Here is a 55293-nt window from a genome sequence, read left to right on the forward strand (position 1 = left end):
GTGGCCGCGCTGGTCGCCGAACTCGGCGATGACGCGCAGGTCGGCTTCCACGGCCACGAGAACCTGGGCCTGGCCGTCGCCAACTCCGTCTACGCGGTGCGCGCGGGCGCCACTCAGATCGACGGCTCCGCCCGCCGCTTCGGCGCCGGCGCCGGAAACCTCCCCGTGGAGGCCTTCATCGGCGTCTGCGACAAGCTCGGCATCAAGACCGGCGTCGACTTCTTCGCCGTCACCGACGCCGCCGAAGACGTGGTCCGCCCGGCCATGCCCTCGGAATGCCTACTGGACCGCCAGGCCCTCATGATGGGCTACGCTGGCGTCTACTCGTCGTTCCTGCGCCACGCGGAGCGTCAGGCCGAACGCTACGGCGTGTCCGCCGCGGAAATGCTCGTCCGCGCGGGCAAGCGCAAGCTGGTCGGCGGTCAGGAAGACCAGCTGATCGATATCGCCCTGGAACTCCAGCGGGAACAGCAGACCGTCACCGCCTGAGCTCGGAGGGACAACCAGCAACGGGGGTGACACGCTGGGCCGCGACCGAATCGGTCGCGGCCCAGCCCTGTTTCAAGCCGCCCGGAACGGCATGACGGTCACAGCCGCAGCGTATTCGAGCGCCGCATGCAGATCACCGGCCTCCAACCCCGGATTGTCCGACAGGATCTCGACCGCGGGCACACCCGCCGCGAGCAGGTCGAGCAACAGCTCGACGGGATAACTCGAGCCCCGGATCACCGGCCGCCCTTTGCAGACGGCCGGGTCGGAGGTGATGCGCGCCAGATCGGACATGCCCCTCACGCTACGGACAGACCGTAACCGCTCCTTGTGGGTAACTTGACCGGACTCTGTGAGCCTCGAAGCGGGATATCAACAGTGATATCCTTGATTCAGTATCAGATATCAACATGGGGTGGCGACAATGGCACGGACCGTGATCGATCTCGATGATCAGCTCGTTTCCGATGTGTCGAAGGCGCTGGGAACCAGTACCAAGAAGGACACTGTGAATGCGGCGCTGCGTGAAGTCCTCGAGACCAGGCGGCGTGCGCTCGCTCTGACTCGCCTACAGGATGCCGCCGCCGATGGCGCATTCGATCTGGAGTTGCTCGAGGACAAGCGGAACTACCGCCGTTGAGCGCCGCGCAATTCCTCATCGACACGAGCGCGCTGGTCCGACTGATGCGAAGGACTCCGGACTCGTTGTCCTGGCAGCATGCTGCCGCGGCCGGCTTGATCGCGATATGCCCGATCACCGAACTGGAGTTCTTCTACTCCGCGCGATCGATGGCCGATCGGACGAAAGCGATCGAGGACATACAGGCATTGTTCTGCTGGGAACCGGTCGATGACCATGCATATGACCGGGCTTGGGAGGTGCAGGGGCAGCTGACCCAGCGGGGGCAGCTTCGCAGTGCGGGGCCGGTCGACCTGATCCTCGCTGCTACGGCCGAATTGCGGGGATTGACCCTGCTGCATCGGGACCACGACTTCGACTGCATTGCCGCGATCACCGGCCAGCCACACCAATGGTTCGGCTCTTAGGCGAGGCTAGAGTCGGACGTTATGGACGAGATCGTGCTGTACGGAGCGGACTGGTGTGGTGACTGCCGGCGCGCGAAGGTCTGGTTGAAGGAACGCGGGGTGGCGTTCACGGAGATCGATGTGGAGCAGGACGAGGTGGCGCGGGAGCGGGCCGTCGAGTTGGCGGGTGGGCGGAAGAATATTCCGGTGATCGTGGTGCCGGGCGGTGCGGTGCTGGTGGAGCCGACCAATGCCCAGCTTGCCGAGGCGCTCGGGCTCTGAGGCGTGGAGCGAAACGGTCGCTGTTGATGGTCAGACGGCGATCACTGCGGGCTTGTCTTCGGCGCGGCGGTATTGGCCTGGGGCCGAGCCGTATTCGCGTTTGAAGGCTTTGGCGAAGGCGAATTCGGATTGGTAGCCGACCTTGTGGGCTACGGCGGCCAGCGGGGTGTCGGTTTCGCGGAGCAGGCGGGCCGCGGTGAGCATGCGCCAGCGGGTGAGGTAGGACAGCGGTGGCTCGCCGACCGTGGCGGTGAAGCGGCGTGCCAGGGTGGCTCGGGAGACACCTGCCAGGTCGCTCAGTTCGGGGACCGTCCAAGCGCGTTCCGGCGCAGTGTGAATGGCGCGCAGGGTGGTGGCGACGGCAGGGTCGGTGAAGGCGCCCGCCCAGCCGGTGGCGCGGGCGGCGGCTTGTTCGTCGAACCAGGCGCGCAGGATGAACAGCAGTAGCGAGTCGAGCAGTGCGGGGATGGCGGCGTCGCTGCCGGGGCGTGGCTCGGTGATCTCACCGGCCAGCAGGTCGACGGCGGCTCGCAGTGCGGGATGGCGGCCGGGGCGCGCCGGGAGATGGATGAACTCGGGTAGATCGTCGACCAGGGGATGGCTGCGACGGCGGCCGAGTTCGTAAGCGCCGCAGAGCAATGCGGTGCGGGTGCCCGGACCGGGGATCTCGCGGGGTTCGCCGGGGCGCGCCATTTCGGTGACCGGGCTGCGCGGATCGTCCATCAGGTCGTGGTCGGCGCCGCGCGGCATGAGCAGGACGTCGCCGGGGCCCATTGCCATCGGTTCACCCGCGGGTGGGATCACCCAGCAGGAACCTTGCAGCACCACATGGAATCCCACGCCCGGCACCACCGGGTAGCGGCGACCCCACGGTGCGTGCCGGATGAACAGGCCGGAGGCCGGGTTGCCGGTACGCAGGGCCGCGATGGTCTCGCTGAGGATGTCCACGGCTCCACCATACCGCTCGCGATATGAGCGTTTCAGGCATAGCAATGAGCAATTCAGCCATTCATATGCTCATAGAAGAGCAATAACTTCTAAGCCATGACGAACAACGATCAGGCCCCGACCATCGCCGTCTACGGAGCCAACGGCCACACCGCCGGCCACCTGCTCACCGAACTGCGCCGCCGCGGCATCACCCCGATCCTGGTGGGCCGCAATGCCGAACGGCTGCGCAAGGCCGCCCTGGCCGCCGATCTCCCCGACGCCGAAATCCGGCTCGCCGATCTCGACGACCACCCCGCCCTGGTGGCCGCCTTCACCGGAGCGGACGTGGTGATCAGCGCACTGTCCGCCTTCGCTGTCCGCGGCGCCCCGGTGATCGAGGCGGCCATCGCGGCGGGCGCGCACTACACCGACACCTCCGGCGAGCAGCTCTGGGTGCAGCGCGTATTCGAGGAGTACGGCGACCGCGCCGCGGCCGCGGGCGTGACCGTGATTCCGGGCATCACCGACAACAACCTGCCCGGCGATCTGCTCGGCCACCTCACCACCCGCCGGGTGCCCGGCCCGGCCGCGCTGGTGGTCAGCCACCTCAGCCGCAGCAAGGGCAACGGCTCCAAGGGCAGCGCCACAACCGTTCTGGCCAGCCTGGATTGGTTCACCTCCGGCGGCTACCACTACGAGGACGGCGAACTGCGCACCGGCCCGCTCACCCGCTTCACCGAGGTGACCATGCCGGGCGACACCACCCCGACCCCCGTATCGAAGTTCCCGCAGTCCCCGGTCATCACCATCCCCCGCCACTCCGACGTCGCCTACGTCGCGGGCATCCTGGACAGCGAGATCCTCTCCCACCTCGGCGAATTCACCCCCGAGGCCCTCGAATCCATCCCGGACACACCGAGTTCCGACCTGCGCTACCACGTCATCGTGGACACCGTCGGCGCGGACGGCACACAGGTGCGCGGCCTGGTCAGCGGCGTCGACTCCTACCGCGACTCCGCCCTCATGGCCGCCGAGGTCGCCACCCGCCTCGCCACCGGCGCCGCCCGCCCGGGCGCGCTGGCCCCCGCCGAAGCCTTCGACGCGGCGGACATGCTGGACTCCTTCGCCCCGCACGGCATCACCTGGACCATCGAGTCCCGCTGAGGTTGGTCCCGCAAGTCGCGTGCAGGCATGTGAAACGACGTCGACCGGGAACTGGTGGCGGCAAAGCCCGAGAAGGGTCCGCCACCAGTTCCCGGTCGATGATGTTTCAGATGAAGACGCGGCCCTGGGGAGCGCCTACCCTGGCACCATGAGCGACGACCGGCCGAAGCTGGCTGCCGAACTGGACCTGCTGCCGCATCCCGAGGGCGGCTGGTATCGCGAAACCTGGCGCAGTGGAGTCGAATTCGAGCCCGCGGGCTATGACGGCAAGCGCGCCAGCGCGACCGCCATCTACTTCCTGCTGCTGCCGGGTGAGAAGTCCGCGCCGCATACGGTGGCCTCCGACGAACTGTGGTTGTGGCATCGGGGCGGGCCCCTGCTGCTGAACATCGGGGGCGAGGAGATCGTCCTCGGACCCGATGTCGAGCAGGGGCAGCGGCCCCAGGCGGTGGTCCCCGGCGGGATCAGCCAGGCCGCCCGGCCGGCGGGCGACGACTACGTGCTCGTGAGCTGTGTCGTCGCGCCGGGATTCGACTTCGCGGACTTCCGTCTCGACTAGTCGTCTATCTCGAGCAGCCCCTCCGCGATGGCATGCTCGATGGTCTTCTCCAGGTTGGGGCAGGAGTCCGGTTTACCGAAAACCGGTCCGGCCTCGGCCATTTTGCGGAACACCGGGCAATGGTCGGCCGGATTGACCGTCCACTGCACGGTTTTCTGGTGGGCGCTGTGCTTGCGCACCAGCACCTCGGTTCCGCAGGACCGGCACGCAATGGGTGTCAGCCCGGACTCCATGTAGTGCTCTTTGTCGAGGACCGTCTGGGCGCGCACCAAGGCCTGCTGGTCGGGACGATCCGCGAAGTCGGGTGCTTTCGCCCAGCTGGTCATCAGACTCCCGCCTCCTGCGATTCCGCCGCGGCGGCAGCGGCTTCGGCGGCCTCCTTGGCTTCCTGGCGCTTGCGCAGGTTCTCGGCCACCTCCTTCTCCCAGGCCTCATTGGCCTTGGAGGTGTCGACCTCGAATTCGAAGCGCTGCGTCATCTTCGGGTCGATATCGGCGACGTCCACGTAGAACTGCTCGTACCAGCGGCGCAGCTGGTAGACCGGCCCGTCTTCCTCGGTGAGGAGCGGATTGTCGATCTTGGACTTGTGCTTCCAGATCTCGACATCCTGCAGGAAGCCCTCGGAGATGCCCTCGGTCATCTTGTCGGCGAAGCTCTGGGCCTGCTCGTCGGGCAGTCCCTTCGGCTTCTCCAGCGTCACGCCCCACTGCAGCACGAAGGAGTCCTGCGTGACCGGGTAGTGGCAGTTGATGAGCACCGTCTTGACCTGGAACCCGCTGTAGATATTGAGCAGCGGATTGATCATGTACGACGGCCCGAAGTACGAGGCCTCGGACTCCAGGGTCACGTCGATGCCCGCCTCGGCCGCGGAGCCGATATCGGGACGGCCCTTGGTCTTGAGGTACTGCGTCGCGACATGCCCTTCCAGGACGTTCTTGAAGTATGTCGGGAAGGCGTAGTGGATATAGAAGAAGTGCGCCATATCCACGACGTTGTCGATGATCTCGCGGCAGTTGGAGCCCTCGATCAGCATGGAGTGCCAGGTCCAGGGCGTCCAGCCGTCGTTGAGCGTCTCGGCGGGGCTGCCGTCGGCATTGGTGAACGGCCCGTCGATGTACGGGATGGTCACCTCGTCGGTGGGCTGGGACCCCTCGTGGTCGTGCCAGACGAACAGCTGGCCGTTGCGCTCCAGCGTGGTCCAGGCCCGGGTGCGGGCCAGCGGCGGCACTCGCCGGGCGTAGGGGATCTCGGTGCATTTGCCGTCGCCGCCCCAGCGCCAGTCGTGGAACGGGCATGCGATGGAGTCGCCCTTGACCTCGCCCATGGACAGGTCGCCGCCGAGGTGGCGGCAGTAGCTGTCCAGTACCTTCAGCTCACCTTTGCTGTTCATGAAAACGACCAGCTTGGTGCCGAAAGCATTGACCGCGTGCGGTTTCCCGTCACGGAACGTGCTGGCCAGTCCCAGGCAGTGCCAGCCCCGGGCGTAGCGGGTGGGCATGGAGCCCACGTCGATCTCGCGGACCTTCCCGCGGGGCCCTTGGGGGGTTGTCGCCATCGTTTTCCTCCTTGGAAGTACTAGAACACGTTACAAAATTGATCGAAAGTTGGCCAGTAGAACGTCCAACTACCTGGCTGGGGCTGGTTCGGGCCGCGTTTGAACGCCGTTCTCGACAGGAATAGGAACGTGTTCTACTCTCAGGGGCACAGAGGAACCGCTTCCCGATACCTATTCACCAGGCAGGAGCAACTGGCGAGATGACGCAAGAAGTAGTTGAGCGGGTCGAGGCGCTGCTGCCCACGCTGCGCGAACGCGCGCAGGAGGCAGAGGATCTGCGCCAGATTCCCGAGGAATCCATCAAGGATCTTCAGAGCGCCGGGTTCTTCAAGTTGCTGCAGCCGCGTCAGTGGGGCGGCTACGCCGCGGACCCGGTCGTCTTCTACGACACCGTCCGCAAGATCGCCAGCGCCTGCGGCTCCACCGGCTGGGTGGCGGGCATCATCGGCGTGCACAACTGGCACCTGGCGCTGTTCGATCAGCGTGCGCAGGAAGAGGTCTGGGGCGAGAACACCGATGTCCGGATCTCCTCGTCCTATGCGCCCATGGGCGCGGGCCTGGTCACCGAGGACGGCAGCGGCTACACCGTCAACGGCTCCTGGGCGTGGTCGTCCGGCTCCGGGCACGCGGACTGGGTGGTCGTGGGCGGCCCGGTGATCAAGAACGGCAAGCCGGTCGACTTCGGCAGCTTCCTGATTCCCCGCACCGAGTACACCATCAACGACGTGTGGCACGTGGTCGGCCTGCGCGGCACCGGCTCGAACACCATCGTGGTCGAGAATGTGTACGTACCCAAGCACCGTTTCCTCAGCTTCCGCGCCATGAGCGAGCTGAAATCGCCTGGCCTCGAGCAGAATACCGACCCGGTTTACAAGATGCCGTGGGGAACCATTCACCCCACCACCATCTCGACCCCCATCGTGGGCATGGCCTACGGCGCCTACGAAGCGCACGTCGAGCATCAGGGCAAGCGCGTGCGCGCCGCCTACGCCGGCGAGCAGGCCAAGGACGATCCGTTCGGCAAGGTGCGCATCGCCGAGGCCGCCAGCGATATCGACGCCGCCTGGCGGCAGCTGTCGGGCAATGTGGCCGAGGAGTACGCGCATCTCGTTGCGGGCGAGGAAATCCCGTTCGACCTGCGCGCTCGTGCGCGCCGCGATCAGGTGCGGGCCACGGGGCGGGCCATTCAGTCCATCGACAAGCTCTTCGAGGCCTCGGGTGCGACCGCGCTCGCCAATGGCACTCCGCTGCAGCGGTTCTGGCGGGATGCGCACGCCGGTCGGGTGCACGCGGCCAATGACGCCGAGCGCGCCTATGTCATGTACGGAACGCACGCCTTCGGGCTGCCCGTCGGCGACACGATGGTGTAGCCCGATGACTTCAGTGGGAGAAATCACCTTCGAATCCACCTCGCGCTACGCGCAGGTGCGGCCGGATCTGAAGCTGCACTATCACGAGGCGGGGGTCGGCAACGGCCCCACCATCGTGCTGCTGCACGGCGGCGGGCCGGGCGCGACCTCGTGGTCGAACTTCTCGAAGAATATTCCGGTGCTGGCCAAGGACTTTCACGTCCTCGCGGTGGACCAGCCCGGCTTCGGGCTCTCGGACAAGCCGACCGAGCACCCGCAGTACTTCGTGCACAGCTCGTCGGCGCTGAAGGATCTGCTGGACACCCTCGGCATCACCGATCGCGTTCACCTGCTGGGTAATTCGCTCGGCGGCGGCGCGGCGACCCGGTTCGCGCTCGACTATCCCGATCGCGCCGGGAAGCTGGTGCTCATGGGTCCCGGCGGATTGTCCACCAACCTGTTCGCGCCGGATCCGACCGAGGGCGTGAAGCTGCTGGCCAAGTTCAATTACGAACCGACGCGCGAGAATCTGGAAGCCTTCCTGCGCATCATGGTCTTCGACCAGTCGCTGATCACCCCCGAGCTGATCGAGGAGCGGTTCGCCTCCGCGAGCAAGCCGGAGTCGCTCGCGGCCACCCGCGCCATGGGCAAGTCCTTCGCCGGACCGGATTTCGCCAAGGGCATGATCTGGCGCGACGCCTTCAAGCTGCGCCAGCCCGTGCTCATGATCTGGGGCCGCGAAGATCGCGTGAACCCGATCGACGGCGCTCTCGTAGCCTTGAAGATGGTGCCGCGGGTACAACTGCATGTGTTCGGCGGGTGCGGACACTGGGCGCAGCTCGAGAAGTTCGACGAATTCAACCGCCTGGCAACCGACTTCCTGCTCGGCGTCAAGGAGAAGTAAGCATGGGGATCAAGGCACTGGGGTACATGCGCATCGAGGCCACCGATATGGCGGCCTGGCGCGAGTACGGCCTGAAGGTGCTCGGCATGATGGAGGGCGACGGCCCCGATCCGGACGCGCTCTACCTGCGCATGGACGAGTTCGCCGCGCGCCTGGTGATCGTGCCCGGCGAGCAGGACCGGCTGCTGGTCTCGGGCTGGGAAGTCACCGACGCGCCTGCGCTGCAACGGCTTCGGGAGACCCTGTCCAAGGCCGGCGTGGCCTACGTCGAGGGCACCAAGGAGGAGCTGGCCGAGCGCCGCGTCGAGGGCATGATCCGATTCCAGGACCCCTCCGACAACACCCTGGAGGCGTTCCACGGCGCGCAGTACGTCGGCCGCCGGTTCGTGAGCCCCTACGGCCACAAGTTCGTGACCGCCGAGCAGGGCCTCGGGCACGTGGTGCTCACCTGCACCGATGATGCTGCCGCACAGGCGTTCTACCAGGATGTGCTGGGCTTCCGGCTGCGTGACTCCATGCGGCTGCCCCCGCAGCTGGTGGGACGCCCCGCCGACGGCGATCCGGCGTGGCTGCGGTTCTACGGCTGCAATCCGCGCCATCACGCGCTGGCCTTCCTGCCGCTGCCCAATCCGACCGGCATCGTGCACCTCATGGTCGAGGTGGAGAACTCCGACGACGTCGGCCTCTGCCTGGATCGCGCGCTGCGCAAGAAGGTGAAGATGTCGGCCACTCTGGGCCGGCACATCAACGACAAGATGCTGTCGTTCTACATGAAGACCCCCGGCGGCTTCGATATCGAATTCGGTTGCGAGGGCCTGGAAGTCGAAGACGAGTCGTGGATCGCCCGGGAGTCCACCGCGGTGAGCCTGTGGGGCCACGACTTCTCGATCGGGTTCAAGTAGCGATGACGGACGGGGCGGAGAACATGACAACGACAGACGCGCAACCGGTCATCGACCCGCGGGCGTTCCGGAATGTGCTGGGCCAGTTCTGCACCGGCATCACCGTCATCACCACCTTCGGCGAGGACGGCGCCCCGATCGGCTTCGCCTGCCAGTCCTTCGCCGCCCTGTCCCTCGAACCGCCGCTGGTCCTGTTCTGCCCCACCAAAGGCTCCCGCTCCTGGGCGGCCATCGAGCGCAGCGGCACCTTCTGCGTCAATATCCTCGCCGAGGAACAACAGCCCGTCTGCGCCCGCTTCGGCTCCCGCGAACCCGATAAGTTCGCCGGAATCTCCTGGCGCACATCGGACCTGGAGCTCCCGCTCCTGGACGACGCCCTCGCCACGATCCAGTGCACTGTGGACCAGGTCGTCGACGGCGGCGATCACTACATCGTGATCGGCCGAGTGCAGGCCCTGTCGGAGTCCACCGACTCCGGCAGGCCGCTGCTCTTCTACCGGGGCCAATACACCGCCATCGAACCGGAGAAGACCACCCCCGCGCCCTGGCGCGCGGACCTCGAGCACTTCCTCACCACGACCACGCTGGACACCTGGCTGTGAGGTAGCTTCCCCTCGAATCGACGATGGCCCCCGCGTAATCCGCGGGGGCCATCGCTGTTGCGGGTGGTCCGGTCGTGACGCCCTGAGTGAAATGCTCTGGCTCGCCGTGACCGGACGGGACTACCCTCGGGCGAGTGACGGACTGGCGCACTCGCAAGGGCCCGATCGGCGTACTGACCGGTGCGGGGATTTCGACGGATTCCGGGATTCCGGATTTCCGTGGGCCGCGCGGGGTGTGGACCAAGGATCCGATTGCGGAGTTGCTGTCCACGTATCAGAACTATGTGGCGGATCCGGAGTTGCGGGTGCGGGCGTGGCTGGCGCGGCGGGACAATCCGGCGTGGCAGGCGCGGCCGAATGCGGCACACGAGGCGTTGGTGCGGCTGGCGGGTGAGCGTGAGGTCGGGATCATTACGCAGAACATCGACCGGCTGCATCAGCGGGCCGGGTCGGCGACCGTGGTGGAGATCCACGGGAATATGTTCGAGGTCGTCTGTATCGACTGCGATTTCACCGTGTCCATGGCGGCGACGCTGGAGCGGGTGGCGGCGGGGGAACCGGATCCGGACTGCCCGGATTGCGGCGGCATTCTGAAGGCGGGGGTGGTCATGTTCGGCCAGCAACTGGATTCGGACGCCATCCGCGCGGCGGTGGAGATCGCCGAGCGCAGCGCCATCTTCCTGGCCGTGGGCACTTCGCTGCAGGTCGAACCGGCCGCGTCCATGTGCGCGGTGGCGGTGGATGCGGGCGCCGACCTGGTCATCGTGAATGCCGAGCCGACGCCCTATGACCCGTACGCCGCCGAGGTGGTGCGCGACCCGATCGGGGTCGCGCTACCGCGGCTGGTCTCGGAAATCCTGGGGGAGTAGCGGATTCAGCTGAACGGGCTCTGCGGCCGGGCCTGCAGTTCGCCGTCCACCCAGATGTCGACCTTCTCGTTGTAGAAGCAGGCCAGGCCCGCGATCTTCTGGCTCTCCGGCAGCGGGGTGCGGTAGATCCACACCAGATCCGGGTACTCGTTCTCGCCGATCCGGATATTCCAGTATTCGGCGGTGCCCTTGTACGGGCATTGGGACGTGGTGTCCGAAGGCCGCAGCAGATCCATGCGGACATCGGTGAGCGGCAGGTAGTAGCGCGGCGGCAGCCCGGTCTCGAACAGGATGCGCGGCGCGTGCGAATCGGCGACCGTCTGCCCGTCGATCTCCACGCGGATGTGCCGGGAGCTGCCGAGGATGTCGACGCGGCTGTAGGGATCGCGGGGGTGGACGTAGATGGGCTCGTCCTCCTCGAACCACTCGTCCATGGCGTCGAACTTCAGCCGGACCAGATCGCGCAATGCCTCGATGGGGGAGTCCGGATAGCGCACGGCCGCGCCCGCCGCGACGGCCCCGTCGGCCACCACGTCGAATTCGAGGCCTTCGCCGCGCTCCGCGGAGGTGCGGCTCGCGCCCGTCGGTTCGAGCTTGGCACGCAGATCGGCGGCCGGCAGGTAGTAGGTCGGATAGTAGGGGTGCTCCCACACCAGCCGGGGGCTGCTGGAATCGGCGACCAGCTGGCCGCCCAGGTAGACGCGCACTCGCTTGGCGCACGGTTCGACGCGTACCTGCCCCGTCTTCGGCTCGGTCATGGGTTCGACGGTACTCCCGTTCGGAAGCGGCAGGCGGGGAACAGAATTCGGGCATTACAGGGGTATCGGAAGGCTACCGGGCGCACCTGCGATTTTTATAGCCTGACCAGCCCCGATATGGTGTTCGGGCAACACTCGAGCAACATGAAGGTGGCGGTCAGATGTCGGAACCGAGCAGCACCGAGCAGCAAGGGCTGCGGACCGGACTGCGCCGTCGCCATATGACCATGCTGGCCATCGGCGGCGCCATCGGCGCCGGCCTGTTCGTCGGCAGCGGCTCGGTGATCGGCACCGCCGGTCCCGCCGCCATCCTGTCCTACGCCGCCGCCGGACTGCTGGTGCTGTGCGTCATGCGCGCCCTCGGCGAGATGGTGGTGGCCCGGCCGGTGGCCGGCTCGCTGGCCGAATACTCGCGCATGGCCCTCGGCCCGTTCGCCGGGTTCACCATCGGCTGGCTGTACTGGTACCTCTACGTCATCCTGGTCGGCGCGGAAGCGGTCGCCGGGGCGGCCATCCTGGCGAGCTGGATCGATCTGCCGCAGTGGGTGCTCTCGGCCGGGCTGCTCATCGTCATGACAACGGTCAACCTGGTGTCGGTGAAGTCCTTCGGCGAATTCGAGTTCTGGTTCGCCTCCATCAAGGTCGTCGCCATCGTGCTGTTCCTGGTGATCGGCGCCGCCTGGGTCTTCGGCCTGTGGCCCGACGCCGAGGCCGGTTTCGGCAACCTCACCGCCTTCGGCGGCTTCGCCCCCAATGGCGTCACCGGCATCTTCTCCGCCATCGTCATCGTCATGTTCGCCTTCGGCGGCACCGAGATCGTGACCGTCGCCGCGGCCGAATCGCGGGAGCCGGGCCAGGCCGTGGCCCGCGCCACCAACAATGTGCTCTGGCGCGTGGGCCTGTTCTACGTGGCCTCGATCTTCCTGGTCGTGACCATCCTGCCGTGGAACGACGCCCAGGTCCTGAAGAGCCCGTTCGTCAGCGCTCTGGACCGCATGGGCGTCCCGGCCGCCGGCACCATCATGGAGGTCGTCATCCTGACGGCCGTTCTCTCGGTGCTGAACTCGGCCATCTACGTCTCCTCCCGCATGCTCTACGTGCTCACCCGCGACGGCGACGCCCCCGCTTCCCTGGTCAAGGTCAACAAGCGCGGCGTCCCGGCCCGCGCCGTCCTGCTCGGCACGGTCGCCGCCTGGGGCGCGGTCATCGCCTCCTACGTCTCCCCGGACAAGGTCTTCAACTTCCTGGTCAGCTCCATCGGCGTGGTCCTGGCCTTCGTCTACCTGGCCATCATGTTCTCCCAGTTGCGCCTGCGCGCCCGCCTCCGCCGCGAGGACCCCTCGGCCCTCACCTACCGCATGTGGGGCTACCCGTACATCAGCTGGGCGGTCATCATCGCCATCTTCGCCGTCTTCGTCGCCATGGCCACCAAGGACGACCAGCGCTACCAGCTGATCGCGGCCACGGTCAGCCTGCTGATCGTCGCCGCCGTCTACCCCTTGCGCGCCAAGTTCGGTCGCAAGGCCCCGGTCCGCGAGGTCGAGGTCCTGCAACACTGACGTGAACACCGATTGGCCCGCAAGGGATTGCGGGCCAACGGAATTCGGGTCATGCGCGGTTCCACGCCCCTTGGCTAGTTTGTGCTCATGATCACGACAGCTCGCACCCTCATCACCGGCGCCCTGCTGGCGGCCGCCGCCGTCGTATCGATGGCGACCGCATCCGCCGAACCGCTCGAACTCGAGCCGCAGCAACAGGATCGGGCGGCGACGCCGATCAACTGCGACCCGAACAACTGGAACCAGTGGGCGTGCCTGTTGAGCGGCTCGTCCTCGCTCTCCGCCAAGTAGTACCCGGGTATCGCCCGGCTAGGCCGGGCGCGCGAGCGGGCGTGCGGGTGCGCCGAACAACCGGGCGTCCCCGTGCGCGCGCTTGAAGAACAGGTGCGCGTCGTGCTCCCAGGTGATGGCGATACCGCCGTGCATCTGCACCGTTTCGGAGACAACGGCATTCAGCGCGGTGGTGGCGTGCAGGCGGGCGGCGGCGATATCGATCGCTTCCGCGGTGCCCTCGGCCAGGCCCGAAATCGCGAGATAGGCCAGCGAGCGCGCGGATTCCACCTGGACGTACATATCGGCCATGCGGTGCTTGAGGGCTTGGAAACTGCCGATGGGACGGCCGAACTGCACGCGGGACTTGCTGTACTCGACCGTCATCTCGAGGCAGCGATCCGCCGCGCCGACCTGTTCGGCGGTGACGGCGGCCCAGGCGATGTCCCGCAGCCGTGAGATATCGACGGAGCCGAGCGCGGTGGCGGGCGCCGACTCGAAGGTAATGGTGGTGAGCCGCCGCGTCGGGTCCATGGTGGGAACCGCCGTCCGGGTCACGCCTGCGGCACCGCCGTCCACCTCGAACAGACCGTCCGCGGTGAGCACCAGCAGGGTGTCCGCGTAAGTGCCGTCGAGCACGTAATGTGCGGTGCCGGACAGCTTTCCGCTCTCAGCGCGCACGCCGAACGCATCCCAGCCCCGCGCCCCGGCCCAGCACACCGCGAGGGTGCGGGCGCCTTCCGCGACCTCGGGCAGCAGCCGCTCGTTCGCCTCGGCGTTTCCGGCCAGCAGCAACGCCTGTACGCCCAGGACGGCCGACCCCAGCATGGGCGGAGCAGACAGTGTACGGCCGAGTTCCTCAATCACCAGCAGTGATTCGACCAGACCCGCGCCAACGCCGCCGAACTCCTCCGGAATGGCAAGCGCCGCAACGCCGACCTGCTCGCACAGCAGCGCCCACAACTGCTCGTCATAACCGCGCTCGCCTTCCAGACCTCGACGCATGGCGGCGCTGTCGCCGTGCTTGGCCAGCACCGCGCGCACGGTCGTCGCGAGTTCCTGCTGCTCACCCGTGATGCTCATGCTTCCGATCCCATCGACTCGTGCTGGTTCACACCCGAAGTTGCTGGTTCACACCCTGTTCGGGCGGTCGGCAGGAAATCGCCGACCCGATGGGGCGTGGCCGACCAGGGGGCGTGGGTGGGCACGCGGCGGCTGCCGTGGCCCCGGGCCTGCTTGCGCGGCAGCGGCCGGTGCATCGCATCCGTGGCATACGGGCCTGCGGAATTCGTTGTGAGCCCCGAGGTCATGCGGCCGCTCCAGGGGAGGGCGCGCGGAGTGCGGTGGCGATCCGCGCACGATGGAAGGCCGGTGTGCCCCAGGCCGAGCGGATTGCGGTGACCTTGGTCAGCCAGAGGGACAGGTCGCATTCGGCGGTGTAGCCGATGGCGCCGTGCACCTGCAGGGCGGTGCGGGCCGCTTGATAGGCCGCTTCGCCGCAGGCCAGCTTGGCTGCCGAGACGTCGCGGGCGCGGAGCTGCGCATCGGCGTCGTCCTGGAGGGTCAGGGCGGCGCGGTAGAGCAGGGGCTGGGCCATGTCGAGGCCGATGAGGACATTGGCCAGGTGGTGCTTGATGGCCTGATATTGACCGATCGGCTTGCCGAACTGGTGACGCTGCTTGACGTAGTCGACGCTGGTGTCGAGCAGGGCGCGGCTCGCGCCGAGCAGTTGTGCCGCCGCAGCGAGAGCGCCTGTGTCGAAAGCTTTTTCGACGGCCTCGGCCACGCCTTCGCCTTCGGCGAGGACTTCGCCGGCGCTCACGGAGAACAGGCGGCGGGCCGCATCGATGGACTTCGCCCGCTCGCCGGTGACCGCGAGGGCGACGCGGTCCTCCTCGGCGATCAGGACCAGGTCGGCGACATCGGCGTCGAGAGCCACGAGTTCACCCGAGGCGGCGCGTGCACTGACTCCCCGCACCGCGCTCACTCCCGCCGTGGCTCCACCGGTGGCCATGCGCGCATCCGTGGTGAGACCGGCCTTCGGGGAAACGGCGAGGGTGCCGAGCTTCGCGCCCTCGGCGAATTGGGGGAGCCATTCGGCGGCTGCCGCACCATACGGAAGGGCTTGCAGCAGTGCGGGAAGCGCCGCGGCGGTTTCCACCAGGGGGCCGGGTGCGGCGGAGCGGCCGATTTCGGTGAAGGCCACGATCATGTCGACGGGGCCGGCGCCGAAGCCGCCGTTGTCCTCGGAAATGGTCAGGCCCATGGCTCCGGCCTCGGCGAGCTGGTTGATCAGGGCTCGTCCGGCGGCGTGATCGCCTGCGCCCCAGGAGCGTACGACGCCCGGCGTCTTGGCGGCCTCGCTCATTTTGCGCAGGCTGGCGGCGAAATCGATTTGTTCTGCGGTCAATGCGAATCGCATGTCGTCCTCCGGGGGTCTCAGCGCGGCAGGCCGAGCAGGCGTTCGGCGATGATATTGCGCTGGATCTCGTTGGTGCCCGCGTAGATCGGGCCGGCCAGCGAGAACAGGTAGCCGTCGGTCCAGGGGGATTCCTGTTCGCCGGCGGCGCCGTGGATTTCCAGGGCGGTTTCGTGCATGGCGATGTCCAGGTCGGACCAGAACACCTTGTTCACCGAGGATTCCGCGCCCAACTGGCCGCCTGCGGCGAGCCGGGTGACGGTGGCCCAGGTGTTCAGGCGATACGCCTCGGCGCCGACCCAGGCGTCGACGACGCGGTCGCGGACGGCGGTGTCGGACTCGGAAGCCATTGTGCGCCACAGGTCGATGAGCTTGGCGGCGGTGGCATTGAAGCGGCCCGGACTGCGCAGCGACAGGCCGCGCTCATTGCTGGAGGTGGCCATGGCGACCTTCCAGCCGTTGTTCGGCTCGCCGATCACGTCCTGATCGGGGACGAACACATTGTCCAGGAAGATCTCCGCGAATCCGGGCTCGCCGTCCAGCTGTGGGATGGGGCGCACGGTGATGCCCTCGGCCGTCAGCGGGAACATGAGATAGGTGAGGCCGCGGTGCCGTTCGGCCTCAGGATCGCTGCGGAACAGGCCGAAGCCCCAATCCGCGTAGGAGGCCCGGGAACTCCAGGTCTTCTGGCCATTGAGGAGCCATCCGCCCTCGGTGCGCCGCGCGGTGGACCGGATCCCGGCCAGATCGCTGCCCGCCTCCGGCTCGGACCAGGCCTGCGCCCAGATGTCCTCGGCGCGCGCCATTCTCGGCAGGATACGGGCCAGCTGCTCAGGGGAGCCGTGCTCGAACAGGGTGGGCGCGAGCAGGAAGATCCCGTTCTGCGAGACCCGCCCCGGCGCTCCGGAGGCGTAGTACTCCTCTTCGAACACCACCCATTCCGTCAGCGACGCATCGCGCCCGCCGTACTCCGCGGGCCAGGCGACGCAGGACAGCCGGGCCTCGGCCAGCGTGGCCTCCCATCGCCGGTGCGCCTCGAAACCCTCGGCGGTGTCCATGGACGGCAGGGGAGTGGCGGGCACATTGGCCGCCAGGAACTCGCGCACCTCGCGGCGGAATTCCTCGGTCGCGGCATCGAATTCGAGATCCACTTACTTCGCCCCGTTCTGCTCGGTGCCGGAGGTGCGGCCCGCCGTGGCATCCGCGGCGGCCTTCATGGACTTGGCGTTCATGCCGCCGAGAGAGTCGGCGCCGACCTCGGCATTGTGGGCGTGCGCGAAGTGGTGCAGCCCGAACACCGAATCCATGCCGGCGCGCATCCCCATCAGGTCCTCGCACTGGTTGACGGCCTTCTTGGTCAGCGCCAGCCCGAATTGCGGCATCTCCACGATCTTCTCGGCCAGCGCGAAGGTCTGGGCCTCCAGTTCGGCGCGCGGCACGACGCGGTTGACCATGCCCCATTCGTAGGCCTGCGCCGCGGTGAAGCGCTCACCGGTGAACAGGATCTCCTTGGCCCGCCGCGGCCCCAGCACCCACGGGTGCGCGAAGTACTCGACGCCCGGAATGCCCATGCGCACCACCGGATCGGAGAAGAAGGCGTCCTCGGCGGCCACGATCATGTCGCAGGACCAGGCCAGCATGAGCGCGCCCGCGATGCAGGCGCCCTGCACCATGGCGATGGTCGGCTTGGGAATCTCCCGCCACCGCCGGCACATGCCCAGGTAGACCTCGGTCTCCCGGGCGAACCGCTGGTCGCCGCCGGGCCGGTCGGTGTGGTCCCACCACAGCGCGGCCTTGTTCTCGTACGCGACGTGATGGTCGCGCCCCGGGGTGCCGATGTCGTGCCCGGCGCTGAAATGCTTTCCGGCCCCGGCCAAGACGATCACCTTCACCTCGGCGTCCTCGACGGCCCGCACGAAGGCGGCGTCGAGCGCGTAGGTCATGACCGAGTTCTGCGCATTGCGGTAGTCCGGCCGGTTCAGCGTGACGACCGCGATCGGCCCGCGCTTCTCGTAGCGAACAACCTCACCCTCATCGGGAACGGACCCCGGATTGCTCACGCCTTCTCCTCACGTAGTTGCCGCTTGAGCACCTTCCCGGCGGCGCTGTAGGGCAGTTGGTCGCGGAACTCCACGAACCGCGGCACCTTGAAGTTGGCCAGCAGCGTCTTGGCGTGCGCCACCACGTCTTCCGTGGTCAGCGTGGCGCCGGGCCTGCGCACCACGAACGCCTTGCCGACCTCGCCCATGCGCTCGTCCGGCACCCCGATGACCGCGGTCTCGGCGACGCCGTCCAGCCGCGCCAGCGCCTGCTCCACCTCGGCGGGGTACACATTGAACCCGCCGGAGATGTACATGTCCTTGAGCCGGTCGGTGATCTTGAGATAGCCGCGCTCGTCGATGACGGCCACATCGCCGGTGTGCAGCCAGCCGTCCCGGTCGATGGTGTCGGCGGTGGCCTGCGGATCGTCGAGGTAGCCGAGCATCACCTGCGATCCGCGGATGAGCAGCTCGCCATTGTCGGCCAGCTTGATCTCGAAGTCCCCGATGGCGCGGCCACAGGTATTGGCGATGGTCTCGGCCGAATCCTCGGGCCGGCACATGGTGCCGAAACCGCCGGACTCCGACAGCCCGTAGGCGGTGAGTACCACATCGAATTGCAGTTCGGTGCGCATTCTTTCGATGAGCACCACCGGCACCGTCGCCGCACCGGTGACGGCGACCCGCAGCGTGGACAGATCGGCCTCGTGCCGCGCGGGATGCTCGAGAATGGTCTGGTAGATGGTCGGCGGCCCGGTGAGCACGGTAATGCGCTCGTCGTGCACCAGCCGCATGGTCTCCGGCACGTCGAAGGTGGCCTGCGGGACGATGGCCGCGCCGGTCACCAGGCACGCGAGAATGCCCGCCTTGTAACCGAAGTTGTGGAAGAACGGCGGCACCACCAGATAGCGGTCCGCGCTGTTCAGGGTCGCGCACTCCGACCACGCGCGGGCGCCGCCGAGCGCCTGCCGGTGCGCGATCAAGGTGCCCTTGCTGCGCCCGGTGGTCCCGGAGGTGAACAGGATGTCGGAAAGATCGTCCGGCGCTACCGATTCCGCGCGCGCGACGGCGTCCTCGACGCTGACGGCCTCGGCCAGCTTGCCCAATTCGGACCAGGCGATGGCGTTCTCGACCGGCTCCTCCCGCTCCACGGGCATGACGATCACGGTGTCGATGGCCAATTCCGGTGCGGCCGCCCGCAGTTCGCCCAGCCGATCGCGGCCCAGGAAGGTTCCCGCGATGAACAGCGCCTTGGCATTCACCCGCGCCAGCACGTCCGCCGCCTCGTCGGCCACGTACCGGGTGTTCAGCGGCACGATCACCGCCCCCGCGTAATGGGTGGCCAGTACGGCCGTCACCCAGTGGTGGGTATTGGGCGCCCAGATGCCGATCCGATCGCCGCGCCGCACCCCCCGCGCCAGCAGCGCGCGCGCCGTCTCACGGACCGAGTCGAGCAATTGCGTCCAGGTCAGCCGCACGGCACCGTCGCAGACGGCGGGGGCCGAGCCGAAGGTGGCGGCCGCATCGTGCAGCGCGAGCGGGGTGGTCTGCGGTGGGGATGTCACGGGGTCTCCGAGCGTCCGGGAACGGATCTAACAAAGCAAGTGCTTGGTAGGTTACTCTACGGGGGTGAGCATGATCCAGACCCCCGAACCGGACAGCGGGACGACCAGCCCCGCGGTGGCCGCAGCGAGCTGCGACATGGATGCCGTGCAGCTCGCCGCGGATGAGGCGAACTTTCGCTCCGAAGTGCGGGAATGGCTGGCCGAGAACCTGAATGGGCAGTTCCGCGAACTCCGCGGACTGGGTGGTCCGGGCCGCGAGCACGAGGCCTTCGACGAGCGCCTGGAATGGGATCGGGCGCTGGCCGCCGCGGGCCTCACCTGCCTGGGCTGGCCCCGGGAATGGGGCGGCCGCGACGCCACCCTGCGGCAGCAGGTCATCTTCCACGAGGAGTACGCCAAGGCCGATGCGCCCAGCCGCGTCTCGCATCTGGGCGAGGAACTGCTCGGCCCGACCGTGCTGGCCTTCGGCACCGAGGAGCAGAAGCGCCGCTTCCTGCCCGGCATTCGCAATGTCACCGAGCTGTGGTGCCAGGGCTACTCCGAGCCCGGCGCCGGCTCGGATCTGGCGGCCGTCAGCACCTCGGCGTACCTGGACGGCGACGAATGGTCGATCACCGGCCAGAAGATCTGGACCTCGCTGGCGCACCTGGCCGACTGGTGCTTCGTGGTGGCCCGCACCGAGAAGGGTTCGCAGCGTCACCACGGCCTGTCCTACCTGCTGGTGCCCATGAAGCAGCCCGGGATCGAGGTGCGCCCGATCATCCAGCTCACCGGGACAGCGGAATTCAACGAGGTCTTCTTCGACAATGCCCGCACCGCAGCCGATCTCGTCGTCGGGCAGCCCGGCGACGGGTGGAAGGTCGCCATGGGCACGCTCACCTTCGAGCGCGGCATCTCCACCGTCGGGCAGCAGATCCGCTATGCGCGCGAGCTCGCCGATCTGGAAGCGGTGGCGCGCAAGAACGGCGCATTCGAGAATCCGGTGCTCGCCGAGCGCTTCGACACCGCCTGGGTCGGCCTGCGCGTGCTGCGCGCACATGTGCTGCGCACCCTCGAATCCGGTCACGACGGCGCGTCCGTCGATGCCCGCACCGCCGCCGGTCAGGCGTCGGTCACCAAACTGCTGTGGGCCAACTGGCATCGCGGCCTGGGTGAGCTGGCCATGGACGTGCTGGGCGCGCCCGGCCTCATCGCCGACGCCCCGGGCGCGGATCTCAATGCCTGGCAGCGGCTTTTCCTCTTCACCCGTTCCGACACCATCTACGGCGGCTCGAACGAGGTGCAGCGCAACATCATCTCCGAGCGTGTGCTCGGTCTACCCCGGGAGGCTCGTCCGTGACGGATCTGTCCATCGCTCCTGAAATCACCGGCGGGCACAACCTGCTGGCCGGCAAGACCGCGGTCGTCACCGCGGCGGCCGGCACCGGCATCGGTTCGGCCACCGCGCGCCGCCTGCTCGCCGAGGGCGCCGATGTGGTGATCTCCGACTGGCACGAGCGCCGGCTGAAGGAGACCGAGGAGGCGCTGACGGCCGAATTCCCCGACCGCCGAATCGCTTCCGTGCCGTGCGATGTGAGCAGCACCGAACAGGTGGACGCGCTCGTCGCCGCGGCCGCGCAGGCGCTGGGCCGCATCGACATCATGGTCAACAATGCCGGTCTCGGCGGTGAGACGCCGGTGATCGACATGACCGACGAGCAGTGGGACAAGGTTCTCGACATCACCCTCAACGGGACCTTTCGATGCACCCGCGCGGTGCTGAAGTATTTCCGCGACGCCGGTCACGGCGGCGTGATCGTCAACAATGCCAGCGTCCTGGGCTGGCGCGCCCAGCACGGGCAGGCCCACTACGCCGCCGCCAAGGCCGGGGTCATGGCGCTGACCCGGTGCAGCGCGGTGGAGGCCGCCGAATACGGCGTGCGCGTCAATGCCGTGGCGCCGAGCATCGCCCGGCACGCCTTCCTCGACAAGGTCACCTCCGGCGATCTGCTGGACCGGCTCGCCGCCGGTGAGGCCTTCGGCCGCGCCGCCGAACCGTGGGAGGTGGCCGCGACCATCGCCATGCTCGCCAGCGACTACACCACCTACCTCACCGGTGAAGTGGTTTCCATTTCCAGTCAGCGGGCCTGATTTCGCGATTTCGGATTTGCGTCGTTGATTTCGCTTCGGCGCAACCGAATTCCTGCGTTCGGGGTGATGTGGAAAGCCGTGTCACCGAGTAGCAGATTTCCTCACTGCCGCGTTCCGAGGGGGCGCGGCAGTGTGTATTTCGGCCGAGGCGGAAAATGGCTGGCGCGCGGGTGGTGCCATTGTGCAATCCTGGTTTAGGCCGGTTCCGCTAGTCGAAGGGCGCGACCCATGGGTCCGGATCGCCGAACACAAGCAGCCCACGAACCCCACGAAGAACTGGAACTCGAACTCGAGCTCGTGCGCGAGGTCGTTTTGGCGCGCCGAAGACTCGACAATGTCGTGCTGGCGGCATTGACCCTGGGTGCGGAATTGCTCGATCACGATTCCGAGCGCGCGACAGCCATGCGCGCCGCGCAGATCCTGGAACAACACGCGGTCGACGAGGGCGAGGTCTCCCGCGACCCCAAGGCCGCGCTACGCCGCGACATGGTCCGCGACCGCGAACGCGCCCGTCGCATCGGCCTGGCCCGGGAATCCCTGCAAGGCCTGTCCGAGACCGAGAAGCGCCGCCGCAAACAGACGGCCCTGCTCTGCGAGGTACGCGCCGACCTCCTGGAAGTGGTTCGCCAATGCCGCCGCCTCCGCTTCGACCACACCGCCTTCGCCGACGGCATAGCCCAGGGATTGTGCGCCGCCACGGACAAATTGGTGGTTGGAGCAGATATGGAGACATATCGGGCATGGCAGCGCGGCATGGTCCTCAAGATCAGCGAAATCCCCACCCAGGACGGCGGCCTCCCCCGCGCCATGGCAACCGTCGACGCCGGGCCGGGCCGCGAACCCCTCACCGTCGAATGGGACAGCCCGGAACGCCGCCTCGCCCTGGTGGCCCGCATGGCCAGAGCCGGAATCTCCCCCGTGGTCATCTGTGACCGCCTACTCGCAGACCTGTCGATGTCCTCGCCCCTGCGCTACTCGATCCGCTGATCTTGCGCGACGCTCGTGGGCCCGAGCGACCGTGGGCCAGGGCCGGAGCCCCGGAGGTGGTTGGGGCCAGGGTCGGAGCCTCGAGTGTGGTTGGGGCCAGGGTCGGAGCCTCGAGTGCAGTGGGGGCCAGGGTCGGAGCCTCGAGTGTGGTTGGGGCCAGGGCCGGAGCCTCGAGTGCAGTGGGGGCCAGGGCCGGAGTCCCGAGTGCAGTTGGGGTCAGGGGCGGAGCCCCGAGGGTAGTTGGGGGTTCGGGGGCGAAGCCCCTGAGAGTCCCGAGAGTTGAGCCAGGCTCGACCAAGCAAATGCTTGGTTGTATATTGGGGCGGTGACCCCACCAGAAAAGCGCGACCCCGGCTCGGCTCGCCGTAGCGAGCTGCTCGGCTTGGCCGCCACTCTGTTCGCCGAGCGCGGACTGCGCGCCACCACGGTTCGCGATATCGCCGATGCGGCGGGGATTCTATCGGGGAGTCTCTACCACCACTTCGATTCCAAGGAAGCCATGGTGGACGAAATCCTCCGCGGCTTCCTCGACGACCTCTTCGGACGCTACCGCGAGATCGTCGCCGCCGGGCTCAGCGCCCGCGACACGCTCGAAGCACTGGTGACCGCGTCCTACGAATCCTTCGATCACTGGCATGCGGCCGTGGCCATCTACCAGGCCGAGGCCAAACGCCTCAGCGGCACACCGCGGTTCGGCTACATCGACGACTACAACAAGGAGTTCCGGGAGCTGTGGCACCGGGTGCTCACCCAGGGCGTCGCCGACGGCAGCTTCCGCCCCGAGATGGACATCGAACTGGCCTACCGATTCCTGCGCGACACCGTGTGGGTCTCGGTGCGCTGGTATCAGCCCGGCGGCCGCATCACCGTCGACAGCCTGGCCAAGCAATACCTCACCATCGTGCTCGACGGGCTCACCAACCCGTCGAGCAGATGACAACTCTCGTGACCCTCGGGGGCTTCGCCCCTGAAACCCCAAGCAGTAGGAGCTTCCCATGTCCGCACCGTCCCGCCGCCAGTATTCGCCGATGCGGGAGGCGTACGTGATCGACGCCGTGCGCACTCCGGTCGGCAAGCGCGGCGGCTCGCTCGCCGATGTGCATCCGGCCGATCTGGGCGCGGCGGCGCTGCGCGGACTGCTGGGCCGCAACAAGATCGACCCCACCGCCGTCGACGATGTGGTGTTCGGCTGCTGTGACACCATCGGCCCGCAGGCCGGCAATATCGCCCGCACCGCGTGGCTGGCGGCCGGCTATCCGGAGTCGGTGCCGGGCGTGACCGTGGACCGGCAGTGCGGTTCCTCGCAGCAGGCCATCACCTTCGGCGCGCAGGCCATCATGTCCGGCACCGCCGAGGTGATCGTGGCCGGCGGCGTGCAGAACATGAGCGCCATCCCGATCTCGGCGGCCATGCTGGCGGGCCGGCAGTACGGTTTCGACGCGCCGTTCGTCGGCGCCGACGGCTGGGATCACCGCTACGGCACCGGTGAAGTGTCGCAGTTCAATTCGGCCCACATGATCGCCGAGAAGTGGGATATCAGCCGCGTCGACATGGAGCAGTGGGCGCTGCGCAGCAATGAGCGCGCCCGCAAGGCCATTGTCGAGGGCAAGTTCGAGAACGAGATCGTGCCGGTGCGCGACTTCTGGATCGACGAGACGCCGCGCGAGACCAGCATGGAGAAGATGGCGGGACTCGAGCCGCTCGCGAAGGGCAGTCGGATCACGGCCGCGGTGGCCAGCCAGATCTCCGACGGTTCCGCCGCCACGCTGCTCGCCTCGGAGTGGGCGGTCCAGGAGTACGGGCTGACTCCGCGGGCGCGCATCCATCACGTGAGCGCGCGCGGCGCGGATCCGATCCTCATGCTCACCGCGCCGATTCCGGCCACCAAGTGGGCGCTCGAGAAGACCGGTCTCACCATCGGCGATATGGACGTCATCGAGATCAACGAGGCATTCGCCTCGGTGGTGCTGGCCTGGATCAAGGACACCGGCGCGGATCCGGAGCGGGTGAACGTCAATGGCGGCGCCATCGCGCTGGGCCATCCGCTGGGCGCGACCGGCGCCAAGCTGTTCGCCTCGCTGCTGCACGAGCTGGAACGGGTCAACGGCCGCTACGGTCTGCTCACCATCTGTGAGGGCGGCGGCACCGCCAATGTCACGATTATCGAGCGGCTCGGCTGAAATCGTCTGAGCCACAGCTGATATGCGGTCCGCGCACCGATTTCCGGTGCGCGGCCGCCATCATTTTGTGTCCGTAATGCCGTTTTAGCCCCATCCGATAGACCAGTTGAATAACGAAAAAGCGCTGCCCCGGATGCCGTGAGTATTCAGGGGAGAGAATCAACTGATCATGAACGCGAACCTGCCCAGACGGGGGTTCCTCCTGGGGGCTCTCGGAATTCTCGGGCTCGGCGTCACCGCCACCGCGGGGGCCGATCCCGTTCCCCTGCCGCCCCCGCCGATTCCGATCCCGCCGCTGCCGCCGCCGCCCCTCACCCCGCTGAACTATCACTCCCCGCCGCTGCAGCCGTTCGTCGATGCCCTGCCCATCCCCGAAACCATCCCGGCCGCCGGGGAATTGGCCGCCACCGCCGATATTCACCGCTACCACCGGGACCTGCCGGAAATCCGCAGCTGGGGATTCTCCCGCCCGGTGCTCGGCCCGAATCTGGAGGCCAGGAGAGATCGGGTGGCGCGCATCGCCTTTCCGCAACGGCTCGGCGAGCATGTGCTGCCCTCGCACGTCGACGTGACCATGCACGGCGTGACCGACCTCGACCGCACCGATCCCCGCTTCACCGTGCACCTGCACGGCGGCGCGAACGCGCCCGACGCCGACGGGCATCCGCTCATCGGCTGGCGCAACGGCGGCCGACCGAGTTTCACGTACACCAATCGGCAAGAGGCGGCGACGCTCTGGTACCACGACCACGCCATGGGCATCACCCGGCTCAATATTCAGGCCGGGCTGGCCGGAATGTACTACGTGCGCGATGAATTCGACACCGGCGCCGCGGACAACCCGCTCGGCCTGCCCAGCGGCGAGTTCGAGATCCCGCTCATCGTCCAGGACCGCACCTTCAATGCCGACGGCAGCATCCAGCCCATGGTCGGGGTCTATATTCCGGAGGGCTACAACCAATCCGGCCAGCTGGGCGACGTGGCCTGCGTCAATGGCATGGTCTGGCCGTGGCTCGGCGTCCGCCGCACCCTGTACCGGTTCCGGCTGCTGAACGGGTCCAACTCCCGGCCCTACATTTTCGAGTTCTCCAATGGCATGCCCTTCTTCGCCATCGGCGGCGATCTGGGCCTGCTCGACGCCCCCGTGCCCACGACCTCGATTCGCGTGAGTCCCGGTGAACGCGTGGACCTGCTGGTGGATTTCAGCGGGCTGCCCGACGGCACGGCGGTCGAGCTGATCAATACCGCGCTCAATGACCTCGGCAATACCATCTTCATGGTCCCCGAACTCCGGAACATCATGCGCTTCACCGTCTCCGGGACCGGACCGCCGGCCGTCGTGCCGCCGGTGCTGCGCGGCCGCGACGGGCTGCCGGAGGCGCTCGAACCGATCTACTCGCCGGAATCCGTCCGCGTCATGACCCTCATGGGCCTCAATGACGATTCCCGTTCGGCGGCGGTCTTCCCGACCATGATGTCGCTCAACAACCTGCCGTTCCTCAGCTCCGATATCGATATGGCCCGGGCGGGCACCACCGAACGCTGGGACATCGTCAACTGCACGCCCTTCGATCACCCCATCCACATCCACCTGGCCCGGATGCGGGTGATCAGCCGCCAGCCCATCCTCACCTTCGCCTACTGGCTGGCCAACTACCCGCCGGCCTTCGGCATCCGCTGGGCGCCGCCCGCCGACGCCCACGCCCTGGGGCCCGAACAACTGCCTCCGCCTTGGGAACTCGGCTGGAAGGACACCGTCGAATGCCCGACCGACACCATTACCCGCGTCCTGGTGCGCTGGCCGTCGGTGGAGGAACTCGGCTTCGATCCGGACGCCGCCATTCCCGTGCCCGCCGGGGCCGAGGCCATCGCGCCGTCGGGAACCCATGGCGCGGACCATCTCTCGGGGCACGAGCAGATCCGCGGCTATGTCTGGCACTGCCACAACCTCGACCACGCCGACCACGACATGATGCAGCAGGTGCGGATCACGACGGAGTGAGCGGATGCCGGGAATCCGGCCGTGAGAAGCGCGACGCCGGACTATCAATGGGCTATGCCGGTGCGGGGACGGTTCGAGGAGATCGGGCGCAAGGCCCGGCGGGTGCAGGAGGCCGTCGATCGGGTGCGGGGCGGCGCGCGCGTGGGCGGGGTGCGGATCGAGGTGGCGGCCGACGGGCGGATCACCGAGCTGGAATTGCCGGACCCGGCTGTGGCGCAGGCGATTCTGTTCGCGCACGAGAAGGCGCTGCGGCAGGCGCGCGAACGCGCGGGGGAGTTACGACGGGAATTAACGGATGATCCCGCCGTGGCGGAGGCGATGCGGCGGTTCCTCGCGGCCGAGGGCACCACTGGCGATCGGACCGGGGCCGCTGGCGATCGGGCCGGGGCCGCCATCGGCGATCGGGCCGGGTCGCAGGACCGCGCCGGGAGCGTGGCGGCGCGGCCGGTGACCGATCCCGATGATGATCCCGGCTACGAGAATCCGTACGCGCTGCCGCCGGAGGTGCGGCGGCGACTGGGGATGTAGGCGGATCGTCGAATCGAGCACAGCGCGCCGCGCCCTCGGTGCGGTGATAAACCGAACGGTTGCTCGCCTACGATGTCGGGGATTATCCGACCTGGTAGAAAGCGACGACACTATGGACCTCGGCGTGCGCTGGACTCTGCACGGCGACGGGCGAACTCCCGCGCCGGGCGCGGTGGTGAAGCCCGATGAGCGGCTGTCCTGGCCGCGCACCTTCGGGCTGGGCGCCCAGCATGTGGTGGCCATGTTCGGGGCCAGCTTCGTGGCGCCGGTCCTCATGGGTCTGGATCCCAATCTGGCGATCATGATGTCCGGTGTCGCCACGGCGGTATTCCTGCTGGCCACCAAGGGCCGGGTGCCGAGCTACCTGGGCTGCTCGCTGTCGTTCGTCGGCGTGGCGGCGGTGATCCGCGCCCAGGGCGGCGGCAGCGCCGCGGTCACCGGCGCCTGCCTGGTGGTCGGGCTGGCGCTGTTCCTGGTCGGCCTGGCCGTGCAGCGGTTCGGAGCGCGCATCATTCACGCCGCCATGCCGCCGGTGGTGACCGGTGCGGTGGTCATGCTGATCGGCTTCAATCTGGCCCCGGTGACCGCCTCCACCTACTGGCCGCAGGACCAGTGGACGGCGCTGTTCGTCATGCTGTTCACCGGTCTGGCGGTGGTCGCGCTGCGCGGATTCTTCTCGCGCATCGCGATCTTCCTCGGCCTGGTCTTCGGTTACGGCCTGTCCTGGGTACTGGACCGGGTCTTCGGCAAGATCCACTCGGCCGACGGCAGCGGCGCGGTGAGCGACCACTGGCGGCTCGACCTCTCCGGTGTGTCCCAGGCGAATTGGATCGGGCTGCCCGATTTCCACGCCCCGGCCTTCGAATGGTCGGCCATCCTGGTGGCGCTGCCCGTGGTGATCGCGCTGGTCGCCGAGAACGCCGGCCATGTCAAGGCGGTCGGCGAGATGACCGGCCGCAATCTCGACGACAAGCTCGGCACCGCCATCGCGGCCGACGGCGCCGCCTCCATGCTCTCCACCGCGGTGGGCGGCCCGCCCAACACCACCTACTCCGAGAACATCGGCGTCATGGCGGCCACCCGCGTCTACTCCACCGCCGCCTATTGGGCCGCGGCCCTGTTCGCGCTGCTGTTCGGCCTGTGCCCGAAGTTCGGCGCGGTGGTGGCGGCCATTCCCGGCGGCGTGCTGGGCGGCATCACCGTCATCCTCTACGGCATGATCGGCCTGCTCGGCGCGCAGATCTGGACCAATGCCAAGGTCGATCTGCGCAATCCGCTGAATCTGGTCCCGGCCGCGGCCGGCCTGATCATCGGCATCGGCAATGTGAGCATCGAGTTCACCGAGAACTTCACCCTCAGCGGTATCGCGCTGGGCACGCTGGTGGTCATTACCGGCTACCACGTGCTGCGGCTGTTCGCCCCGGCGCACTTCAAGGTGGAGGAGCCGCTGCTGGACGAGGGCACCTCGTCCTACGACGAACCGTCCGAGCCCAAGTCCGACCGCTGAACCGTCAGCCGCGGGATTCGGCGTAACCGGTCGCGGTGTGCGAGGGGCCGTGGGACTGCTCGCAGTGCGAGGAGGTCTCGCGGCCCAGTGCCAGCACGCCGGGCGTGGCGTGATCGACCTGCAGGGTGGCGTGGTCGATGTGGAAGTCGTGGGCGAGGAAGTGCGCCAGGTCTTCCCGGACCGCGTGGCAGTCGCTGCCGGGCTCGACCAGGACGTGCGCCGACAGCGCGGGGGAGCCGGAGGTGATCTCCCAGATGTGCAGATCGTGCACCTCCACCACGTGCTCGCGGGCGGCCATGGCCGTGCCGATGGCGACCGGATCCAGGCCCTCGGGCGCGGCCTCCAGGAAGATCCGGGTGGAGGCGCGGACCAGGTCGACGCCGGCCTTCACCATGAGGGCCACCACGATCATGGTGGCGATGACGTCCGCCTGCACGAAGCCGGTGAGCATGATGACCGCACCGGCGACCGCGGTGGCGATGAAGCCGTAGAGGTCATTGAGAATGTGCTGGTAGGCGCCCTCCACATTGAGGCTGGTGCGGTTGGCGCGATTGATCATGAGGGTGGCGATGAGATTGACCACCACGCCGATCAGGGCGGTGACCAGCACCAGGCCGCCGGTGACCTCGGGCGGCTCGAATAGTCGGCGGACGGCCTCGTAGGTGAGCCAGGCGGCCAGCAGCAACAGGGTCGCGCCATTGGCGAAGGCGGAGAGGATCTCCACCCGCTTCCAGCCGAAGGTCATGCGGCCCGCGGCCGGGCGGGCGGCCAGGCGGATGGCCCACAGCGCCAGCACGATGGAGGCCGCGTCGGTGAGCATGTGCGCGGCGTCGGAGAGCAGGGCCAGGGAGCCGGAGATGACGCCGACGACCACCTCGCCCGCCATGAAGACGACGATCAGCGCGAGGGCTCCGGCCAGCCAGCGCTTATCGCTGTCGGCCGTGGCGCCGTGCGTATGGCCGTGGCCGTGCGAATGCCCGTGATCGTGACCGTGCGCGTGTCCTGCACCCACCGTGTTCTCCCTTCGTGCAACCGCAGGCGATCATATGCACACATCACTATGTATGCAAGGTCAGTGGACATCCGCCCAGCGTGCACGGTGTGAGCCGGCGCTCACCCGGCGCGGGATTCCGCCAATTCCGTGGTGGCACAAGGAAGTTGCAGCACCGTCCAGGACTGCTCGGCCCGATAGCCCGGATGGCTGGAGGCGTCCGGATCCGCGCCCAGGCCCTCCACTCGCGTCCACCGCCCATCCCCGCAGGCAATGGTCTCGGTATAGCGGAAATGCAGGTGACCGTGGAAGTGCAGGCTCGGCTGCAGCGTCTCGACCACCAGCTGGATCCGATCCTGGTTCGGGAAGCATTCCGGCCGGTCCTTGCGGTTGAACTTCGGCTCGGTGGCCCGCGGCTTGTCGTGGGTGAGCAGCACGTCGACCGGGGCACTGTCCGCGATCAGCAGCGCGTCCAGCTCCGCATCGGTCATCTCCTCCTCCGGAAACCACAGCGTCCCCGCCGTCATCGGCCGCCGCGAGGACCCGTACCCCCGCCGCCGCGCGGCCTGCTCCTCCTTGCGCGCCTCCCGCGCCAGCCGCCACCCCTTGTCCGTCGACCGCGCCCCGCCGAAAGCCGCGAACCGCGTCCCCTCCCAGGTCCACCGATGCCCCCGCGGCGCGTACCGCACGAACTTCCGGCACACCAGAAACCCCTCCCCATCCCGCCGCTCGTCGTACATCTCGTGCAGCAGCGAGGACTTGTCGTGATTCCCGTCCAGGAAGTACACCGTCACCCCGGCCTTCTTGGCCGCCCGATTCACCACGTCGAAGTACCGCCGCCCCGACGGCATGTGCTCCCACGCCCCGAAATCTCCCACCGAGAACATGCGCGCACAGTTCTCCCGCACCGCGACCTGCACCATCGCCAGCGCATGACTGGTGTTCCCGTGGAAATCCCCGACAATCAGCACATTCCCCATCGACCCATGGTGGCAGCCGCCCGGCTCCGGGGCACTCCGATTTCGCCGTGCCCGAAGACGCGAAGACCGTCCCCGGGCGAGAGGTACCGGGGACGGTCCGTGCGCGACCGAACGGCTGTTGCCGCGCAAAGGATCCGGTGTCATCCGGATCCGAAGTGCGCGGCCGATTGTGTCGGCCGCGCAGTATGGGGGTGATTCAGGCGGTGGCGGCGTCGGAGACGCGGTATGTCGACAGGCTGTCGATTCGCGCCACCGCGTCGGTCATGATGCGGTCGACGAGTTCCTGGACCGTGGGGAGGTCCTCGATGATGCCCGTGACCTGCCCGGCGGCGAGCACGCCCGCCTGGGTGTTCCCTTCCACCAGGCCGGCTTTGAGCAGCATCGGCGTATTGGCCGCCATGATCACCTGCGACCAGGTGAGATCCTTGTGCTTGCGCATGGCGAGGCCGTCCTTGACGATGGTCGACCACTTCATGCCGGTCATGCCCTTGAACCTCATGGCGTTACCGGCCGCCGCGAGGAATCCGCGCGCCTTGCCCGAGTGTTCCAGCTTCTGCACCAGCTCGGTGTTGAGCACCCGGTGCGGCATCCCGTCGACCTTGGTGGAGACCACGGTGTCCTGCAGGCCGCGCCGCAGATACTCCTGTTTGACCGAGTCCGGCACACTGCTTTCCCGAGTGAGCAGGAAGCGAGTGCCCATTGCCACGCCCGCCGCGCCGTAGGACAGCGCCGCGGCCAGACCGCGCCCGTCGAAGAAGCCGCCACCGGCGACGACCGGGATGTCGACCGCATCGAGGACCGAGGGCAGCAGCAGCGTGGTGGCGACCGGACCGGTGTGGCCGCCGCCTTCACCGCCCTGCACGATGACCGCGTCCGCGCCCCAGGACGCCACCTTGACCGCGTGCTTGGCCGCGCCGATGGATGGAATCACCACGACGCCCGCGTCTTTCAGCCGGGCGATGAGCTCCCGCTTCGGCGCCAGCGCGAACGAGGCGACCTTCACCCCTTCTCGGATGAGCAGTTCGATCCGCTCCGGCGCATCGGTGGCGTCGGCGCGGATGTTCACGCCGAACGGTTTGCCGGTCTGCGATCTGGTTTTCGCGATCGCGGCTTCCAGCTCGGCGAAGGTCATGGTCGCCGAGGCGAGAATGCCGAGCCCGCCGGCATTCGCCGTGGCCGATACCAGGCTCGGACCGGCGACCCAGCCCATGCCGGTCTGCACGATGGGATGCTCGATGCCGACCAGCTCGGTCAGCGGGGTCTTCAGCCGCGGTGTCATGCCGTCACCTCCTTCTCCCGGAAGCCCTTGGGGTCCAGCACGGTTCGAATGATCCGCAGCTCTTCCTCGGTGGGCAGCCGGGTCTCGCCCGCCGCGGCGAGCCCGGCGATCTCGAAGGAGGTGTTCTCGGCGACCTCGTCCGCGGTCACGCCGGGATGCAGCGACAGCGCGCGCAGGGTGTGCTCCGGCCCGCCGAAGTCGAAGACGCCCAGGTTCGAGACCACCCGGTGCAGGTGGTGGAAGCGGAACGCGGGATTCTCCGGATCGACCTTGTCGTAACCGATTCCGGAGACGATGTCGACGTTCTCGCAGAACACCCGCTTGGTGTGCTTGGGCACGAAGTAACTGGTGGCGTGGTTGATGGTATTGCCGGGCGCGCCGCGCACGCCGAACATCTGCCGGGTCGGCCGCTGCAGCGGGCCGAAGGCCGAGAGGTTCTGATTGCCATAGCGGTCCAGCTGATTCGCGCCCATGACGACATGCCGGCGGCCGGAGGCGACCACGTCGAACACCTTGGAGAACGGAATCCAGCCCTCGATCGGCGCCTTGCCGCCGATGGCCGGAACCTCGGCGAAGAACAGCGCTTCGCCATCGGACAGCAGCAGGTCCGGCTCGAAGGTCAGGCGCGCCAGTCGCGCTCCGATGGTGGTGATGGTGGACATGGGGCTGGCCATGATCTCGCCCGCGCCCCGGAAGATCTCGGCGGCCGCGACGACGCAGATCTCGGCCCTGGTAATGGTCTGGGTGTCGCTCATTGCTGCTGCTCCTCGGCGAAAGCGCGGACGGCGGCCTGGTATTCGTCCTCGGGCACGTCCAGATAACGGGCCTTGAACTCCGCCCACGATTCGGGCGTCTCGGCGGCCGCCACATAGTGGCGCTGGAACCTCTCGTCCCGGCCGTAGCTGCCGGAGAAGGTGAAGTGCGCGCCGCCCGGCGCCTCGACCACGCCGTCGACCATCATGCGATTGAGGATGATCGCCTGCTGTGGAACGGCTTTCACCAGCTCGTCGGTCTCGACCAGTCGATCCACCGACAGGTACCGCCGCTCGGCGGCGAGCGCGTACAGATCGTCGAAGTACGGATCCACGCCGGTGTAGGCGGCATTGCCGTGCTTGTCACCCAGATCCAGGTGCACGAAGGCGGCATCCAGATTCAGCGCGGGCATGGCGATGAGGGTCTCGCCGCGCCCGTCGGCATCCTGGTACGGGGACTGCACGGTTTTCAGCTCGCCCTCCCAGAAATCCACGACGGCCGAACCCAATCCGGCGCGAATGGGCAGGAACGGCAGTCGCGCGGCGGCCGCTTGCAGGCCGCACTTCACCATGCCCTCGTCCATCTCGCGCACGGTGATCTCGCCGCCGGTGCGCGCCTTGGCGAACCAGGGATCGTAGAACGGCGCGGAATCCAGGGATACGAAGCCGTAGTACGCCTTTCGCACCTTGCCCGCCGAGCACAACAGGCCCAGATCGGGTCCGCCGTAGGTGACGACCGTCAGATCCCTGATATCGGACTTGAGAATCGCCCGCACGAAGGCCAGCGGTTTGCGTCGCGAACCCCATCCGCCGATGCCGATGGTCATTCCGCTGCGCAGCTCGCCGACGACCTCGTCGAGCGTCATTCGCTTGTCGCGCATGGCTTTCTACTTCCCCTTCTTCTGCGCGGCCAGATCGTCGTCGAAGCGCGCCCGGATCTCGTCCGCCACGCCCGCCAGGTTGAGCTCCATGGTGAAGCCCTGCTCGAACCGGTAGGAGCGGTGCACGTCCTGCACGTCGATGCCGTTGAGCGCCTTCTTGGCGGCGCGGATGACCCGGCCGTCCTTGTTGGCGATGTTCTTGGCGACTTCCATTGCGGCGGCGTCGAGTTCGGCCCGCGGCACCACCTTGTACACCGACCCGTAGTGGTGCAGCTGCTGCGCGGTGAGGGTGCCCGCGGTGTAGAACATGGTCCGCATCAGATGCTGGGGCACCAGCCGCGCGAGGTGGGTGGCCGCGCCGAGCGCGCCGCGATCCACCTCGGGCAGTCCGAAGGTGGCGTCGTCGGAGGCCACGATGACATCGGAATTGCCGACCAGCCCGATGCCGCCGCCCAGGCAGAAGCCGTTGACGGCGGTGACGACCGGAACCTGGCAGTCGTAGACGGCGGCGAAGGCCTCGAAGCAGCCGTGATTGGCGCGGATGAGCGCGGTGTGCCCGGTATCCCGGTTCATCTCCTTGATGTCGACACCGGCATTGAATCCCCGCCCCTCCGCACGCAGCACCACGACCCGGGTCTCCGGGTTACGGCCGGCCTCCCGGATGGCGTCGGCCAGGGCGAACCAGCCGTCCGAGGGCAGGGCGTTGACCGGCGGGTAGTCGACGGTGACGACGTCGACGCCCTCGGTTTCGGTGTGACGGTTGATCCCCATCGCGTGTCCTTGGAGTTGTAGGAGCCATCATTGGCAAAACAAGCAAGTGCTTGGTAGGTTAGCACGGTGGCAATCGAAGTGAACCTCTCCGGCTCGGTCGTCCTGGTCACCGGCGGCGTGCGCGGGGTCGGTGCCGGTATCAGCCGGGTCTTCCTGGACGCCGGCGCGACCGTGGTGGCCTGCGCCCGGCGGCCCGCGGACGTGCCCGTGCGGAGCGGCGTACGGGGTATCGACTTCCTGCCGTGCGATGTGCGCGACCCGGATTCGGTGCGCGAGCTGATCGGCGCCGTGGTGGCGAAGTACGGGCGGATCGACACCGTGGTCAACAATGCGGGCGGCGCGCCGTTCGCCCTGGCCGCCGACGCCAGCGCCAACTTCCATGCCAAGATCGTGCAGCTGAACCTGCTTGCCCCGCTGCTGGTTTCACAGGTCGCCAACGAGGCGATGCAGCAGCAGGAGACCGGCGGGTCGATCGTGATGATCTCCTCGGTCTCCGGGCACCGGCCCTCGCCGGGCACCGCCGCCTACGGCGCCGCGAAAGCCGGTGTGGACAGCCTGGTTTCGTCCCTGGCCGTGGAATGGGCCCCGAAGGTGCGGGTCAACTCGGTCATCGTCGGCCTGGTCGACACCGAGTCCTCGCACCTGCACTACGGCGACGAGGAGGGCATCGCCGCCGTCGCGCGCACCGTGCCGATGCAGCGCATGGCCGTGCCCGAGGATATCGGCCACACCGCCGCCTTCCTGGCCTCGCCGCTGGCCTCCTACATCAGCGGCAGCGCGCTGCTGGTGCACGGCGGCGGCGAGAAGCCGGCCTTCCTCGAAGCATCCACCGCCGACGTCCCCGCCGGCCACTAGACGCTCCTCCCTTCCGGAGGTGCCGACGTTCCAGCTGGCCGCAGGGCCCTTCTCCCTCCCGGGGGGCGTTGGGGGCGTAGTCCCCAACTTCCCTTCTTTCACTCCAGCGAGGTAATCGATATGACCGACAACAAGATCTGCGAAGGCCGCGTGGTCATCGTGACCGGCGCCGGTCGCGGTATCGGCCGCGCGCACGCGCTCGCCTTCGCCGCCGCGGGCGCCAAGGTCGTGGTGAACGATCTGGGCGCCGAGTTGGATGGCGCGCCCAGCCCGGAGTCCCCGGCCGCCCAGGTGGCCGAGGAGATTCGCGCCGCCGGCGGCGAGGCCGTCGTGAACGGCGACGACGTCTCCGACTGGGAGGGCGCCCGCCGCATGATCGCCACCGCCGTCGAGACTTTCGGCCGGCTCGACATCCTGGTGAACAATGCGGGAATCGTTCGTGACCGGATGCTGGTCAATCTCGGCGAGGACGAGTGGGACGCCGTCATCAAGGTGCACCTGAAGGGTCACTTCGCCCCCATGCGGCACGCCGCGGAGTACTGGCGCAATGAATCCAAGGCCGGCCGGCAGCCCGAGGCCCGGATCATCAACACCAGTTCCGGTGCGGGCCTGCTGGGTTCGGTGGGCCAGGGCAACTACTCGGCCGCCAAGGCGGGCATCGCGGGCCTGACCATCACGGCGGCAGCGGAATTCGCGCGCTACGGCATCACCGTCAATGCCATCGCCCCGGCCGCGCGCACCCGCATGACCGAGACCGTCTTCGCCGACACCATGGCCGCCCCGGAGCAGGGCTTCGACGCCATGGCTCCGGAGAATGTGTCCCCGCTGGTGGTGTGGCTGGGCAGCGCCGATTCCGCCGGCGTCACCGGCCGCATGTTCGAGGTGGAGGGCGGCAAGGTGACCGTGGCCGACGGCTGGCGGCACGGCGTCTCCATCGATCGCGGTGCGCGCTGGGAGCCGGCCGAGCTCGGTCCGGTGGTGCGCGATCTGCTCGCCAAGGCCACCGTGCCGGAGCCGGTGTACGGCGCCTGATTTCCCAGCCGCGCCACGAGCTTTCGTCGCCGGCGTCCCGGAGTGGGACGCCGGCGATTTTTCTTGCCCGCGACGTGGCCTGTTTTCGGCCACGGCTATCGGTTTTGGGTCGCCGCCGGTGTGCCGGTGCGCCGGAATCGGCGGGCAGCAAGCGTCTGGAGACGCTTGTGAAGCCTGTGATGCTGGCCACTTTCGGAGTGGGATGTGATTCCTGTCGGCAGGTATCGGGTTGTCCGTTTCATCCGAATTGACCGAACGAGCATGGGGCACTTGCGGCAAAACACGTGACAGATGGGGCTGGTGTAGGGGTCTGAGGTTGCGAAGGCGGCCAATTGGCCTGTGCCGCTTGTTGATATTGGGCATGTCGGGGAGGGCGCAGGCGTACGGTTTGTGAGCCCCCCTAATGCCGCCAGAACTTGTGTGGGGTCACATGGTGACCGGTACGATGACCGCGTTCCGCAAAGTTCCGGCAATCGGGGCGACCGGGCATTGTGTGAAACTGTCTCACCCCGCCTGATGCGGGTTGGGATTCCCGTATCGATCGGGGAGCTCTTCCCTACCCGCTGCGGGAGCAAAAGCCGACTGCGCAGTATCGATGAGGGGATGGCTGGCGCATGATCGTTGGTCGCGCATTGCGCCTGGTGGCAGTGATCGCAGCTGTCACCGGCTCGGCCCTGCTCGGGCCAGGGAGCGCCGGTGCGCAGCCGGGCCTCCCGCTCGAGCCCGCGCCGGACGATCCGGGCACCAGCCTGCCCCAGCAGCAAGAGGTCGGCGCGCCGGTCCCGGTGAATCCCGTTGCCGGGCCCGAGGATCTGGTGGCCGCCATCCTGGGTGTCGGCACCGGTTCGGCCGCGGTGGGTTCCGCGGGCGTCGGCTCGGCGGGCGTGGGGTCCGCCGGTCTGGGCACCATCCTCGGCGGTACCGGCTCCGGCGTGCTGGGCACCGGTTCGGCCGCCGTCGGGTCCGCGGGCGCGGGCCTGGGTTCGGCGGCCGTCGGCACCGGCTCGGCCGGTCTGGCCACGGGCTCCGCGGCGCTCGGAACCGGTTCGGCGGCAGTGGGTTCGGCCGGCCTCGGCGCCGGCTCCGCCCTCGGTCTCGGTTCGCTCGGCGTGGGTTCGGCCGGTGTCGGCACCGGTTCGGCGCTGCTGGGCCTGCTGTTCGGAACCGGATCCGCGGCAACGGGTTCGGCCGCGGTCGGCTCGGCCGCCGTGGGCTCCGCCGGAATCGCCGCCTTCTGCACCGGCTCGGCCGCCGTCGGCTCCGCCGGAATCGGTTCCGCCGCCGTGGGTTCCGCCGGTGGTTCGGCGGGCGCCGGTTCGGCGGGCGGCTCGTCCGGAGTCGGTTCGGCCGCGACCGGTTCGACCGGTGTCGGTTCGGCCGCGGTCGGCTCCGCCGGAGCCGGTTCGGCCGCAACGGGTTCCGCGCTGACCGGTTCGGCCGCGACGGGTTCGGCCGCGGTCGGTTCCGCGGCCACCGGGTCCGCCGCGCTCTGCGCCTCCCCGCTGCTGCTCCTGCTGATCCCGCTGCCGAGCCCGCCCGCGCCGGCGCCGCCGCCGATCCCGCTGGAGATCCCGCAGCCCCCGAGCGCACCCGCTCCCGCCGTCGTCGCCCCGGTGGTCGCGCCGGCCCCGCCCGCGCCGGAACCGGCGCCCGCGCCGCCACCGCCGCCCGCTCCGGCGCCGGCTCCCGTTCTCGCGCAACCGGATCCGGACGTGACGCCGACCTCGGCCAAGAGTCCGCTGCCGCCGCTGAAACTGCTGTCGGTGGTGGGCGGCCTGATCGCGCTCACTCTGGCCGGCACCGGTTCGGGCGCGGTGAGCTTCCAGAGCGCGTCGGCGGCGCAGGGCCGGATCGATGCCGCCCGGGCCGCGTTCTTCGGACCGAGGCTGTGAGGGGACCGCGATGACGGAGAGCAAGGCGCATAGCATCGGGTCCTACCGCAGGGTGGCGGCCGCGGTGGACGCCGTGTGCGCGGTGGCCGCCGATTTCGACGCCACCACCCTGGACGAGGTCGTCGCCGCCATCTCGGCGGAGCGGCGCCGGCCCATCGAAATCGCCAGTGCGCAACTGGGTCCGGGCGTGTGCGGTCAGCGCCGCAGCTACCCGGACAAGGATGTGATCGTGCTGGCCCAGGCCCTGCCCAGCCGCGACCACACCCTCGCGCACGAGCTCGGGCACATCGTCTTCGACCATCCGGGCGAGGCGGCGACCGAGGTGGTGCTGGAGGCCAGCGACGATCTCATCGCCTACATGCTCAGCCAGCGCGCCCATCAGAAGATCGTCGATCTGGGCGAGGACGAGCAGTGCGAGTGGGAGGCGGAGACCTTCGCCAGCATGCTCATGACCCGGTTGCGCGTGTTCAACACCCGGGGCGCAGGCGTCTCGGTCCTTCGATTCGATGAGGCACTCGGATGACCTTCTGGTTGACGGCCATGCTGGTCTGGATGGCAGCCGGCGCCCGGGTGGGCCGGGTGCTGGTGAAGCCGGCCACCACCGCGCGCGTGGCCATTGTCGTCGCGGTGGCCGCGGTCGCCCTCACGGTCACCGTCGCCGTGCCGGATATCGGTGTGGCGGTGGACCATATCCTGCCGGCCGGCTTACGCGGCATGTGGCTGTCCGACCGGGCCACCACCGCCGCCTGGATCCTCTTCGCGACCGCCACGGCCGTGGTCGCGGCCGCCGCCTGGCCGGTGGTGTCGCGCCGCAATCTGCGTCAGATCGCCTGGATGATGTATGCGGGCGGTCTCATCGCCATGGTGCTCACGCTCATGTGGTCGGTCACCTTCGGCTGGATGATCGTGCTGCTGGAGTGCGTGTTCATCGTGATCACCGGCGTGCGCAATCTGGACTGGACCACGCTGGGGCGCGGTATCGCCCTGTACACCACCGGAACTCTGCTGGTCGGCGTGCTGGCGGGCCTGTCGGTGCGGCGCAATTTCCAGAATCAGCCCATGGCCGAGCCGGGCGACGGCGATTGGTTCTGGCCTGCCTGGCAGGCGGCGAGCCTGCTCATCGCCATTGGCGCGGTGTGGATCGTGATCGAGCTGTGGGTGCGAGCGCGCAGGCTGCTCAAGGACATTCGGCCGCTGCACCGGGTGCTGATCGGGCGCTTCCCGGAGGTGGTGGCCAAGGATCAGACCGGGTCCACCACCCAGTTGAAGGCCTCCGATCAGGTCGCCCAGATCATGGACGCGCTCTATCTGCAGTCCGGCGGCGGCGTGGAGCTGGCTGCGGCGGGCGCGCCGCCCGAGGCGATAGCCGAGCGCGCGGCGCGGGTCGCGGAGTGGGCGCGGAATCCGTTCGGGGACGTATTGATCGACGGTCGCTGGATTGCTCCGCCGCCGGGCGTCGGGCCGCGCCGCTGGGTGCATGCCATTGCGCGCGCATTCACGGCGAGTAGCGAGAGTCGCACTCCCAGCGGTAGCCGCTGAATCGAACGTTCTATCCACTGAAACGAACCCCTGTGCACAGCACAGGGGTTCGTTTGTCGTACTTCGTGCATTGGGGGCGAAACACTCACAACGCGCAATTCGACATACTGCACAAAACAACTGGTCGGATAACTCGGTATGACCCGAGCGTGTTTATGCCAGGATTGTGCATAATGCACCAGGCGCAGCGTTCTACGCCACATGGCCTCAGTGTCCTGAGACCGGTACAACAGTCTTCGGCCGATCCGAATGGCTCAGCGGAGGAGCGACGCCGCCCTGCAAGCAGCGTCCCTCCGTCCGATCGCCACCGCCACTACGGCGGGAGCAGTCCTGTTACAAACCAACACAGTGCGGCCTCCGAGCCAGCCGCACTGTGTTGCCTTGAGACGGGGCCTATTCCGTGCCGTCCGGAGGAATTTCGGGCAGCCCTTCGGAGGCCCGCAACTTCTCCGCCATGGAGGTGAGGAGGTTCTGAGATTCTTCGGAGAGGTCGAACGCCCTACTCGACAGCCGACGCAGTCCGTAGCCCTGCAGCTGGGACAGCAGCTCTAGATCGTGATCGATCTTGGCAGCGTAGATGTCGTTGAAGAAGTAGTCCGGTTTTACCTTGAAGAACTTTGCCAGCGCGGCCACCGTCTCATCAGACGGGTTGGTCCGCTGTCCCGACCGCAACTGCGACAGATACGGTTTCGAGATCGGATGGCCGGACGCCGTCAAGGCAGCCGCCACCTCTGCGTTCGTGTGCGGCTTACGCCCCGGGGGATGCACGGTTTCGAACAGCTTGTTCAGCCGCGCCGCGAAATCAGCCATTGTGAGCCGCCCAATTCCCTTCGCTGTACTAACAGTCGTTATCTCGGATACGTATCATTGATATTAGCGGCTCAGTAACTGAAAACCTACGCCTGATTCGCGATTTCCTTGAAGCTTCTAGGCGGTGATCCGGGGAACCGGCCGTGGCTTGGGTGTTTGCGGGCCAACCCCACGGTTCTTGCGAGCCGCTTAAGAGCCCCGGTTCTGGCCCGTCGCGAGGGTCTTCTCCGACGGGCCACCGGTAGCCCTAAGATAGCTGACGTCTCATCTTCTTGTCTGTACCGGAGTTTGTGTGGCGTACGCCACGTTTCGTGGCACGTGGGATGAACGTTCAACCATGGCCCAAATTGATTGGTATTGACTAGATCCGCTCGATGATGGTGCCTGTCGCAAGTGCGCCACCGCAGCACATCAGGATCATCGCGGTGCTCTTTCCGGACCGTTCCAACTCGTGCAGCGCCGTGGTGATGAGCCGAGATCCGGTGCTGCCCACCGGATGACCGAGCGCAATTGCACCGCCGTTCACATTCACGCGATCGAAGTCCGGCTTGTGCACCGAGGCCCAGGACAGCACCACCGAGGCGAAGGCCTCGTTGATCTCGAACAAATCGATGTCGGACATGCTCATGCCGCTGCGATCGAGCAGCCGCTGGCAGGCCTGCACCGGGCCGTCCAGGTGGAATTCCGGCTCCGAGCCCACCAGGCACTGCGAGACGATGCGCGCCCGCGGCCGCAAACCCGCACGCTCGGCGGCCTTTTCGTCCATCAGCAGCACCGCGGCCGCGCCGTCGGAGACCTGCGAGGAGGTGCCGGCGGTGTGGATGCCGCCCTCGAGCACCGGCTTCAGTTTGGCCAGGCCCTCTTTGGTGGTCTCGCGCAGGCCCTGGTCCTCGGCGACGTCCAGGGTCTCGCCGGTGAGATTGCCTTCCTTGTCCACCTGCGGTGCGTCCTTCAGGACCAGTACCTCGCGATCGAAACGGCCCTCGGCCCACGCCTGTGCCGCCAGTCGCTGCGAGCGCACGCCCAATTCCTCGACATCGTCGCGAGAAATGCCGCGCCGCTTGGCAATTCGCTCCGCGGCCTCGAATTGGTTGGGCATGTCGATATTCCACGAGGCGGGCCGCCTCGGCCCGGCGTGCGTTCCGACGTTGGCGCCCAACGGAACATGGGACATGGACTCGATGCCGCACGCGAGGCCGATGTCGATGGCGCCGGTGGCGATGAGGCCGGCCACCATGCCCGCGGCCTGCTGCGCGGAACCGCACTGATTGTCGATGGTGACCGCACCGGTCTGCCAGGGCAGCCCGGCATGCAGCCACGCGGTGCGGGTGACATTGTTGGACTGCTCGCCCACCTGCATGACGCAGCCGCCGACCACCTGCTCGACCAGCGCCGGGTCCAGGTGCGCGCGCTCGAGCACACCCTTCTGCGCGGCGCCGAGGATCTCCGCGGCGTGCAGCCCGGCCAGCCAGCCATTGCGCTTTCCGATGGGGGTGCGCGCGGCCTCGACGATGACGGGTGTACCCATTTCTTTCCTTCCGGTGCAGAACTGCAACAGGTTCTCTGCGGGTGGTCAACGTTAGTTAACAGCGTTTTCCATTACCCCTTCTTTTGGTTTACCACCCATGCTTCAATAACGGTAGAACAGGTTTCAGTTAGTCAAAGGAGACAGCTGGTGGTGGAGACGCACACACGCCCGAACGTGCCGGACGGCTTCGATCTCACCGACCCGGAGATGTGGGCGCAGCGCGTGCCCGTCGAGGAACTCGCCGAACTGCGCAAGGCCGCCCCCGTCTGGTGGAACCCCAAGTCCCCGGAGACCGGCGGTTTCCACGACGACGGTTTCTGGGTGGTCAGCAAGCATGCCGACGTCAAGACGGTCTCGCGGCGCGATGATGTGTTCTCCACCTACGAGAACACCGCCATCCCCCGCTTCAACGACGACATCACCCGCGAGCAGATCGAACTGCAGCGCTTCGTCCTGCTGAACAAGGACGCGCCCGAGCACACCAAACTGCGGAAGATCATCTCCAAGGGCTTCACCCCGCGCGTCATCAATGGCCTGCGCGCCGAGCTGACCGCGCGCGCCGAGGCCATCGTGCAAGCGGCGGCGGCCGCCGGGACCGGGGACTTCGTGGAGCAGGTGGCGGCCGAACTGCCGCTGCAGGCCATCGCCGAACTGATCGGCGTGCCCCAGGAGGACCGGTTCAAGCTCTTCAAATGGTCGAATGAGATGACCAGCTACGACGATCCGGACAGCGACGCCGATCCGGTGGTCGCCTCCACCGAGATCCTGGGCTACTCCTACCAGATGGCCGAGGCGCGCCGGGCCTGCCCGGCCGACGATATCGTCACCGAGCTCATCAACGCCGATATGGACGGCGAGGCGCTGCTGCCCGAGGAATTCGGCTTCTTCGTCATGATGCTGGCCGTGGCCGGCAATGAGACCACCCGCAATGCCACCACCCACGGCATGGCCGCCTTCCTCGAAAACCCGGACCAGTGGGAGCTTTTCAAGGCTCAGCGCCCCAGGACCGCCGCCGACGAGATCATCCGCTGGGCCACCCCGGTCAGCACCTTCCAGCGCACCGCGCTCGAGGATGTCGAACTCGGCGGCGCGAATATCAAGAAGGGCCAGCGCGTCCTGCTCTCCTACCGCTCCGCCAACTTCGACGAAGACGTCTTCGACGACCCCTTCACCTTCGATATCCTGCGCGACCCCAACCCCCACCTCTCCTTCGGCGGCACCGGCGCCCACTACTGCATCGGCGCCAACCTGGCCCGCCTGGAAATCGAGATCATCTTCAACGCCATCGCCGACCACATGCCCGACATCACCAAACTCGGCGACCCGAAACGCCTGCGCTCCGGTTGGCTGAACGGCGTCAAGGAATTCCAGGTCGACTACAAGACCGGTGGCGGCGGCTGCCCGGTCGCGCACTGACGCTCAGGGCGCAGCACACCACGCCACGGGGCGCGGCGCACCACGCCACGGGTCTGACCGCACCACGCCACGGGTCTGACCGCACCACGCCACGGGTGTGAGCGCACCACGCCACGGGTGTGAGCGCACTACGCCACGGGTGTGAGCGCACCACGCCACGGGTGTGAGCGCACTACGCCACGGGTGTGAGCGCACCACGCCACGGGGTGTGGGCGCAGCCCACTAAGGGGGTCTGGGGGCTTAGCCCCCCACCCCCTTCCCTCATCCGGAATGAGAAACGGCCCACGGGTTTTCACCCGTGGGCCGTTCGCGCATGTCGCCGGACTGCACCGGACCACCCCGGCGCTCCACCGTGCCCGGCGACAAGGTCCCTTTAGTTCTCCCGGTACTCCATCGGAAGACCGAAGAGCGGGAAGAGCTTATCGGTATCGAGGAAGAAGTTGAGACCCGCGACCCGATCGCCGTCGATCTCGAGCATGGTGATCGACCACGGCACCCAGACGCCGGGCTGATCCGCGCTCGGCTTGTAGTGCGCGAAGGCGGGCATACCGTTGGCGCCGACCGGCACCATCCGCGAATTGCGGCAGGCATGGCCGGTGCCGAGCATGAACGCGGCCACGTTCTGCGGGCCGGAGACCCAGAGCGGGATGGGCGGCATGGACAGCGCCACATCGGCTTTGAGCAGCTCGGTCAGGGCTTCCATATCGTAGGACTCGAACGCCTTGACGAAATCGTCGATGAGCTTGCGCTGCTGCTCATTGGATTCGTCGAAGACATCCGAGGGCGTGGCCACCTCGTTCACCTTGGACATGGTGGCGCGGGCGCGCTGCAGGGCGCTGTTCACCGAGGCGGGCGAGACATTGAGCATGTCCGCGGTCTCGCTGGCCGAGAAGCGCAGCACCTCGCGCATGATCAGGATCGCGCGCTGGGTGGCGGGCAGATGCTGGACCGCGGCCACGAAGGCCAGCCGCAGCGTGTCCTTGGCGCTGGCGGCCTCGGCCGGGTCCGCGCCGAAGGCCAGGGCATTCGGAATCGGTTCCACCCAGACGTAATCCGGCTCCGGCATGGGGAGCGGCGAATCGGGGGTGGAGGGACCGGAGAGGTCCATGGGCCGGGCGCGGCGCTGCGGACCGTCGAGCATGTCCAGGCAGACATTGGTGGTGATCTTGTAGAGCCAGGAGCGCAGACTGGAGCGGCCTTCGAACGCGTCATAGGACTTCCACGCCCGGGTGAAGGCCTCCTGCACCGCGTCCTCGGCTTCGAAGGATGAGCCGAGCATGCGGTACGCGTATGCGCACAGCTCGCGCCGGTGCCCCTCGAACGATTGCAATACCTCGTCCGTGATGGTGCCGGACGGCCCTGCTGGCTTGCTCATGACTGACACTCTTGCACAGGGCACCGACAAGAAACACCGCTCGATTGCGCCATTCTCGCCACTCCTGAAACAGCTGTGCGCACCTGCCTCACCACGGCTTCCCGATCAGCATCGTGCCCGCCTGCATCCGCGGGCGGGCACGGGCCGCATCGGTACGCCGCGGACCTATTTGGTCGTCGGCGCCTGCGCGTGGTGGTCGGCCTCGCGCGCCTCGGTCTGCGCCTTGGCCCACTTGTAGTCGGGCTTGCCGGCGGGGGACCGCTTGATCTCGTCCACGTACCAGAGGCTGCGCGGCATCTTGTAGGAGGAGATCTCCTGAGTCAGCGTGGGGCGCAGCTCTTCCAGGGTGGGCCGCTTGTCGCCGCGGCAGTGCACGACCGCGACCACGCGCTGTCCCCAGCGCTCGTCGGGCACGCCGACCACGAGGGCGTCGAAGACATCGGGATGCGCCTTGAGCGCGCCCTCGACCTCCTCGGGGTAGATCTTCTCGCCGCCGGAGTTGATGGACACCGATCCGCGGCCGAGCATGGTGACGGTGCCGTCCTCCTCCACGCGGGCGTAGTCGCCGGGAATGGAGTAGCGAATCCCGTTGAACTCCTTGAACGTTTCCGCGGACTTGACCGGGTCGTTGTAGTAGCCGAGCGGGATGTTGCCGGTGCGGGCGAGCAGGCCGACCTGTCCGGAGCCGGGCACCACCTCATTGCCGTTCTCGTCGAGCACCTTGGTGGAGCCGTCGATCTTGACGCGCGGTCCGCCGGTGTGGGTGGCGCCCTTGGTCGCCACGGCCAGCCCGCCGAAGCCGGTCTCCGAGGAGCCGATGGAATCGGTGATGAGCGCGTTCGGGAACTTCTCGATGAACTCGTCCTTCAGCGCCGGCGAGAACAGCGCCGCACTGCTGGCCAGCACCCACAGGCTCGAATGCTGGTACGGCGCACCGGTTTCCGGATTGCCCTCGCGCAGCGCGTCGAGCATGGGCCGGGCCATGGCATCGCCGGTAATGAAGATCATGTTCACGCCGTGCCGCTCGATGGCCTGCCACACGCCGTGGCCGCTGAACTCCGGCAGCATGACGGCCTTGCCGCCGTCGAACAGGCTGTGCAGGGTCGCGGTGAACGAGCCGCCGTGGATCAGCGGCGGGATCGGGTAGCGCACCATGGCCGTGGTGCCGCTGGCGCCGCCCTTGGACTGCTCCCACTCGTCCTGGATGAATTCGCCGGTGTAGAAGTTGATGCCGCCGCCGAGGACGCGCCACCAGTCCTCCTGCCGCCACATCACGCCCTTGGGCAGGCCGGTGGTGCCGCCGGTGTAGATCATCATGATGTCGTCGGAGGAGCGCTCCTCGAAATCCCGTTCGCCGTGCGAGCCGGCAAGCGCGGCTTCGTATTCCACCGCATTCGGGGGCAGCGCGAGATCGGTGCCGTCCTCGACGGTGATGACCGATCCGATGGCGGCCACATTGGGCAGCACATTGGCCACCTTGTCGCTGTAGCGGCGCTCGTGGATGAGCGCGACCATATCCGAGTTCGTGAAGATGTATTGCAACTCGTTCTCGACGTACCGGTAGTTCACGTTGATCATGACTGCCCGGGCCTTGAAGATGGCCACCATGGCTTCCACGGCCTCGATGGTGTTGCGCGAGTAGACGCCGACCTTGTCGCCCGGCCGCACCCCCTGTTCCTGCAGGTAGTGTGCGAGCCGATTGGCTCGGTCCTCCAACTCGGCGTAGGTCACCGAACGAGTGTCATCGGCCAGCGCGACACGTTCCGGCATGAGGTCGATGGTGTGCTCGACGAGGTCCGCTATGTTGTAGCTCACAGGATGAAAATAGAACGTGTTCTTGCTCGCCGCAAGGTTGGATTTCGAGACCGGATTCCGCACCGATCGAGCGGGCGATGTGTCCCCCGTCACAGACTATGCGGTCAGATGACCAATCGCCAGCCCGAATGCGGATTTGAAACGCGTTCTATGGCTGAACGAGCGGCTGCAACCGTTCCATTTGGGCGAGATCCCGGACGCCGACGAGCAGCATTGTCACGCCGGCCTTTTCCCATACCCGCAACTGCTGACGCACATGCGCCTCGTCGCCGATGATCATCGTGTCCAGAATCAGCTCATCGGGCACCGCGGCCGCCGCCTCGTCCTTCTTGCCCGCGCGGAAGAGCCGGGTGATCTCGTCGACCTGCTCGCCGTAGCCCATGCGGCGGTAGACCTGCGCGTGGAAGTTGAGCTCCTCCGCGCCCATGCCGCCGATGTACAGGGCCATGATCGGACGCAGGCGATCGATTTCCGCCTGGGGGTCGTCGGTGAGGATGACCTGTGCGGTGGCGGCGATTTCGAAGTCGGCGCGGGAGCGGCGCGCACCCGGGCGCGCGAAACCCTCGTCCAGCCAAGCGTTGTACATGTCCGCCAGCCGCGGCGTGTAGTAGATGGCCAGCCAGCCGTCGGCGATCTCGGCGGTCAGCGCCACGTTCTTCGGGCCCTCCGCGCCCAGCCAGATGGGCAGGTCCGCGCGCAGCGGATGGGTGATGGGCTTGAGCGGCTTGCCCAGCCCGCTGGCGTCGGATCGGTTGTAGGGCAGCGGATAATGCGGCCCCGCGCTGGTCACCTTGCCCTCGCGGGCCAGCACCTGCCGGATGATGTCGACGTACTCGCGGGTGCGAGCCAGCGGCTTGGCGAAGGGCTGGCCGTACCAGCCCTCCACCACCTGCGGGCCCGAGACGCCGAGGCCGAGGATGGCCCGGCCGCCGCTGAGGTGGTCGAGGCTGAGTGCGGCCATGGCGGTGGCGGTGGGCGTGCGCGCCGAGAGTTGCACCACGGAGGTGCCCAGGCGCACCCGGTCGGTGCGCGCGCCCCACCAGGCCAGCGGGGTGAAGGCGTCCGAACCCCAGGACTCGGCGGTGAACACCGCGTCGAATCCGGCATTCTCGGCGGCGATCACCAATTCCTGTGCATTGGCGGGCGGCTGCGCGCCCCAATATCCGAGTTGCAACCCAAAGCGCATGTTCGGTTCCCTTCCCACTTGGGCTCTTGCGACCGTTGTTAGAACCTGTTCTACTCGATCTCGTGACTCTGGGGAACACCGAAGTACTCGCCGCACCGCTGCGGATGACATTCGATTACACCCGCTCCACCGGCCCGACCATCGGACGCTTCCTGACCGGGCTGCGTGCCGGGCGGATCGTCGGGGTGCGGGGTTCCGATGGGCGCGTGATCGTGCCGCCCGCGGAATTCGATCCGATCACGGCGGAACCGCTGACCGAATTCGTCGACGTGGCCGATGTGGGCACCGTGCGCAGCTGGAGCTGGGTGGCCGAACCGCTGCCGGGCCAGCCCTTCGACCGGCCCTTCGCCTACGCCCTCATCGACCTGGACGGGGCCGACACCGCACTGCTGCACGCCGTGGACGTCGCCGCGCCCGAGGAGATGAGCACCGGCATGCGGGTGCGGGCGCGCTGGGCCGGCGAGCGCGGCGGCTCCATTCACGACATCGCCTGCTTCGAGCCGGGCGAGACCGCGGTCCCCGCAAGCCCTTCCGCGACCGAGCCGGAGGGCGAGCCCATCACCGGCATCGTCACCCCGATCGACCTGAGCTTCAAGCACACCGCCGCCCCGCAGGAGACCGAATTCCTGAAGGCCCTGGTCGAGGGCCGCCTGCTCGGTGCGCGCGCGGGCAATGACGGCAAGGTGTACTTCCCGCCGCGCGGCGCCGATCCGCGCACGGGCGCGCCCACCGAGGATTACGTGGAGCTGCCCGACACCGGCATCGTCACCACCTTCTGCATCGTGAACGTGCCGTTCCAGGGCCAGCGCATCAAGCCGCCGTATGTGGCCGCCTACATCCTGCTGGACGGGGCCGATATTCCGTTCCTGCACCTGGTGCTGGGCCTGGAGGCCAGCGACGTGCGCATGGGCATGCGGGTCAAGGCGGTGTGGAAGCCGCGCGAGGAATGGGATTACGGGCTGGACAACATCCTGCACTTCGAACCCACCGGCGAACCCGACGCCGCGTACGAGTCCTTCGCGCACCACCTGTAGAGAGGCGCTGAAACACCTTGAGCAACACAGCAAGTGACATCGCGGTGGTGGGGTTCGCCCACGCCCCGCATGTGCCGGAGACCTTCGGCACCACCAATGGCGTGGAAATGCTGCAGCCCTGCTTCACGGAGCTGTACGCGAAGCTCGGCATCGAGACCGCCGATATCGATTTCTGGTGCTCCGGCTCCTCGGATTACCTTGCCGGGCGCGCCTTCTCGTTCATCTCCGCCATCGACTCCATCGGCGCGGTGCCGCCCATCAACGAATCCCACGTGGAGATGGACGCGGCCTGGGCGCTGTACGAGGCGTGGGTGAAACTGCGTTCCGGACAAGCGAAGACGGCGCTGGTGTACGGCTTCGGCAAGGCTTCGGCGGGTACGCTGCGGCAGATTCTCACCCTGCAGACCGATCCGTACCTGGTCGCGCCGCTGGGGCCGGACGCGGTGTCCATGGCCGGATTGCAGGCCCGAGCGGGCCTGTCCGCAGGGCGCTGGACCGAGCGGGACATGGCCGCGGTCGCCGCGAACGCCGCCGCCAATGGGGCGGGCGCCGCCACCGCGCGCACCGAGACCGATATCGACAAGCTGCTGGCCGCACCGTATGTGGCCGATCCGTTCCGCGCCCATGACATCGCGCCCATTACCGATGGCGCGGCCGCCATCGTGCTCGCGGTGGGCGATCGGGCGCGCGAGCTGTGCGAGCGGCCCGCGTGGCTGACCGGGATGGCGCACTACATCGACACCCCGATGCTGGGCGCGCGCGATCTGACCGTGTCGGCGTCCACCGCCAAGGCGGCGCGCGCCGTCCTCGGCGGCGATGCGGGCGGATTCGATGTCGCCGAGCTGAATGCCCAGTTCAGCCATGAGGAGATCATTCTCAAGGAGGCGATCGGGCTGAACGGCTCGACCCGCATCAACCCCTCCGGCGGACCGCTGGCGGGCAATCCCATGTTCGCGGCGGGCCTGGAGCGCATCGGCTTCGCCGCCACCGAAATCATCAATGGCACCGCGAATCGCGCACTGGCCCATGCCAGTAGCGGTCCGGCGTTGCAGCAGAACCTGGTCGCCACCCTGGAGGCACGATGACTCACCCCGCAGCTGTCCTCGGCACCGGCCAGACCCACCATGTGACCAAGCGGTCGGACGTGTCCATGCCGGGCATGTGCCGCGAGGCCATCGATCGCGCGCTCGCCGACGCCGAGCTCACCATGGCCGATATCGACGCCGTCGTGGTCGGCAAGGCACCCGACTTCTTCGAGGGCGCCATGATGCCGGAGCTGTTCATGGCCGACGCCCTGGGCGCGACCGGTAAACCGCTGCTGCGCGTGCACACCGCCGGTTCGGTCGGCGGCTCCACCGGCATCGTGGCCGCCAACCATGTGCAGGCCGGCGTGTACGGCAAGGTGCTGGCCGTCGCCTGGGAGAAGCAGTCGGAATCCAATGCCATGTGGGCGCTGTCGAATCCGGTGCCCTTCACCAAACCGGTCGGCGCGGGCGCGGGCGGCTACTTCGCCCCGCACGTGCGCGCCTACATCCGCCGCGCCAATGCCCCGCTGCACATCGGCGCCATGGTGGCGGTGAAGGATCGCCGCAATGGCGCGCGGAATCCGCTCGCGCATCTCAAGCAGGCCGACATCACCATGGAATCGGTGATGGCCTCGCAAATGCTGTGGGACCCCATTCGTTTCGACGAGACCTGCCCGTCCTCGGACGGCGCCTGCGCCATGGTCATCGGCGACGAGGCCTCGGCCAAGGCGTTGGAGGCCCGGGGGCGCAAGGTGGCGTGGGTGCACGGCACCGCCATGCGCACCGAACCGCTCGCCTACTCCGGGCGCGATCAGGTGAATCCCCTGGCGGGACAGGAGGCCGCCCGCGCGCTGTGGCGGCAGGCCGGGATCACCAATCCGCTCGAGGAGATCGACGCGGCCGAGATCTATGTGCCCTTCTCGTGGTTCGAGCCCATGTGGCTGGAGAACTTGGGCTTCATGCCCGAGGGCGAGGGCTGGAAGCTCACCGACTCCGGTGACACCGCCCTCGGCGGCAAGCTGCCGGTCAATCCCTCCGGCGGCGTGCTGTCCTCCAATCCGATCGGCGCGTCGGGCCTGATCCGGTTCGCCGAATCCGCCAAGCAGGTCATGGACCGGGCCGGCGACTATCAGGTCGCGGGTGCGCGCAAGGCCTTCGGCCACGCGTACGGCGGTGGGTCGCAGTACTTCTCGATGTGGGTCGTAGGAAGCGAGCAGCCATGACAACCGAGACCGGGACGACGACCGGAACCGATCATCCGGCGCGGGTGGCCGCCTTCGCCTCGCAGTCCGCGGTGCGCGCGCGGGACAAGGACACCTGGGTGTCGCTGTTCGCGGCGGACGGCATTGTCGAGGATCCGGTGGGCCCGTCCTTCTTCGATCCGGACGGCAAGGGGCATCGCGGGACCGCGGCCATCGCGGCGTTCTGGGACAAGGCGATCGCCATGACGGACTCGATCGAGTTCCTCTTCGACGATTCCTTCGCCTGTGGTGCGGAGGTCGCCTTCACCGGCCGCATTCGCTCCACCGTCGGCGGGAATGTCATCGACGCCGAGGGCGTGTTCACCTACAAGGTCGACGCGGACGGGAAGATCCTCGCGCTGCGCGCCTTCTGGGAGACCGAGCGCGCCATGGCGACCGCCAAACCCGCGTAAGAGGCCGAAAAGCAGGGCGGGCGACCGGATTCCGGTCGCCCGCCCTTGCGGCTTTCGGGTCAGTTCGCGCCCGGGTAGTCCATGTAGAACGGCTCCCACTGGTGCCCGTCCGGATCGATGAAGGTGCGGCCGTGCATGCCCGCCTGGGCTTCCTGGGCCCGCTTGTCGTCGTTCACCTCTTCGGTCGCGCCGGAGGCGAGCGCGGCCTCGGTGAGGGCGTCGACTTCCTGGGCGCTGCCCAGCGACAGGGCGTAGGCGGCGTGGATGGCGGACTTGGTGTCGGCGATCGGGCGCTTCGAGAAGGTCGGGAAGAAGTCCTTGGTCAGCAGCATGAGGCAGATGTTGTCGTCGATGACGATGCATGCGGCATTGCCGTCGGTGAAGTCCTGGTTCACCTTCCAGCCCAGCGCCTCGTAGAAGCCCTTCGACCGGTCCAGATCGGCCACGGGGAGGTTGATGAAGATCATTTTGCTGGCCATGTCGGCTCGTCCTTTCATCCGCATGTCGAGTGCGCTTCGTTGATGTCGTGGATAGGGACGAACCGGGCGGTAAAAACTCATCGGTGCCGCGCGATCTGCCCGACCGTGACAGAGTGGCGGACAGGAGGTGCCCGATGACGTACAGCTACCTGGTCGCGCTGACCGGAAGCGGGGGGACGGTACCGGCGGAACTCGGGGTGGTGCGCAGGCTCGTGCGACGCGGGCACGAGGTCACGGTGCTGGCCGAGGAATCCCTGGCAGCGGAGGTGACGGCCGCGGGGGCGCGCATGCGGTCCCGGGCGGGCGCCGGCTTCGCGCGCGATACCGCCGCCGAGATCGACAGTGCGCGACCGGATCTGGTGCTGGCCTCGTATTTCGCGTTCGGCGCCATGGTGGCGGCGCAAGCGCGCGGGGTGCCGTTCTCGGTGCTGATCCCCGGCATCTATCCGCTGCCGGTGGAAGGCGGCCCGCCGCCCGGATCCGGTTTCGGCCCGGCCCGCGGCCCCCTCGGACGCTGGCGGGACCGGATCATCGGGACGCTCGTGCAGCGCCGCTGGGACCAGGAACTGCTATCGCAGTTGAACGCGCTGCGCGCCGAATTCGATCTGGAGCGCCTGGCCCACTATCAGGATCAGGTCCAACTCGCCCATCGCCAGCTCGTATTGTCCAGCGAGGCATTCGATTTCCCGGCGCAGCACCCCGATGGAGTGCGCTGGGCAGGCCCCATCCTCGACGATCCGTCCTGGACGAGCGAGACCCCCTGGACCGTCCCCGACGGCGGCGACCCGCTCATCCTGATCTCCCTCTCCACCACCTTCCAGCGCCAAACCGATTGCCTGCAGCGCATTGCCACCGCCCTCGCCGATCTCCCGGTGCGCGGCATCATGACCACCGGCCCGGCCATCGATCCGGCCGTGATCACCGCCCCGCCGAATGTGACCGTCCTGCGCACGGCCCCCCACCACGAGATCATGCGTCACGCCAGCCTGGTCATCACCCACGGCGGCCACGGCACCGTCCTCAAGGCCCTCGCCGCCGATCTCCCCGTGCTGGTCCTCCCGCACGGCCGCGACCACGCCGACAATGCCGCGCGCCTGCGCGCCCACCGCGCCGGAATCACCCTGCCCCGCACCGCCACCCCACCCCGCATAGCCCGCACCGTCCGCCGCCTCCTCCGCAGCCCCACCCACTACCGCGCCGCCGCCGAACTCGGCCGGGTCATCCGCCGCGACGCCCTGGGCGCGGTGCTGCTACGCGAACTGGAGCCCGCCTCCGATAACCCTGACGCGATCCGGCCAAACGATTTTCCGGTCCGCGAGATGGAATCGTAACCCTGAACAGGCCATATGCCTTGCACTTATAAGTGCAATTGGGTAGCTTAGGTGTGCCATGCTCAGCGGGGAAGGGGAGTAGTCATGGACGGCGCGTTGATTCGCAACGACAAAGCAATCCTCTCGATCACCTCGGGTGAGGTCGAGCAAGCGCGCACATTCTCGGCTCGGCTCGGCAAGGTATTGAGCGGATCTTGGGACGCGGGTGTCGTGGTAGGTCTTCGTACAGGGGACACGGTCGAGATGCCGGCCGAGCTGTCGGCGCTGGTCAATCAGGTCCTCGAGCTGGTGGGCAGGGGGTGCACGGTAACTGTCGCAAGCATTCCCAGCGAGCTGACCACGACGACGGCCGCGAAAATCCTTGGTGTCTCACGTCCTACGTTGATGAAGCTGATCGGTGAGGGTGAGTTGCCATCACACAAGGTTCGGTCGCATACACGACTACTGAGCAAGGATGTACTTGCTTATCGGGACCGCCTGCGTGATCGGCAGCGACAAGCCTTCGGTCAGTTGCGTGACCTGGAAGATGAACTGGGCATAAGCGACTGACCAATTTCCTTGTGTATCTGAAAGATTCAGCTCCTTCGTACCCCGCCTCGGTAGCATGTTCGCATGTTCAACGGGCGGGGGACGAAGGTTCTGGTTGATGCGAACGTCTTGTATTCGCGTACGCTGCGGGACTGGCTCGCCCTGAGGCCGTGTTCGAGTCCGGCAGGGTTAGCGGTTACAGCGTAGATCCGGCGGGGAGCTACTCCGATGTCGGCGATGCGCATGTCCACTGTGCAGCGTTGCACGCCAAGGTCGACATCCTGCTGACGGACAACGCCAAGCATTTTCGCAACATGGACGAAGTTCCGTACGAGATCTACACGGCGGATGAGTTTTTCGAGCTGGTCGATGACAGTGCCCCGCATGCGGTACTCGCGGTCACGAAGCAGCAGCTCGTCTACCACCTCGGGAAGAGTAGTGACGGAGGTGTGTCCCTGCCGGAGCTGTTGAAGAAGGCCGGGGCTCCACTCTTTGCAGAGCGTGTCCGAGTTCATCTGCAGTCGGTGGACATGTCTGCGCTGGTACGCATGGCGAAGAATCACTGAGGCGTTGCGTGACCGTTTCGCCGGGTGCCGGAGCGCGATCGGCTTTACGGTATCGGCATGGATTACATGGCCATTCTCCGCCAGCGGCTCACGGCGTTCGGTGAGCTCATCACACCGGATCTGCCGCTGAGCGCGCCGGTGCCCGGGTGTGGTGATTGGACCTTCTATGAGCTGGCCGATCATCTCGGGCAGGGCAATATGTGGGTCGTGACCGCGGTCGCGGAGGGGCGGGGGGACTATCAGGGCGAGCCCGCGCCGAAGGATCCGGCGCGGTTGCGGGACTGGTTCGACCGGACCTCGGCGGCGATCATGGCGTCGCTGTCGGTGGATCCGGACGCCCCGGCGTGGACGTTCACCAGTCAGATGCCGCGGACCGTCGGGTTCTGGCAGCGGCGGCGGATGCACGAGACCGCCATGCATCTGTGGGATGGGCAGGATGCGCTGGGGACCGCCGCGCCGTTCGAGCTCGAGCTGGCCGTGGACGGGATCAATGAGGTGTTCGAATTGTTCGCGCCGCGCATGATTCTGCGCGGGCTGGCCACCGAACCCGATGTGGCGCTGCGGGTCCGGGCCACCGACACCGGGCCGCAGTGGACCTACGGGCCGGGGGAGCCGGTGGCCGAGATCTCCGGCGCCGCATCGGATCTGCTGCTGGCGCTGTGGCAGCGCAAGCCGGCCACCGGCCCGGCCTTCGCCTGGGAGGGTGACCGGCTGGCCGGCGAGCGGGTGCTCGCCGGACCGCTGGTGCCGTAACCGGCCGGCGCCTATCCGGCCAGCAGGCCGGCCGGTGCCTAACCGGCGAGCAAACCGCCGAGGGCGCGCAGGTGATCGGTGGCGCCGCCGAGGACGAACTCATTGTGCTTGGCGGCGGTGAAGTACTGGTTCACGATGTGGTCGCGGTCGATGCCGACGCCGCCGTGCACGTGGATCACGGTGTGGGCGACGCGGTGACCGGCCTCGGCGGCCCAGAACTTGGCGGTATGGATCTCGGCATCGGCG

The 55293-nt window shown here is 67.7% G+C and carries 58 protein-coding genes (2 of these 58 only partly in view); 35 read left to right on the plus strand and 23 right to left on the minus strand.

What is annotated here, in order from left to right; translation table 11 throughout:
- Positions 1–489: the 3' portion of a 4-hydroxy-2-oxovalerate aldolase gene (gene dmpG / locus ACYQ5L_RS03010; RefSeq protein ID WP_459955293.1), read on the plus strand. The gene continues 564 nt to the left of window position 1, outside the view; the window shows 489 of its 1053 coding nt (coding positions 565–1053); the start codon falls outside the window, past its left edge; its stop codon occupies positions 487–489.
- 72 nt (positions 490–561) lie between these two features.
- Here dmpG and ACYQ5L_RS03015 read toward each other — a convergent pair whose 3' ends face one another.
- Positions 562–783 (minus strand): DUF433 domain-containing protein, encoded by a 222-nt coding sequence (locus ACYQ5L_RS03015; RefSeq protein ID WP_459955295.1) that lies wholly within the window; start codon positions 781–783, stop codon positions 562–564.
- A 130-nt stretch (positions 784–913) separates the two neighbouring features.
- On the opposite strand from ACYQ5L_RS03015, the gene ACYQ5L_RS03020 reads away from it, so the two are divergent.
- The 3 genes from ACYQ5L_RS03020 to ACYQ5L_RS03030 are packed head-to-tail and all read left to right on the plus strand — an operon-like array spanning position 914 to position 1797.
- A complete protein-coding gene (locus ACYQ5L_RS03020; RefSeq protein ID WP_459955296.1) occupies positions 914–1129 on the plus strand; it encodes a type II toxin-antitoxin system VapB family antitoxin in 216 nt (71 codons plus the stop codon).
- Positions 1126–1536: a PIN domain nuclease gene (locus ACYQ5L_RS03025; protein ID WP_459955298.1), complete on the plus strand. Its 411-nt coding sequence runs from the start codon at positions 1126–1128 to the stop codon at positions 1534–1536. The genes ACYQ5L_RS03020 and ACYQ5L_RS03025 overlap by 4 nt, the downstream gene beginning before the upstream one ends.
- Before the next feature lie 21 nt (positions 1537–1557).
- Positions 1558–1797 carry a glutaredoxin family protein gene (locus ACYQ5L_RS03030; RefSeq protein WP_379192397.1) on the plus strand — a complete coding sequence of 80 codons (240 nt, stop codon included), beginning with the start codon at positions 1558–1560 and terminating at the stop codon, positions 1795–1797.
- Between the two features lie 30 nt (positions 1798–1827).
- Here ACYQ5L_RS03030 and ACYQ5L_RS03035 read toward each other — a convergent pair whose 3' ends face one another.
- Entirely contained in the window at positions 1828–2745 is a 918-nt protein-coding gene (locus ACYQ5L_RS03035; protein WP_459955300.1) for an AraC family transcriptional regulator, read from the minus strand.
- 96 nt (positions 2746–2841) lie between these two features.
- On the opposite strand from ACYQ5L_RS03035, the gene ACYQ5L_RS03040 reads away from it, so the two are divergent.
- Both ACYQ5L_RS03040 and ACYQ5L_RS03045 read left to right on the plus strand, forming a co-directional pair.
- On the plus strand, positions 2842–3891 hold the full coding sequence (locus ACYQ5L_RS03040) for a saccharopine dehydrogenase NADP-binding domain-containing protein (RefSeq protein WP_459955302.1): 1050 nt from the start codon (positions 2842–2844) through the stop codon (positions 3889–3891).
- 148 nt (positions 3892–4039) lie between these two features.
- Entirely contained in the window at positions 4040–4450 is a 411-nt protein-coding gene (locus tag ACYQ5L_RS03045) for a cupin domain-containing protein (RefSeq protein WP_459955306.1), read from the plus strand.
- Here the strand turns inward: ACYQ5L_RS03045 and ACYQ5L_RS03050 are convergent.
- Both ACYQ5L_RS03050 and ACYQ5L_RS03055 read right to left on the minus strand, forming a co-directional pair.
- Entirely contained in the window at positions 4447–4776 is a 330-nt protein-coding gene (locus ACYQ5L_RS03050; RefSeq protein WP_459955308.1) for a hypothetical protein, read from the minus strand. The two genes, ACYQ5L_RS03045 and ACYQ5L_RS03050, sit on opposite strands and share 4 nt — an antisense overlap.
- Complete coding sequence (locus ACYQ5L_RS03055; protein WP_459955309.1) at positions 4776–6005, minus strand: 3-ketosteroid-9-alpha-monooxygenase, oxygenase component; 1230 nt, start codon at positions 6003–6005, stop codon at positions 4776–4778. Before ACYQ5L_RS03055 ends, ACYQ5L_RS03050 begins: the two co-directional genes overlap by 1 nt.
- Positions 6006–6205: 200 nt before the next feature.
- Between ACYQ5L_RS03055 and hsaA the strand changes: the two genes are divergently transcribed.
- The 5 genes from hsaA to ACYQ5L_RS03080 all read left to right on the plus strand — a co-directional run bounded on the left by hsaA (position 6206) and on the right by ACYQ5L_RS03080 (position 10631).
- The gene (gene hsaA, locus ACYQ5L_RS03060) at positions 6206–7375 is read left to right on the plus strand and encodes a 3-hydroxy-9,10-secoandrosta-1,3,5(10)-triene-9,17-dione monooxygenase oxygenase subunit (RefSeq protein WP_459955311.1); all 1170 of its coding nucleotides are present in this window, start codon (positions 6206–6208) and stop codon (positions 7373–7375) included.
- A gap of 4 nt (positions 7376–7379) precedes the next feature.
- Positions 7380–8258, plus strand: coding sequence for a 4,5:9,10-diseco-3-hydroxy-5,9,17-trioxoandrosta-1(10),2-diene-4-oate hydrolase (gene hsaD / locus ACYQ5L_RS03065; protein ID WP_459955313.1), 879 nt, complete (start codon positions 7380–7382; stop codon positions 8256–8258).
- Between the two features lie 2 nt (positions 8259–8260).
- Positions 8261–9160 (plus strand): iron-dependent extradiol dioxygenase HsaC, encoded by a 900-nt coding sequence (gene hsaC, locus ACYQ5L_RS03070; protein WP_459955314.1) that lies wholly within the window; start codon positions 8261–8263, stop codon positions 9158–9160.
- A gap of 23 nt (positions 9161–9183) precedes the next feature.
- Positions 9184–9762, plus strand: a complete 579-nt coding sequence (gene hsaB / locus ACYQ5L_RS03075) for a 3-hydroxy-9,10-secoandrosta-1,3,5(10)-triene-9,17-dione monooxygenase reductase subunit (protein ID WP_459955316.1) — start codon at positions 9184–9186, stop codon at positions 9760–9762.
- A 134-nt stretch (positions 9763–9896) separates the two neighbouring features.
- Complete coding sequence (locus ACYQ5L_RS03080; RefSeq protein ID WP_459955317.1) at positions 9897–10631, plus strand: SIR2 family NAD-dependent protein deacylase; 735 nt, start codon at positions 9897–9899, stop codon at positions 10629–10631.
- A 5-nt stretch (positions 10632–10636) separates the two neighbouring features.
- On the opposite strand, the gene ACYQ5L_RS03085 is transcribed toward ACYQ5L_RS03080, so the two are convergent.
- Positions 10637–11389, minus strand: a complete 753-nt coding sequence (locus ACYQ5L_RS03085; protein WP_459955318.1) for a DUF427 domain-containing protein — start codon at positions 11387–11389, stop codon at positions 10637–10639.
- 161 nt (positions 11390–11550) lie between these two features.
- On the opposite strand from ACYQ5L_RS03085, the gene ACYQ5L_RS03090 reads away from it, so the two are divergent.
- Together ACYQ5L_RS03090 and ACYQ5L_RS03095 are read left to right on the plus strand one after the other, a co-directional pair.
- Complete coding sequence (locus ACYQ5L_RS03090; RefSeq protein ID WP_459955320.1) at positions 11551–12948, plus strand: amino acid permease; 1398 nt, start codon at positions 11551–11553, stop codon at positions 12946–12948.
- Between the two features lie 87 nt (positions 12949–13035).
- Positions 13036–13239 (plus strand): hypothetical protein, encoded by a 204-nt coding sequence (locus tag ACYQ5L_RS03095; protein ID WP_459955321.1) that lies wholly within the window; start codon positions 13036–13038, stop codon positions 13237–13239.
- Positions 13240–13257: 18 nt separating this feature from the next.
- On the opposite strand, the gene ACYQ5L_RS03100 is transcribed toward ACYQ5L_RS03095, so the two are convergent.
- The 5 genes from ACYQ5L_RS03100 to ACYQ5L_RS03120 all read right to left on the minus strand — a co-directional run bounded on the left by ACYQ5L_RS03100 (position 13258) and on the right by ACYQ5L_RS03120 (position 19241).
- Positions 13258–14301, minus strand: a complete 1044-nt coding sequence (locus tag ACYQ5L_RS03100) for an acyl-CoA dehydrogenase family protein (protein ID WP_459955323.1) — start codon at positions 14299–14301, stop codon at positions 13258–13260.
- A gap of 223 nt (positions 14302–14524) precedes the next feature.
- Entirely contained in the window at positions 14525–15640 is a 1116-nt protein-coding gene (locus ACYQ5L_RS03105) for an acyl-CoA dehydrogenase family protein (RefSeq protein ID WP_459955325.1), read from the minus strand.
- A gap of 17 nt (positions 15641–15657) precedes the next feature.
- On the minus strand, positions 15658–16788 hold the full coding sequence (locus ACYQ5L_RS03110; RefSeq protein WP_459955327.1) for an acyl-CoA dehydrogenase family protein: 1131 nt from the start codon (positions 16786–16788) through the stop codon (positions 15658–15660).
- The gene (locus ACYQ5L_RS03115) at positions 16789–17697 is read right to left on the minus strand and encodes an enoyl-CoA hydratase (RefSeq protein ID WP_459955329.1); all 909 of its coding nucleotides are present in this window, start codon (positions 17695–17697) and stop codon (positions 16789–16791) included.
- Positions 17694–19241: a FadD3 family acyl-CoA ligase gene (locus ACYQ5L_RS03120; protein ID WP_459955331.1), complete on the minus strand. Its 1548-nt coding sequence runs from the start codon at positions 19239–19241 to the stop codon at positions 17694–17696. The genes ACYQ5L_RS03115 and ACYQ5L_RS03120 overlap by 4 nt, the downstream gene beginning before the upstream one ends.
- A gap of 136 nt (positions 19242–19377) precedes the next feature.
- Here ACYQ5L_RS03120 and ACYQ5L_RS03125 point away from each other — a divergent pair, with 136 nt between their 5' ends.
- From ACYQ5L_RS03125 to ACYQ5L_RS03160, 8 genes are all read left to right on the plus strand, one after another.
- Positions 19378–20580 (plus strand): acyl-CoA dehydrogenase family protein, encoded by a 1203-nt coding sequence (locus ACYQ5L_RS03125; RefSeq protein ID WP_459963308.1) that lies wholly within the window; start codon positions 19378–19380, stop codon positions 20578–20580.
- Complete coding sequence (locus ACYQ5L_RS03130) at positions 20577–21371, plus strand: SDR family oxidoreductase (RefSeq protein WP_459955332.1); 795 nt, start codon at positions 20577–20579, stop codon at positions 21369–21371. The genes ACYQ5L_RS03125 and ACYQ5L_RS03130 overlap by 4 nt, the downstream gene beginning before the upstream one ends.
- Before the next feature lie 228 nt (positions 21372–21599).
- Positions 21600–22358 (plus strand): hypothetical protein, encoded by a 759-nt coding sequence (locus ACYQ5L_RS03135; RefSeq protein WP_459955333.1) that lies wholly within the window; start codon positions 21600–21602, stop codon positions 22356–22358.
- A 325-nt stretch (positions 22359–22683) separates the two neighbouring features.
- Complete coding sequence (locus tag ACYQ5L_RS03140; RefSeq protein ID WP_459955334.1) at positions 22684–23295, plus strand: TetR/AcrR family transcriptional regulator; 612 nt, start codon at positions 22684–22686, stop codon at positions 23293–23295.
- Positions 23296–23386: 91 nt separating this feature from the next.
- Positions 23387–24538, plus strand: coding sequence for an acetyl-CoA C-acetyltransferase (locus ACYQ5L_RS03145; RefSeq protein WP_459963309.1), 1152 nt, complete (start codon positions 23387–23389; stop codon positions 24536–24538).
- A gap of 169 nt (positions 24539–24707) precedes the next feature.
- Positions 24708–26540, plus strand: a complete 1833-nt coding sequence (locus tag ACYQ5L_RS03150; protein ID WP_459955335.1) for a multicopper oxidase family protein — start codon at positions 24708–24710, stop codon at positions 26538–26540.
- A gap of 21 nt (positions 26541–26561) precedes the next feature.
- Positions 26562–27068, plus strand: coding sequence for a YbaB/EbfC family nucleoid-associated protein (locus tag ACYQ5L_RS03155; protein ID WP_459955336.1), 507 nt, complete (start codon positions 26562–26564; stop codon positions 27066–27068).
- Positions 27069–27192: 124 nt separating this feature from the next.
- A complete protein-coding gene (locus ACYQ5L_RS03160) occupies positions 27193–28575 on the plus strand; it encodes a uracil-xanthine permease family protein (RefSeq protein WP_459955338.1) in 1383 nt (460 codons plus the stop codon).
- Between the two features lie 4 nt (positions 28576–28579).
- Here ACYQ5L_RS03160 and ACYQ5L_RS03165 read toward each other — a convergent pair whose 3' ends face one another.
- The 6 genes from ACYQ5L_RS03165 to ACYQ5L_RS03190 all read right to left on the minus strand — a co-directional run bounded on the left by ACYQ5L_RS03165 (position 28580) and on the right by ACYQ5L_RS03190 (position 34229).
- Positions 28580–29587 carry a cation diffusion facilitator family transporter gene (locus ACYQ5L_RS03165; RefSeq protein WP_459955339.1) on the minus strand — a complete coding sequence of 336 codons (1008 nt, stop codon included), beginning with the start codon at positions 29585–29587 and terminating at the stop codon, positions 28580–28582.
- Between the two features lie 101 nt (positions 29588–29688).
- Positions 29689–30546, minus strand: a complete 858-nt coding sequence (locus ACYQ5L_RS03170; RefSeq protein ID WP_459955341.1) for a metallophosphoesterase family protein — start codon at positions 30544–30546, stop codon at positions 29689–29691.
- Positions 30547–30742: 196 nt separating this feature from the next.
- Positions 30743–31825 (minus strand): NAD(P)H-dependent flavin oxidoreductase, encoded by a 1083-nt coding sequence (locus tag ACYQ5L_RS03175; protein WP_459955343.1) that lies wholly within the window; start codon positions 31823–31825, stop codon positions 30743–30745.
- On the minus strand, positions 31822–32580 hold the full coding sequence (locus ACYQ5L_RS03180) for a CoA-transferase subunit beta (RefSeq protein WP_459955344.1): 759 nt from the start codon (positions 32578–32580) through the stop codon (positions 31822–31824). Before ACYQ5L_RS03180 ends, ACYQ5L_RS03175 begins: the two co-directional genes overlap by 4 nt.
- The gene (locus ACYQ5L_RS03185) at positions 32577–33458 is read right to left on the minus strand and encodes a CoA transferase subunit A (protein WP_459955345.1); all 882 of its coding nucleotides are present in this window, start codon (positions 33456–33458) and stop codon (positions 32577–32579) included. The genes ACYQ5L_RS03180 and ACYQ5L_RS03185 overlap by 4 nt, the downstream gene beginning before the upstream one ends.
- 6 nt (positions 33459–33464) lie before the next feature.
- Positions 33465–34229, minus strand: a complete 765-nt coding sequence (locus tag ACYQ5L_RS03190; protein WP_459955346.1) for an enoyl-CoA hydratase family protein — start codon at positions 34227–34229, stop codon at positions 33465–33467.
- A 66-nt stretch (positions 34230–34295) separates the two neighbouring features.
- On the opposite strand from ACYQ5L_RS03190, the gene ACYQ5L_RS03195 reads away from it, so the two are divergent.
- The 5 genes from ACYQ5L_RS03195 to ACYQ5L_RS03215 all read left to right on the plus strand — a co-directional run bounded on the left by ACYQ5L_RS03195 (position 34296) and on the right by ACYQ5L_RS03215 (position 39547).
- Entirely contained in the window at positions 34296–35084 is a 789-nt protein-coding gene (locus tag ACYQ5L_RS03195) for an SDR family oxidoreductase (protein ID WP_459955348.1), read from the plus strand.
- 120 nt (positions 35085–35204) lie between these two features.
- Entirely contained in the window at positions 35205–36116 is a 912-nt protein-coding gene (locus tag ACYQ5L_RS03200) for an SDR family oxidoreductase (protein WP_459955350.1), read from the plus strand.
- Between the two features lie 614 nt (positions 36117–36730).
- Positions 36731–38008: a hypothetical protein gene (locus ACYQ5L_RS03205; RefSeq protein WP_459955351.1), complete on the plus strand. Its 1278-nt coding sequence runs from the start codon at positions 36731–36733 to the stop codon at positions 38006–38008.
- Between the two features lie 10 nt (positions 38009–38018).
- Positions 38019–38531: an ImmA/IrrE family metallo-endopeptidase gene (locus tag ACYQ5L_RS03210; RefSeq protein WP_459955353.1), complete on the plus strand. Its 513-nt coding sequence runs from the start codon at positions 38019–38021 to the stop codon at positions 38529–38531.
- Complete coding sequence (locus ACYQ5L_RS03215) at positions 38528–39547, plus strand: hypothetical protein (protein WP_459955355.1); 1020 nt, start codon at positions 38528–38530, stop codon at positions 39545–39547. Before ACYQ5L_RS03210 ends, ACYQ5L_RS03215 begins: the two co-directional genes overlap by 4 nt.
- A 393-nt stretch (positions 39548–39940) precedes the next feature.
- Here ACYQ5L_RS03215 and ACYQ5L_RS03220 read toward each other — a convergent pair whose 3' ends face one another.
- Together ACYQ5L_RS03220 and ACYQ5L_RS03225 are read right to left on the minus strand one after the other, a co-directional pair.
- Positions 39941–40357: a helix-turn-helix domain-containing protein gene (locus ACYQ5L_RS03220; protein ID WP_011207048.1), complete on the minus strand. Its 417-nt coding sequence runs from the start codon at positions 40355–40357 to the stop codon at positions 39941–39943.
- Between the two features lie 361 nt (positions 40358–40718).
- Positions 40719–41885, minus strand: coding sequence for a steroid 3-ketoacyl-CoA thiolase (locus ACYQ5L_RS03225; RefSeq protein ID WP_459955358.1), 1167 nt, complete (start codon positions 41883–41885; stop codon positions 40719–40721).
- A gap of 207 nt (positions 41886–42092) precedes the next feature.
- Between ACYQ5L_RS03225 and ACYQ5L_RS03230 the strand changes: the two genes are divergently transcribed.
- Entirely contained in the window at positions 42093–43301 is a 1209-nt protein-coding gene (locus tag ACYQ5L_RS03230; protein ID WP_459963310.1) for a cytochrome P450, read from the plus strand.
- A gap of 373 nt (positions 43302–43674) precedes the next feature.
- Here the strand turns inward: ACYQ5L_RS03230 and ACYQ5L_RS03235 are convergent, their stop codons facing one another.
- The 3 genes from ACYQ5L_RS03235 to ACYQ5L_RS03245 all read right to left on the minus strand — a co-directional run bounded on the left by ACYQ5L_RS03235 (position 43675) and on the right by ACYQ5L_RS03245 (position 47677).
- Entirely contained in the window at positions 43675–44676 is a 1002-nt protein-coding gene (locus ACYQ5L_RS03235) for a sigma-70 family RNA polymerase sigma factor (protein ID WP_459955360.1), read from the minus strand.
- Positions 44677–44841: 165 nt separating this feature from the next.
- Positions 44842–46491 carry an acyl-CoA synthetase gene (locus ACYQ5L_RS03240; RefSeq protein WP_459955361.1) on the minus strand — a complete coding sequence of 550 codons (1650 nt, stop codon included), beginning with the start codon at positions 46489–46491 and terminating at the stop codon, positions 44842–44844.
- Positions 46492–46639: 148 nt separating this feature from the next.
- Complete coding sequence (locus ACYQ5L_RS03245) at positions 46640–47677, minus strand: LLM class F420-dependent oxidoreductase (RefSeq protein ID WP_459955362.1); 1038 nt, start codon at positions 47675–47677, stop codon at positions 46640–46642.
- Between the two features lie 104 nt (positions 47678–47781).
- Between ACYQ5L_RS03245 and ACYQ5L_RS03250 the strand changes: the two genes are divergently transcribed.
- Genes ACYQ5L_RS03250 through ACYQ5L_RS03265 form a run of 4 tightly spaced genes read left to right on the plus strand, consistent with a single transcriptional unit; the run spans position 47782 to position 51390 of the window.
- On the plus strand, positions 47782–48711 hold the full coding sequence (locus ACYQ5L_RS03250; protein ID WP_459963311.1) for a Zn-ribbon domain-containing OB-fold protein: 930 nt from the start codon (positions 47782–47784) through the stop codon (positions 48709–48711).
- A 17-nt stretch (positions 48712–48728) separates the two neighbouring features.
- Positions 48729–49796: a thiolase domain-containing protein gene (locus ACYQ5L_RS03255; protein ID WP_459955363.1), complete on the plus strand. Its 1068-nt coding sequence runs from the start codon at positions 48729–48731 to the stop codon at positions 49794–49796.
- Positions 49793–50959, plus strand: coding sequence for a thiolase domain-containing protein (locus ACYQ5L_RS03260; protein ID WP_459955365.1), 1167 nt, complete (start codon positions 49793–49795; stop codon positions 50957–50959). Before ACYQ5L_RS03255 ends, ACYQ5L_RS03260 begins: the two co-directional genes overlap by 4 nt.
- A complete protein-coding gene (locus tag ACYQ5L_RS03265; RefSeq protein WP_459955366.1) occupies positions 50956–51390 on the plus strand; it encodes a nuclear transport factor 2 family protein in 435 nt (144 codons plus the stop codon). Before ACYQ5L_RS03260 ends, ACYQ5L_RS03265 begins: the two co-directional genes overlap by 4 nt.
- 59 nt (positions 51391–51449) lie before the next feature.
- Here ACYQ5L_RS03265 and ACYQ5L_RS03270 read toward each other — a convergent pair whose 3' ends face one another.
- Positions 51450–51869, minus strand: a complete 420-nt coding sequence (locus tag ACYQ5L_RS03270; protein ID WP_459955367.1) for a VOC family protein — start codon at positions 51867–51869, stop codon at positions 51450–51452.
- 134 nt (positions 51870–52003) lie between these two features.
- On the opposite strand from ACYQ5L_RS03270, the gene ACYQ5L_RS03275 reads away from it, so the two are divergent.
- The 4 genes from ACYQ5L_RS03275 to ACYQ5L_RS03290 all read left to right on the plus strand — a co-directional run bounded on the left by ACYQ5L_RS03275 (position 52004) and on the right by ACYQ5L_RS03290 (position 55047).
- Entirely contained in the window at positions 52004–53200 is a 1197-nt protein-coding gene (locus tag ACYQ5L_RS03275) for a glycosyltransferase (RefSeq protein WP_459955368.1), read from the plus strand.
- Positions 53201–53284: 84 nt separating this feature from the next.
- Positions 53285–53749: a helix-turn-helix domain-containing protein gene (locus ACYQ5L_RS03280; RefSeq protein ID WP_459955370.1), complete on the plus strand. Its 465-nt coding sequence runs from the start codon at positions 53285–53287 to the stop codon at positions 53747–53749.
- Between the two features lie 239 nt (positions 53750–53988).
- Positions 53989–54294: a hypothetical protein gene (locus tag ACYQ5L_RS03285; RefSeq protein ID WP_459955372.1), complete on the plus strand. Its 306-nt coding sequence runs from the start codon at positions 53989–53991 to the stop codon at positions 54292–54294.
- A 57-nt stretch (positions 54295–54351) separates the two neighbouring features.
- Positions 54352–55047, plus strand: coding sequence for a maleylpyruvate isomerase family mycothiol-dependent enzyme (locus tag ACYQ5L_RS03290; protein ID WP_459955373.1), 696 nt, complete (start codon positions 54352–54354; stop codon positions 55045–55047).
- A gap of 38 nt (positions 55048–55085) precedes the next feature.
- Here ACYQ5L_RS03290 and ACYQ5L_RS03295 read toward each other — a convergent pair whose 3' ends face one another.
- A protein-coding gene (locus ACYQ5L_RS03295) for an acyl-CoA dehydrogenase family protein (protein ID WP_459955374.1) crosses the window boundary here: on the minus strand, positions 55086–55293 show its end. It continues 911 nt past the right edge of the window; the window shows 208 of its 1119 coding nt (coding positions 912–1119); the start codon falls outside the window, past its right edge; it ends in the stop codon at positions 55086–55088.

The sequence above is a fragment of the Nocardia sp. IFM 10818 genome, assembly GCF_054655275.1.

Bases quoted from the DNA above. Each gene is read 5' to 3' on its own strand.
- ACYQ5L_RS03055 (WP_459955309.1), bottom strand. From the start codon at position 6,005: ATGGCGACAACCCCCCAAGGGCCCCGCGGGAAGGTCCGCGAGATCGAC.
- ACYQ5L_RS03215 (WP_459955355.1), top strand. From the start codon at position 38,528: ATGACCTTCTGGTTGACGGCCATGCTGGTCTGGATGGCAGCCGGCGCC.
- ACYQ5L_RS03050 (WP_459955308.1), bottom strand. From the start codon at position 4,776: ATGACCAGCTGGGCGAAAGCACCCGACTTCGCGGATCGTCCCGACCAG.
- ACYQ5L_RS03170 (WP_459955341.1), bottom strand. From the start codon at position 30,546: ATGGGGAATGTGCTGATTGTCGGGGATTTCCACGGGAACACCAGTCAT.
- ACYQ5L_RS03015 (WP_459955295.1), bottom strand. From the start codon at position 783: ATGTCCGATCTGGCGCGCATCACCTCCGACCCGGCCGTCTGCAAAGGG.
- hsaC (WP_459955314.1), top strand. From the start codon at position 8,261: ATGGGGATCAAGGCACTGGGGTACATGCGCATCGAGGCCACCGATATG.
- ACYQ5L_RS03105 (WP_459955325.1), bottom strand. From the start codon at position 15,640: ATGCGATTCGCATTGACCGCAGAACAAATCGATTTCGCCGCCAGCCTG.
- ACYQ5L_RS03205 (WP_459955351.1), top strand. From the start codon at position 36,731: ATGATCGTTGGTCGCGCATTGCGCCTGGTGGCAGTGATCGCAGCTGTC.
- ACYQ5L_RS03200 (WP_459955350.1), top strand. From the start codon at position 35,205: ATGACCGACAACAAGATCTGCGAAGGCCGCGTGGTCATCGTGACCGGC.
- ACYQ5L_RS03180 (WP_459955344.1), bottom strand. From the start codon at position 32,580: ATGAGCGACACCCAGACCATTACCAGGGCCGAGATCTGCGTCGTCGCG.
- ACYQ5L_RS03235 (WP_459955360.1), bottom strand. From the start codon at position 44,676: ATGAGCAAGCCAGCAGGGCCGTCCGGCACCATCACGGACGAGGTATTG.
- ACYQ5L_RS03225 (WP_459955358.1), bottom strand. From the start codon at position 41,885: ATGGGTACACCCGTCATCGTCGAGGCCGCGCGCACCCCCATCGGAAAG.
- ACYQ5L_RS03290 (WP_459955373.1), top strand. From the start codon at position 54,352: ATGGATTACATGGCCATTCTCCGCCAGCGGCTCACGGCGTTCGGTGAG.
- ACYQ5L_RS03175 (WP_459955343.1), bottom strand. From the start codon at position 31,825: ATGACACCGCGGCTGAAGACCCCGCTGACCGAGCTGGTCGGCATCGAG.
- ACYQ5L_RS03250 (WP_459963311.1), top strand. From the start codon at position 47,782: ATGACATTCGATTACACCCGCTCCACCGGCCCGACCATCGGACGCTTC.
- ACYQ5L_RS03045 (WP_459955306.1), top strand. From the start codon at position 4,040: ATGAGCGACGACCGGCCGAAGCTGGCTGCCGAACTGGACCTGCTGCCG.
- ACYQ5L_RS03245 (WP_459955362.1), bottom strand. From the start codon at position 47,677: ATGCGCTTTGGGTTGCAACTCGGATATTGGGGCGCGCAGCCGCCCGCC.
- ACYQ5L_RS03185 (WP_459955345.1), bottom strand. From the start codon at position 33,458: ATGCGCGACAAGCGAATGACGCTCGACGAGGTCGTCGGCGAGCTGCGC.
- ACYQ5L_RS03040 (WP_459955302.1), top strand. From the start codon at position 2,842: ATGACGAACAACGATCAGGCCCCGACCATCGCCGTCTACGGAGCCAAC.
- ACYQ5L_RS03230 (WP_459963310.1), top strand. From the start codon at position 42,093: ATGTGGGCGCAGCGCGTGCCCGTCGAGGAACTCGCCGAACTGCGCAAG.
- hsaD (WP_459955313.1), top strand. From the start codon at position 7,380: ATGACTTCAGTGGGAGAAATCACCTTCGAATCCACCTCGCGCTACGCG.
- ACYQ5L_RS03030 (WP_379192397.1), top strand. From the start codon at position 1,558: ATGGACGAGATCGTGCTGTACGGAGCGGACTGGTGTGGTGACTGCCGG.
- ACYQ5L_RS03095 (WP_459955321.1), top strand. From the start codon at position 13,036: ATGATCACGACAGCTCGCACCCTCATCACCGGCGCCCTGCTGGCGGCC.
- ACYQ5L_RS03280 (WP_459955370.1), top strand. From the start codon at position 53,285: ATGGACGGCGCGTTGATTCGCAACGACAAAGCAATCCTCTCGATCACC.
- ACYQ5L_RS03270 (WP_459955367.1), bottom strand. From the start codon at position 51,869: ATGGCCAGCAAAATGATCTTCATCAACCTCCCCGTGGCCGATCTGGAC.
- ACYQ5L_RS03020 (WP_459955296.1), top strand. From the start codon at position 914: ATGGCACGGACCGTGATCGATCTCGATGATCAGCTCGTTTCCGATGTG.
- ACYQ5L_RS03220 (WP_011207048.1), bottom strand. From the start codon at position 40,357: ATGGCTGATTTCGCGGCGCGGCTGAACAAGCTGTTCGAAACCGTGCAT.
- ACYQ5L_RS03265 (WP_459955366.1), top strand. From the start codon at position 50,956: ATGACAACCGAGACCGGGACGACGACCGGAACCGATCATCCGGCGCGG.
- ACYQ5L_RS03085 (WP_459955318.1), bottom strand. From the start codon at position 11,389: ATGACCGAGCCGAAGACGGGGCAGGTACGCGTCGAACCGTGCGCCAAG.
- ACYQ5L_RS03090 (WP_459955320.1), top strand. From the start codon at position 11,551: ATGTCGGAACCGAGCAGCACCGAGCAGCAAGGGCTGCGGACCGGACTG.
- ACYQ5L_RS03275 (WP_459955368.1), top strand. From the start codon at position 52,004: ATGACGTACAGCTACCTGGTCGCGCTGACCGGAAGCGGGGGGACGGTA.
- hsaA (WP_459955311.1), top strand. From the start codon at position 6,206: ATGACGCAAGAAGTAGTTGAGCGGGTCGAGGCGCTGCTGCCCACGCTG.
- hsaB (WP_459955316.1), top strand. From the start codon at position 9,184: ATGACAACGACAGACGCGCAACCGGTCATCGACCCGCGGGCGTTCCGG.
- ACYQ5L_RS03260 (WP_459955365.1), top strand. From the start codon at position 49,793: ATGACTCACCCCGCAGCTGTCCTCGGCACCGGCCAGACCCACCATGTG.
- ACYQ5L_RS03100 (WP_459955323.1), bottom strand. From the start codon at position 14,301: ATGAGCATCACGGGTGAGCAGCAGGAACTCGCGACGACCGTGCGCGCG.
- ACYQ5L_RS03145 (WP_459963309.1), top strand. From the start codon at position 23,387: ATGCGGGAGGCGTACGTGATCGACGCCGTGCGCACTCCGGTCGGCAAG.
- ACYQ5L_RS03135 (WP_459955333.1), top strand. From the start codon at position 21,600: ATGGGTCCGGATCGCCGAACACAAGCAGCCCACGAACCCCACGAAGAA.
- ACYQ5L_RS03210 (WP_459955353.1), top strand. From the start codon at position 38,019: ATGACGGAGAGCAAGGCGCATAGCATCGGGTCCTACCGCAGGGTGGCG.
- ACYQ5L_RS03150 (WP_459955335.1), top strand. From the start codon at position 24,708: ATGAACGCGAACCTGCCCAGACGGGGGTTCCTCCTGGGGGCTCTCGGA.
- ACYQ5L_RS03125 (WP_459963308.1), top strand. From the start codon at position 19,378: ATGGATGCCGTGCAGCTCGCCGCGGATGAGGCGAACTTTCGCTCCGAA.
- ACYQ5L_RS03190 (WP_459955346.1), bottom strand. From the start codon at position 34,229: ATGGGGATCAACCGTCACACCGAAACCGAGGGCGTCGACGTCGTCACC.